The following is a 57671-nucleotide window of genomic DNA, read 5'->3' on the forward strand; positions in this document are numbered from 1 at the left end:
GGCTGGTGCCGGGGGGCTGGTGCCGGGGGGGCTGGTGCCGAGAGGGCTGGTGCCGAGGGGGCTGGTGCCGGGGGGGGCTGGTGCCGGGGGTTCGCTCAGAGGGCGTGAACCGTGCGGGGGGCTGGTGCCGGGCGTTTCGCTCACCGCCGCTCGCGGGGTGCCGCTCGCGCCCACCCGGTGCCGCCCAGGGGTCCCCCTCCGGGGGGGGAGGCACAGGCTGCCCGCGACCAGGAAGAAGCGGCGGCTACAGGGCCCCGCCAGGGGTGCGCGGAACTACGCGATCAGCCCTTACCCACCCGCACCCGGACACCGCCGACGCTCCCTTTGCCGAACCCCTCGGTAATATGCCAAGCCCGCACAGCGAAGCCACATCCGTGCGGTGCAGGAGGCATCATGCGAGCGCGTCCCCGGCCACCCGTCCAAGGACGAGGCATATTCAGCGGTACCGGGCTGATCGTCACCGGTCTCGCGGCGACCATCGCCGCCCTGGTCTTCCCGGTCTGGTCGTACGCCGACCGCGCGGACCCGACCGGCGCGGTCGGTGTGCTCAGCGCGAAGACCGTGGCGACCCGGTACGGCCCGCTGTCCGAGCTGGACCGGGACTTCATCGTGAAGGTCCGGCTGGCCGGGCTCTGGGAACTGCCCGCCGGGCAGATGGCGGAGCAGAAGGGCACCACGGCGGCCGTACGGACGGCCGGGCAGCACCTGGTGGACGGGCACACCTCCCTCGACGCGCATGTCCGCGGCGTCGCCGCCCAGCTCGGCGTACCGCTCCCGAACCAGCCCAACGACCAGCAGCAGCAGTGGCTCGCCACCCTGGCCGGCGCCCAGGGCCAGGACTTCGACCGGCAGTTCGCGAACCTCGTGCGGCTGGCCCACGGCCGGGTCTTCTCGGTCGTCGCCCAGGTCCGCGCCGGCACCCAGAACACCCTGGTCCGCGAGCTCGCCGACGACGCCAACAGCACCGTCCTCGACCACATCGAGGTCCTGGAGGCGACCGGCTTCGTCGACTTCTCCACGCTCGCGCGGGAGTTGGCGGTCACCCCCTCCCCCGCGTCCTCGCCACCGGTGTTCGCGCCGAGCGACGCGATCCCGGTCGCACCGTCCGCGGCGCTGTCACCGGCGGCGACACCTCCGCCGTCGGCGCCCTACACCCTGCCGCCCGCCACCACCAGCCCGCCGCCGGCCTCCGACAGCCCCTGACCTGCGGGGCAAGCGGAACGTCACATACCCACAACACTCGGTCCGGAATGTGAACAGGGCATGGTGATTCGCAGGACCCTGGCATAGAAACGTGTCATGTTCTGGGTCCTTCTGCTGCTCCTGGCCTGGGCCGTCGCCGGTACCGCCTGCACCCGGCTGTGCCTGGCCGCCGTACGGTCGGCGGCCGCCGACCCGGACGCGGGCCGGGTACACGATCTGTCGCTGTACGAGGCCGCGTTCCTGTCCGGCGGGCCCGCGCGGGTCGCCGATCTGACGCTGGTGTCGATGGCCCGGGAGCAGCGGCTGCTGCTCGCGCACACCGGCTGGGCGACCGTCGTGGACCCGCGGGGGCGGGACGACATGGAGCGGTCGGTGATAGGGGCCATCGGGCCGGAGGGGCAGTCCCGGATAGCGCCGGTGCGCTCGGCCGCCGCCGACACGGACGCCGTGCGCAGCCTCGGCGAGGGACTGGTGCGTGCGGGGCTCGCGGTGCCCGACGCGGCGGCGCGGACGACGGTCGCGTCCGGCGTCCGGCAGGTCCGCGCCGCAGCGTTGGCCGTCCTCGGTCTCGGTGCGGCCGCGCTCGCCCTGCCCACCCCGACCGGGATGCCGCGTGACCTGGTCGCCGTCTGGTTCGCGCTGCCCCTCACCCTGACCCTGAGCTGTCTCGGCATCGCCCGGGTCGAGGTGCACCCGTACTCGCGCTGGGCCTCCCCGGCCGGACAGCGGCTGCTCGGTGTGCTGCACCGGCGGGCGAACCGCGCGGTCGACGACCACTCGCTGCTGGCTTCCGTCGCCGTCCGCGGGATCCGCGCGATCGGCGAGCCGGAGCTGCGTGCGGCCTTCGCACACCGGGACCAGCTGCCGCGGGAGTGAGCGGGGGCGCATCGGGGGCATTGGCGCCGACACCGGCCCGATGGTGCTTGCCTTCACGGCCAACCGATCGAAATATCCCTTTTATTGCTGCCGTGCAGTCGCTGCGGTGCCCTTGCCGCCACGCCACCGCAGCCGTGCACCGAAGGGATACGCCATGAGAGCCCCCGCCCTGTACTCGGCAGCCGGGTCGCTGATCCTGACCACCCTGGCGGCCGCCCCGGCCGGGAGCGCCGAGCGCGTCCCCGACGCGGCCCGGGCCGCACTGCGCGGCACCGCGGTGGCCGCCGAACGCGCGCGTGCGGAGGGCATCGCCTTCGGCCGCTGCGCCGCCGACCTGGAGTTCCCCGACACCTTCCAGTGCGGCACCCTGAGTGTTCCGCTGGACTACACGCACCCGGACGGCAAGCGGATCAAACTGACCGTCAGCCGGGTCCGGGCCACCCACAAGGACCCGCACAACAGCAAGCGCAGGGTGCCCAGGCAGGGCGCCCTGGTCTACGACCCCGGCGGCCCCGGCGCCTCCGGCATGAGCTTCCCGATGGTCGGCGTGCTGCCCGAGTGGAAGCGGATCGCCGCCGCCTACGACCTGGTCGGCTACGCCCCGCGGGGTGTCGACCGTTCGGCACCGCTGTCCTGTGTCGATCCCAAGCACTTCTTCAAGGCACCGTCACAGTCGCCGACGCACCCCTCCGAGTCGTACAAGAAGGCCCGGATCAAGGAGGCGAAGGCGTACGCGAAGGGCTGTCTGAAGCGGTCCGGGAGCAAGCTGCGCCACTACACCTCCCTCAACAACGCCCGTGACCTGGACGTGCTGCGGGCCGCACTCGGCGAGAACCGGCTGACGTTCATGGGCGCCTCGTACGGCACCTACTTCGGCGCGCTGTACGCGACCCTGTTCCCCTCCCACGTACGGCGGATGGTGCTGGACTCGGCGGTCGACCCGGACCCGGCGCAGATCTGGTACCGCAACAACCTGGAGCAGTCGGCCGCGTTCGAGAGCCGCTGGGCGGACTACCGGGAGTGGATCGCCAGGCACGACGACGTGTACGGGCTCGGCGGCACGCCCGCGAAGGTGCAGGCGAGCTACGACCGGGCGAGCAGGCGGCTGGCGGGCAGGGCGGCCGGCGGGAAGGTGGGCCCGGCGCAGTTGCAGGGCGCGTTCCTGTCCGCCGGGTACTACGACGACTACTGGCCGAGCCGCGCGGAGGCGCTGTCGAAGTACCTGAAGGGCGACCCGAAACCGTTGATCCGGCTGGCCGCGCCGACACCGGACTCGGCCGCCGCGGCGGAGAACGGCAACGCCGTCTACACCGCCGTCGAGTGCAACGACGCGCACTGGCCGGCGGACTGGAAGACCTGGGACCGGGACAACACCCGGCTCGCGCGGGTGGCGCCGTTCGAGACCTGGGACAACGCCTTCATGAACCTGCCGTGCGCCTACTGGCCGGTGCCCCGGCAGAAGGCCCTCGACGTGCGGACGGGCCCCGGTGAGCTGCCGCCGACGCTGATCCTCCAGGCCGAGCGGGACGCGGCGACGCCGTACGCGGGAGCGCTGGAGATGAACCGGCGGCTCGCCGGCTCGGTGCTGGTGACCGAGCGGGACGCGGGCACGCACGGTGTCGGTGGCGGCCCCAACAAGTGCGTCAACGGGTATCTGGAGGCGTACCTGCTGGCAGGCCGGCTCCCCGAGCGGCGCGCGTCGTGCGCCGGGCACGCGGAGCCGGCGGCGGCCGGCCCGGCCAGGCGGAAGACCCTGCGGGACTCCCTGAAGGGCAAGGCCGGCCGGCACTGAGCCGGCGGACGGTCTCAGGCGAGGCCCGCGACCAGGTCCGCGACGTCCTTGCGGCGGCCCGTGTAGAACGGGACCTCCTCGCGGACGTGCCGGCGGGCCTCGGAGCCGCGCAGGTGGCGCATGAGGTCGACGATGCGGTACAGCTCGTCGGCCTCGAACGCCAGCACCCACTCGTAGTCGCCCAGGGAGAACGAGGCGACGGTGTTGGCGCGCACGTCGGGGTAGCCGCGGGCCATCTTGCCGTGGTCCGCGAGCATCCGGCGGCGGTCCTCGTCGGGCAGCAGGTACCAGTCGTACGAGCGCACGAACGGGTACACGCTGACGTAGTTGCGCGGCGTCTCGTCGGCGAGGAACGCCGGGATGTGCGAGCGGTTGAACTCGGCGGGGCGGTGCAGCGCCATGTTCGACCAGACCGGCTCCAGGGCACGGCCCAGCCGGGTGCGGCGGAAGAGGTTGTACGCCTCCTGGAGCTGGTCGCTGGTCTCGGCGTGCCACCAGATCATCAGATCGGCGTCGGCACGCAGACCGGACACGTCGTAGGTGCCGCGGACGGTCACGTCCTTGGCGGCGAGCTGGTCGAACAGCTCCTGGACCTCGTCGGCGTAGCCCGCGCGGTCCTCCGGCAGCACGTCCTTCAGCCTGAAGACGGACCACAGGGTGTAGCGGATGACCTCGTTGAGGTCCTTGGCCAGCTTGCCCTTGTTCGGGATCCTGCCGGACTCGGTGGTGGGGGCGTCGTCACTCATGGTTCCTATTCTCCCGCTCCGCCGTGCAGACTCTGCACCGGGTTGGCCGTCAGCTCCTCGACCCCGCCGAGGTCGCCCGCCAGCTGGTCGACCGCCGCGTACGCGCTCGCGACGCAGGCGGGGATGCCCACGCCGTCGTACTGCGCGCCGCACACCGCGAGCGCCGGCAGCTTGCCGACGTGCTCACGGATCCGGGCCACGCGCGCGTGGTGGCCGACGGGGTACTGGGGCAGGCCGTCGGTCCAGCGGGTGACGCGGGTCTCCAGTGGCGTGGCGGTCAGACCGGTGGCCTCGCGGAGGTCGTGCCGGGAGACGTCGACGAGGTCGGCGTCGTCGCGGCCGAGGACGGCCGTCTCGCCGTACCGGCCGACCGAGGTGCGCAGGACGACCACGTCCGGGTCCTCGTCGCCGATCCAGCCCCACTTCCGGGAGGCGAAGGTGGCCGCCTTGATGGTCCGGCCGTCGACGGGCGGGACCAGGAAGCCGCTCCCGGCGGGCAGGTCCGCGTCGGCACGGCGGTAGGCGAGGGTGATCAGGGCCATGGAGGCGTACTCGATCGCGCGCAGTTCGGCGGCGGCCGCCGGCGACTCGGCGGCGAGCAGGGCGGCGGCGGCCGGGGCGGGGACGGCGACGACCACGGCGTCCGCGTGCAGCACCCGGTCGCCGGTGACCACCCGCCAGCCCCCGGTCGCCCTGCGCAGCTCCGTCACGGGTGCCCCGGTCAGGATCTCGCCGCCGCGCGCCCGGACCGACTCGGCCACCGCGAGCGGCAGGGTGCCCACCCCGCCCTCGATGCCCATGAACACCGGGCCCGTCTGCTGGTGGGCGGCCGCCTTCGCCTGGATCTCACGGACCGCCTCGGTCAGCGAGTCGTGGGTCTTCGCGGCCTGGTACAGCTGCGGAACCGCCGAGCGCAGCGAGATCCGGTACGCGTCGCCCGCGTAGACCCCGCCGAGCAGCGGCTCGACCAGCCGGTCGACGACCTCCCGGCCCAGCCGCGCGGCCACGTACTCCCCCACCGCCACGTCGTCGCCGACCTCGGTGCGGGGCAGGTCGGCGTCGCGCCCGATCCGGGCGAGGCCCTCCTCGGACAGCACGCCGGACAGCGCCGCCGCGGTGCCGGGGACGCCCATGACATGGCCCTTGGGCATCGGACGCAGGGCACCCCGGGTCCAGATCGAGGCGGTGGCGGTGGCCGGCGGCCGGAGCCGTCCGGCGAGGCCCGTCTCGCGCGCGAGGGCGACCGCCTCGGGCCGGCGGGCCAGCATCGACTCGGCACCGAGGTCGACCCGCACGCCGGCGATCGCCCCGGGGAGCAGCTTGCCGCCGACGCGCCCGGAGGCCTCCAGCACGGTCACCCGCGCGCCGCGCGCCAGCAGCCGGTGGGCCGCGGCCAGCCCCGCGATCCCGGCTCCGATGACGACGACATGCCCGCTGCCCGTACCCGTTTCGCTCATGACCACCACTCTCTCAGACCCCGCCGGCCCGCCTTCCCCGGCCCACCGGCGCCTCGCCCCGGCCCGATGACCCGCTCGCGTCCCGCCCGGTGACCCGCCCGCGCCCCGGCCCGGTGACCCGCCCGCGCCCGGACCGTGACCGCAACGGGACCGTGCCCGCCAAACGTTCCGTCCCGCCCCGGCGTCGAAGGAGCGCCAGTCACCGAGACCCCCGGGGGGAATCCATGCGCCATCCCGTACGACCCGCCCTCGCCGGCGTCCTGCTCGTCGCCGCCCTCGTCCTCACCGGCTGCGGCGCCGGCGGCGACGGCGGCGGCACCGCCGGCGACTCCAAGGCCGACACGGGCAGCGTGGCCCAGGCGGCGGGTGCCGCCGGTGCCAAGGACAGCGGCGGCAAGGGGCCCGCCGGGACCACGCCCGGCCTCACCGCCGATCGCATCATCCGCACCGCCTCCCTGACCGTGCGGGTCAAGGACGTGCCCAAGGCCCTCGACGAGGCCCGGACCACGGCCGAGGACGCCGGCGGCTACGTCGGCGACGAGACCACGAGCCGGGACTCCACGGGGCACGAGCACACCCGGGTGGTCCTGCGGGTGCCCACCGAGCGCTACGACGAGGTGCTGGCCGGTCTCCAGGGCGCCGGCCAGCTGCTCGACCGCACCGCGAAGGCGCAGGACGTCACCGACCAGGTGGTGGACGTGGACAGCCGGATCAGGTCGCAGCGGGCCAGCGTGGCCCGGGTCCGCGAGCTGATGGACCGGGCCGCCAGACTCAGTGACGTGGTCACCCTGGAAGGGGAGTTGAGCAGCCGGGAGGCCGATCTGGAGGCCCTGCTCGCCCGGCAGGCGTCCCTGAAGGACCGCACCTCCCTGGCCACCATCACACTGTCGCTCACCCAGACGCCCGCGCACCGGGCCGCGCAGGACGACACGCCCGGGTTCGTGGACGCGCTGTCCGGCGGCTGGCACGTCTTCGTCACCATGCTGCGCTGGATCGCCCTGGCGCTGGGCGCGGCGCTGCCGTTCGCGGCCCTGGCGGGCCTGGCGGCACTGCTGTGGTGGAGGGTGCTGCGCCGGCGCCGTACCCCCGCCGGGCCCGGGAGCGGGACCTGAGCGGGCCTGAAATGCCCGCGCCCCGTAGCGTGTTCGCATGAGCATGAGCGGTGGGCGGGAACGGCTGGTCGTGATCGGCGGTGACGCCGCGGGAATGTCCGCGGCGTCCCAGGCGCGCCGGCTTCGGGGTCCGGACGAGTTGGAGATCGTGGCCTTCGAACGCGGCCACTTCAGCTCCTACTCGGCGTGCGGCATCCCGTACTGGGTCGGCGGTGACGTGGCGGAGCGGGATCAGCTGATCGCCCGGTCTCCCGCCGAGCACCGAGCCCGCGACATCGACCTGCGGATGCGCACCGAGGTCACGGAGATCGACGTGGCCGGGAAGCGGGTGCGCGCGCGGGCCGTCGACTCCGGCGCCGAGTCCTGGACGTCGTACGACAAGCTCGTCATCGGGACCGGCGCGCACCCGATCCGCCCGGACATGCCGGGCGCGGACGCCCCGGGCGTGCACGGCGTGCAGACCCTCGACGACGGGCAGGCCCTCCTGGACACGCTGGCGCGCACGGGTGGCCGTCGCGCGGTCGTCGTCGGCGCCGGCTACATCGGTGTGGAGATGGCCGAGGCGCTGATCAACCGGGGTTACGAGGTGACGGTCGTCAACCGCGGCAGCGAGCCGATGTCCACGCTCGACCCGGACATGGGCCGTCTGGTGCACAAGGCCATGGAGGGCCTCGGCATCACGATGGTCAACGACACCGAGGTCACCGAGGTGCGCACCGGAGCGGACGGCAGGGTGCGGGCGGTGGCGACAGAGGACGCCGAGTACCCGGCGGACGTGGTGATCCTCGGTATCGGCGTCCGGCCCGAGACCCGCCTAGCCGAGGCGGCGGGCCTGCCGCTGGGCGCCCGCGGCGGCCTGCTGACCGACCTGGCGATGCGGGTGCGCGGTCACGAGGACATCTGGGCGGGCGGTGACTGCGTGGAGGTCCTGAACCTGGTCTCGGGCCAGGAGCAGTACGTTCCGCTGGGCACCCACGCCAACAAGCACGGCCAGGTCATCGGCACCAACGTGGGCGGCGGTTACGCCACCTTCCCGGGGGTCGTCGGCACCGCGGTGAGCAAGGTCTGCGACCTGGAGATCGCCCGCACCGGGCTGCGCGAGAAGGACGCCCTGCGCGTCGGCCTCCGGTTCGAGGCGGTCACCATCGAGTCCACGAGCCGCGCCGGTTACTACCCGGGCGCCAGCACCATGACGGTCAAGATGCTCGCGGAACGGCGCACGGGCCGTCTGCTGGGCGTGCAGATCGTGGGCCGGGAGGGCGCGGGCAAGCGGGTCGACATCGCGGCGGTCGCCCTGACCGCCAACATGACGGTGGAACAGATGACGGCCCTGGACCTGGGCTACGCCCCGCCGTTCTCACCGGTGTGGGACCCGGTCCTGGTGGCGGCGAGGAAGGCGGCGACCAAAGTGCGCGAGGGGCACTGAAGCGCCCCTCGGGGGGCGCGAGGGACTGCGCGACCGGCCACAGCGCACCCGCACCCCGCAACGACGATCAAGCCGTCCCACTGATCCGCGGCAGCGAAGTGACCCCCGCTCCTCCGGGCGCGGCGGCAGGCGGCTGCTCGGCCCCGGGCCGGGCGTGCGCCGCCGCCGGCCGCGTCGACCGCAGCCGGTTGCCCACGGCCTCGTCCAGTGTCACGGGCCGCTGCATCTGCGCCGCCAGCCGCCCGGCCTCCTGGCCGAGCCGTGCCACGTCCTCCCAGGGGAGCCGCACGACGAGGGAGATCTCCGCCTCTCCGTCGGGCAGAGCCTGCATGGGAGGGAACGCCTGAGGAGCAACCCGCTCGTTCATCGCCTGTCCTTACGTCGCCTGAACCGGACTCGGTCTCACAGAGATACGCACCCGACCGGGCCGACGTTCACATCATCGCCCCGCTTTGGTTCCGCACTCCCTGGGCACTACTTACCTGTGGTCATCCCCGTTCATGACGTGAACCCGGTGCGTCGCACGCCGTATGTGACGTACGCGCTGATCGCCGCGAACGTCCTCGTGTTCCTGTTCACGCCCGGCATAGCCGGCTCCGTGGCCGGGGGCAGCGATCTGTCGCAGCTGTGTCATCTCCAGGCCTTCATGGACCACTACGCGGCGGTCCCCAGAGAGCTGATCCACCATCAACTGCCACAGGTCGTCCCGACCGGGCAGGTGGGCGTGGGCCGCGGCGGCCCCGGCTGTGTCGTCGGCCCGCCGGCCTATGACAAGTCGCCGGCGCTGTCCGTCTTCACGGCCATGTTCCTGCACGGCAGCTGGCTGCACCTGCTGGGCAACATGCTGTTCCTGCTGATCTTCGGCAACAACGTCGAGGACCGGATGGGGCACATCCGGTTCTTCCTCTTCTACGTCTTCTGCGGCTACGCGGCCGGCTACGGCTTCGCCCTCCTGAACGCCTCCTCGGGCGACCCGCTGATCGGCGCGTCCGGCGCGATCGCCGGCGTCCTGGGCGCCTACCTGGTCCTCTACCCGAAGGCGAGGGTCTGGGTCCTGGTGCCCTTCCTGGTCTTCCTGCCGCTACGCCTGCCGGCCTGGCTGGTGCTGGGCTTCTGGTTCGTGCTCCAGGCGGTGTACTCGTCCGGCGAGGGCGTCTCCGACGCGGGTACCGTGGCGTACGCGGCGCACATCGTCGGCTTCCTGGTGGGCATGGTGCTCGCCTGGCCGCTCAAGCCGGGCACGCCCCCGCCGCCGGAGCCACGCGGCCTGCTGTTCGGCAGGCGGGCACGGCCCCGGCACGGCTGGTGAGACCGGCCGGTCCGGCGGCGGAGGACCTCAGGCGTCCGCCGCACCGAGGCCGTCGGGGCCGGCCGCGGCGTGCAGGGTGCTGATCATGGAACGGACGGTCTCGGCGGAGGGCGGCGGCACCGCGTCGATCCCGCCCGCGGCCAGCAGCCCCTCTAGCGTCCGGTCGCCCCGGAAGGGTGCCAGCTCCTCGGGCAGGTCGCTCCGGTACCGGTTGATCTCGCGGGAGTCGGCCGCGTCCCGCACGTTCCGGAAGTAGGACGCCAGGGTGTCCCACGACGTGGGGTCGTCCGCGAGGACGTGGAAGAAGTCACGGTGCCGGCTGCGGATCACCAGGAGAGCGGCCAGCTGAAGGGGGTAGACCCGGTCCGGCCCGATGCCGCCGGCCTGGGCGACGCGCACCTCCATCGCCATGTTGAAGACGTTCACGAACCGCTTCAGCCGCCGGGGGTTCGCGCCCAGGCCGCGCTGGAGCAGCCGCCAGAAGGCAGGGCCCCTGGCCTCCTGGTGCACCCACGGCGCGAAGGCCTCCCGCAGCGTGTCGAAACCGACGTCCGGGAGGAAGAACGGCAACTGGACGATCTTGTCCAGGTAGGCGAGTCCGGACACCACCTCGGCGGGCGCGCTCCTGAACGCGTCGCCGAACTTGTTGGTGGCGACCGCGGCCAGCACGTCCAGGTCCAGGGCGAGGACGAACACGCACTGGGACTCGCCGAGGAACAGCTTGAGCGACTCCAGCACTGTCATCGCCGAGTCCGGGGTGCAGCGGTCCAGGTCGTCGACGAAGACCACCAGCCGTCCCTCGGCGCCCACGAACTCCCTTACGGCGTCCCGGAAGTCGTTCTCGAACCGGTTGATCTGGCGGTACTGCTCGGCGTCACCCTTGGACAGTTCGGTGAGCAGGGAGTCGACGTCACCGCTCTTGATCACCCCGCCGGTGGCCACCGTGGCGGCCGTGCCGAGTCCGGCGCGCACGGAGAGCCACGTGGCGGCCTTGGCGAGTCGCAGGGCCTTCTCCTTCAGGCCCTCCTCGTCCTCCATCTCGGCCAGGATGGTGTGCAGCAGGGCCGCCCACACCTCGACCTTGCGGTCGTACTTCCACGGGTTGAACCAGATGGTGCGCACCTCCCGCTCCGTCAGCCGCCGTTGCCACAGCCGCAGGAAGCTGGACTTGCCGGTGCCCCAGGAGCCGAACACGCCGACGGTGAGCGGCAGCGGCGTCGCCTGCTCGACCGCGCGGTGCAGCACGTCCACGTAGGGCTCGAACTCGAAGGCGTCGTCGGTGAAGTCGGAGATGGGGTTGTCGGTCAGCGGACGCAAGGCGGCTCCTTCGGTCGTACGGAGGTGGTTCAGGACTCTCCGGGCGGTGTGCCGGCGTGGGTGCGCAGGAAGGCGATGAGCGGGTGCTCGGTGTCGAGGAGGCGGCTCCAGGATTCGAGGACGATGCGGGCGCGGGAGACGGCGAGCCTGGTGTCACCGACGGCCGCATGGTGTCTGATCACGGCGGTGACCAGCTTGCCGGTGGCCTCGGGCCCGGCGTCCACGGCCGTGGCCAGGCTCAGCCGACGGGCGACCTCGGCCATCCGGTCGCGGCCCGAGGACGTGGTGGGATCGGCGGGCAGCGCCGCCGAGAGCAGGCCGAGCGCGGCCTTCTCGGCCAGCCGGAACTGGTTGCGCGTCATCACCACGCTCCGCATCACCATCTGTAGGACGGGGTGCACCTCGACCGGTCCGCCCCGTTCGTAGGCGACCAGATCCTTGGCGGCCAGCAGCAGCAGGGCCTTGTGCAGGCGGACCTTGTCGCGGAGCACGCCGCCGTCGGCGGCCGGGGACCTCAGCCCGGTCGCGGCGGACAGCAGTCCGAACGAGACGGGTCCGGTGCCGAGGCAGCTGAGCACCCTCAGCAGTTCGGGGGCGTGGCCGTCCTCGGTGGCGTCCGTGTCCGCGTCCAGCTCCGCCACGGCCTGCTTCCATACGCCGGCCAGGTTCACGTCGTAGTCGGGGAGGTCGTGGTGCTCCAGCAGATCGGCGCAGATCTCGGCGAAGTTCGCGAGGTGCTCGGTCACGTCGAGAGGACCTTTGGCCAGGGAGTGGCCGAGGTGGACGAGGAGGGGCGGCAGACCGCCGGTGCGTTCGGCGACCGCGGCCCCCTCGTCCTCGGTGAGCCAGGGTGCTCGCACCCGCAGCAGGGCGAGGCTGTCCTTGGGGCCCAGCCCCTTCACGTGCAGCGGGTGTGCCGTCTCCTCGGTCCAGCTGACATGGCGGCTGGTGACCAGGAGGTGACCGGCGCCGAGCGGCGGCAGCGGGGCGAGCCTGGCCGGCGGGTCGGCGTTGTTCAGGACGAGCAGCCAGCCGCGGTCGGCACGGGCGGAGCACAGCCGGTCGAGGACGGCGGTCACCGGCACGCGGCCGTCGGGTCCTGGCGGCACGGACAGTTCGGCGCCGAGCCGGGCCAGGGACTCGGCCAGACTCCGGGCGTCGCGGGCCTCGCTCCACCAGACGAAGTCGTACTCGTCGCAGTGGCTGTGGGCGTACTCCAGCGCGACCTGGGTCTTGCCGATGCCGGCCGTGCCGTGCAGTACGCACAGCCCGTTGCCGTCGGGGCGGTGCAGGGTCGCGTGGATGTCGGCGAGCAGTTTCCCGCGGCCGGTGAAACGGCGGTTGCGGGCGGGCAGCGCCGTGCGGACCCGCAGCGGTCCGGGTCCGGCGTGTCGGGTGGGCTCCGGGGACCGGGCACGCTCCCCGCGCAGCACGGACGACGGGTCCGGGCGCGTGTTCCGGGCCGAGACCGCGGGCGGCAGCAGCTTCATGGCCAGGTCCCGGGCGCGCCGCCGGTCGAAGTGGGTCAGCCTGTCGTCGAGCAGTTCCGCCGCCCCGTCGAGCAGGACGTAGGCGTACTGGGGGTCGACGTCACGGTCGCGCTCGGCCGCCCGGACCAGCAGGCCGCTGTGCAGGACCTCCGGCACGGCCTCGTCCGCCTCCGGCAGCAGGCGGCGCTGCATGGCGTACATCAGGTGGAGGGTGACGAGCGGGGAGACCGTCAGCAGAACGGCGAGCCGGACGGCAGCGGTACCGGCGACCTCCCGGAGCGTCTCGATGAGGGCGGCCGGGTCGGTCGCCGGGGCGGGGACCGTGAAGCCGTCCCAGGTGCCGGGATCCATGCCGCTTGGTATCCCGTGGCCCTCGTACCCGTCGGTCGTGGGGCCGGCCACCAGGCGTGCCCAGTTCTCGACGGACCGGCTGTCCTCCAGGTCCAGCACGGGTACGGCGCTCGGTGCGTGCAGTCCTGCCGCCACCTCCAGGCTGCCCGGTTGCAGGTCGCACTCCAGCCAGGCGGTGGGCGTGGCGGGCAGGCGCGCCCGCCACTGGAAGGGGGCCAGGCGGACACCCACGTGGTGCCGCAGCCCGGGGGGCAGCGGCTGGAGTACGGCGGTCGCGCCGGTCCGGCACCAGTGGTCGAGCAGTGCGGCCGCGCGGCCGTCCCGCCAGGCCGCCTCCACCAGGTTGCTGACCAGCAGCACGACCTGCTTCCCCGGGGGCGGCGTGCCGGTGTCCCCGGTCGGCAGCGGGCCCGGTGCGGAGGTGTCCACCGTCTGGACCCGGAGAGCCTCGAACGGTGCCTGTCCCAGCGCTTCCCGCAGGTCGTCGACGGTCCGGCGCCACAGCTCCATCGAGGGCGCCCGGTCCAGCACCAGGGTCAGGGTGAGGTACGGAGTGCCCTCGAAGGGGTGCAGCGCGCGCAGCAGCGTGCTCGGGTCCACCGGCCATCACCCGCTGTCGGGGGAGACGAGCGGTTCGTCCTTCGGCAGCGGCCGGTCCGGGTCGGCGTAGAGCAGACTCACCCGGTCGCCGGTGCCGGTCGTGTGCTGGCGGATCCGCCAGGACCGCACCGCGTCCGGGATCTCCTCCAGTGACACCGTGCGGGCCAGTGCCGTCAGCGCCTCCTCCGCCGCGGGCGACGCGTCGCGGGACCGGATCAGCACCGGTACCCCTTGCAGGAGGCAGGCGGCGACCACGTCGCCCCTGGGCGGGAAGGCCAGTCCGGCGGCGTCGAGCAGCAGCACCCGGCCGTCCACGCCGTCCACCCAGCGCGGGTCGCGCCGGCCCGCGGGGGTCTCCTTCAGCCGCCGCCACCACGCGTGCCAACGGCCGTGCAGGTCGACCCGGGCCTCCAGTTCGGCGGCCCGCACGACGACGGTGCGTCGCGTGCCCAGCGGACGCCGGGGATCGCCGTCGAACGTGTCCAGTTCGTCGACCGGGAGGTCCAGCAGCCGGTACGGCAGCACGAACTCGACCTGTCCGGGCGACTCGGAGGGGGCGCTTCTCTCGTGTTCCTCGACCGTGCGCAGCGCCGCCTCGATCGCGGGCATCAGCCGCTCGTGCGGGACCTCGTCGGCGGTCCACAGCATCGTGGTGCCGTCCGCCGCGCGGACCGACGCCGTCACCCAGTAGGCGGCCGCGTCCCAGGGGCGGTGGGCCACCCTGATGACGAGGACCGGTGGCTCGGTCGTGGGCCCCGGCCGTCGTGCGATGCCCAGCCGGGCCGCCACCGATCGCTGCCAGGTGTCCAGTCCCGCACCGGCCTCCCCCGGCACCGAGTGGGCGAGCCGCGAGACGAAGTCCAGCAGGGCGGGCGGACCGCCCGGCGGGGCCCCGCGGTTCTCGAGGTCCCGCACGCGGTCGAGGAGAGCGACGCGGCCGGAGAGTTCAGGCCGGGTGAGGAGTCCCTGGAGGGTCCGGCGCTCGTGGGCGAGCAGCAGCGACGGGGCCGCGACCTTGTCCACCAGGGCCCCGAACGCCTCCACCTCCGAGCTGCCCGGGTCGAACACCCGCAGCACCTCGACCAGCAGCCGCAGGTCCTCCGGGCGGCGCGTGAACTGTCCGACCAGGTCCAGGGCTCCGAGCCGGGTCGCGGCGCCCGGTCCCGGGTCGACGCCGGCCACCTCGCGCCGTACTTCCCGGGCGAACAGCTCGTACGTCCACGGATCGTGCATCACGGGTACGGCCAGCAGGGCCTCCGCCAGCTCGCCGCGCTCACGCAGAGTGAGTCCGCCGTCCCACCCGGGCTCCGTACCGGGGGTGTTTGGGCCGGAGAGCAGGATCCGCTCCGCGATCGCGGCCAGGGGCAGGAAGCGGCCGGTCCGGCGCGCGGTGCCGGGGTTCCGGACGGCGGTGAGGAGACCGACCACGACGCCCGTGTCGTCGACCACCGGGCTGCCGCCGCTGCCCGGTCGCGGTACCGCCCGGTCGAAGGCCAACAGGCCCCAGCCGTCGAGCTGGTCCGGCGCGGGCAGTGCCTCGACGACGGCGGGCAGCACCGCGTCCGGGGTGATCACCCGGACCCGGCCGGCGAGGCGGGCCCCGCCGACGCGGGGGACGGCGGCGGGCCGGGCGTCCAGGCTCAGGATCGCGAAGTCGCCGCCCTGGTCCCGGCGCGGCACCCAGCCACCGGGCATCACCTGGGCGGGCAGCGGCTTCTCGGCGGGGTGGCGCACCACCCGCAGCCGGCCCCGTGGGGTGCTCTCCCGGTGCGCGTCCGCACCCAGTGCGTCGGCCACCACATGGGCACAGGTCAGTACCAGCCCATGGGAGATCAGGAGACCGGACCCGGCCGGCCGGGTCGCGTCGCCCTGGACGCGGACCGGCCAGGGCTCGTGCTCCCCTGACTCCCCCGGCACGGATGTCCCCCTCCCCGTTCGCGAAGATTATGCGGCCGGGGACGGGTCCGCGTCAGTGGATCTGCGGCAACAGAACGACGGGAGGGAGTTCCTCAGCGGGTGCTCTCGGTGTGCACGAACTCGACGAGCCGGGTCAGCGCGTCCGGGTCGGTGGAGGGCATCACGCCGTGGCCGAGGTTGAAGACGTGGCCCTCGAGACCGGCGGCCGCGTCGAGGACCTCGCGCGCCTTGGTCTCCACCGCGTCCTTGCCCGCGAACAGGACGGCGGGGTCGAGGTTGCCCTGGAGCGCCTTGCCGGGGCCGATCCGGCGGGCGGCCTCGTCGAGCGGGACCCGGTAGTCGACGCCGACCACGTCCGCGCCGGCCTCGCCCATGAGCTTCAGCAGTTCGCCGGTGCCGACACCGAAGTGGATGCGCGGGACGCCGTACCCGGAGACGGCGTCGAAGACCTTCGCGGAGGCGGGGAGGACGGAGCGCCGGTAGTCGGCGGGGGCGAGCGCGCCGGCCCAGGAGTCGAAGAGCTGGACGGCGGAGGCGCCGGCCTCGATCTGCACCTTCAGGAACCCGGCCGTGATGTCGGCGAGGCGGTCGAGCAGGTCGGCCCAGAGCTCGGGGTCGCCGTACATCATCGCCTTGGCGTTCTCGTACGTGCGCGAGGGGCCGCCCTCGATGAGGTAGCTCGCGAGGGTGAAGGGGGCGCCGGCGAAGCCGATCAGCGGGGTCGGGCCGAGCTCGGCGGTGAGCAGGCCGATCGCCTCGGTGACGTAGGAGACGTCGTCGGGGGTGAGGTCGCGGAGCTGGGCGAGGTCGGCGCGGGTGCGGATCGGGTGCGCGACGACCGGGCCGACGCCGGGCTTGATGTCGAGGTCGACGCCGATGGCCTTGAGCGGGACGACGATGTCGCTGAAGTAGATCGCCGCGTCCACGCCGTGCCGGCGGACGGGCTGGAGGGTGATCTCGGCGACCAGCTCGGGCCGCGTGCAGGACTCCAGCATCGGGACGCCCTCGCGCACCTTGTGGTACTCCGGCAGCGATCGGCCGGCCTGCCGCATGAACCACACGGGGGTGTGCGGCACGGGTTCACGCCTGCACGCCTTCAGGAAGGCACTGTCGTACGTCGCTGTCGGCTGCTGGCCCGCGGGGCTTCCGTTCGCACTCACGACGGCAAGTCTCCCATGCCCCGGAGAGCGGCCCCGCCGCGCCCTTTACTGGGGCCTTAGGTGGTGTCTCTCCCTGCGCGAAGGCGTCGTTCCCCTTACTCTTCCCCGCATGGCTGCGGCTCAGGGACGACTGTCGGACGGCGCTGGCGGGATGGGCGAGGGTAAGGACACCGGGGAGGGTGACGGGCATACGGGGAGTACGGCGCCACCGCCGCCGTCGGCCTTCCGGGCCGCGGTCGACGCGCTGCGCGGCGCCCGGCTGCGGCCGCAGGTCGAGGTGGAGCCGACACCGGCGCCGCAGCGCCTCGCGCCGTTCGCGTACGCCGTGGAGGCGGCGGTGGTCGACGGCGACCAGGACCTCGCCGACGGGCGGCTGGTGCTGCTGCACGACCCCGCCGGCCACGACGCCTGGCGTGGCACGTTCCGGCTGGTCACGCTGGTGCGGGCGGAGCTGGAGCCGGAGATGGCGGCCGATCCGCTGCTGCCGGACGTCTGCTGGTCGTGGCTGACCGGCGCGCTCCAGGCGCGGGGACTCTCGTACGGGGAGCCCAGCGGGACCGTCACGCGGGCGAGCTCGCACTACTTCGGCGGGCTGTCCGAACGCCCGGCCGCCTCGCAGATCGAGATCCGGGCCTCCTGGACGCCCCGGGAGGGCCGGGCCGGCGTCCCGGACACCGCGGCACACCTGGCCTCCTGGTGCGACCTGCTGGCACAGGTGGCGGGGCTGCCGCCGGCCGGTCCCGGCGACGCCTCGGTGGTCACCCTCCCGCAGCGCCGCGACCCGCAGGCGCGCTGATCCGTCCACGACGGTCCCGGCGACTCACCCTCCATTGACCATCCCTTTGTCGATACGGCCACTTTCTGTCCCGTACCGCAACGTCCCGAACCGATTCGATCTTCGGATGATCGATCGCGTGTCCGAATTGCACGTATTGTTACTCACCAGATCGTGATCATTCTCTAAAGGCGGACGGGTTTGCTGCCGAAGACGACTGTGACCTTGAAAGCACGGTTCGTCCCGGCTTCATCCCCACAAGCCGGCCCCGTCCCCCCACCCAGGAGGCCTGGTGTCCGTTCTCCTAGAGCAGCCCGCAAGCCTGGTCGCCTACCGCCCGAACAAGCCCACCGCCATGGTGGTCGTGGCCGACCCCCGCGTACGCTCCACCGTCACCCGTCACCTGTGGGCGCTCGGTGTGCGCGATGTCATCGAGGCCTCGTCCATCGCGGAGGCTCGTCCCCGCATCGGCAACCCCCGCGACATCTGCGTCGCCGACGTCCACCTGCCCGACGGCTCCGGCCTGACCCTCCTGTCCGAGACCCGCGCGGCGGGCTGGCCCAACGGCCTGGCCCTGTCCGCCGCCGACGACATCGGCGCCGTGCGCAACGCCCTGGCCGGCGGCGTCAAGGGCTACGTCGTCACCGGCACCCGCACCAACATCGGGCTCCCCACCCGGCCGGGTGCGGCCCCCATCGGTTCCGCCGGCCGCATGCACCGCCGCCCCCCGGGTGCCCCGAGCCACCCGGGTGGCTACCGCGAGCTCTCCGGCCGTGAGGTCGAGGTGCTCCGGCTGGTCGCCGAGGGCCAGTCGAACAAGGCGATCGGCGTCTCGATGGGACTGTCCGCCCTGACCGTCAAGAGCCACCTGGCACGGATCGCCCGCAAGCTCGGCACGGGCGACCGGGCCGGCATGGTCGCGGTGGCCCTGCGCACCGGCATCATCCACTGACCCGCCGTGGGTTCAGTGACGTGAACCGGACCGGCCGCTGGTCCGGTGTCGCGTCGTACCCCGTTGTCCCCCGTTCGTGCATCTGATCTTTCACCGACCTGACTGGTTTACGACCCTCCGGCGTCCGTCGACGGAACGTTCCGTCGACGGGCGCCGTCCACACACAGATACCCTTGACATGTGACCGACGCCCAAGAGACCGCAGCAGACAGTTCACTGCGCACCACCGGGGGCACTCCCCCGGACGACGCCGAGTCTTCTGCGACGGAGGCGCCGATCCCTCTGCTGGAGCCGCGTGAGGGCATTCCGCCCGTGGTCACGGACGAGGCCGCGCTCGCGCGCGTGATCGCCGCGTTCGCCGCGGGCTCAGGTCCGGTGGCCGTCGACGCCGAGCGGGCGTCCGGCTACCGCTACGGGCAGCGCGCCTACCTCGTCCAGCTGCGCCGCGAGGGCGCCGGGACCGCGCTGATCGACCCGGTCGCCTGCCCCGACCTCTCCGGTCTCGGCGAGGCGCTGGCCGGCGTCGAGTGGGTGCTGCACGCGGCCACCCAGGACCTGCCCTGCCTGCGCGAGATAGGCATGCTGCCCAGCAGCCTGTTCGACACCGAACTGGCCGGCAGGCTCGCCGGCTTCCCGCGGGTCGGGCTCGGCGCGATGGTCGAGGGCGTCCTCGGGTTCGTGCTGGAGAAGGGTCACTCCGCCGTCGACTGGTCGACCCGTCCGCTGCCCGAGCCGTGGCTGCGGTACGCGGCGCTGGACGTCGAGCTGCTCGTGGACCTGCGGGACGCCCTGGAGAAGGAGCTGGAACGGCAGGGCAAGCTGGAGTGGGCCCGGCAGGAGTTCGACGCGATCGCGGCGGCGCCGCCGGCGGAGCCCCGGAAGGACCCCTGGCGCCGGACGTCCGGGATGCACAAGGTGCGGCGGCGCCGGCAGCTGGCCGTGGTGCGGGAGCTGTGGGAGACGCGGGACCGGATCGCGCAGAAGCGGGACGTGTCGCCGGGCAAGGTGCTCAGTGACACGGCGATCGTGGAGGCGGCGCTCGCGCTGCCGCCGAACGTGCACGCCCTCGCCGGGCTGAACGGGTTCGGGCACCGGATGGGCCGGCGCCAGCTGGAGCAGTGGCAGACGGCGGTCGACCGGGCCAAGGCACTCCCCGACACCGCGCTGCCCCAGCCCGGGCAGCCGGTGACCGGACCGCCGCCGCCGCGGGCGTGGGCCGACAAGGATCCCGCCGCGGCGGCCCGGCTGTCCGCGGCGCGGGCCGCGGTGTCGGCGCTGGCCGAGCAGCTCAACATGCCGCAGGAGAACCTGATCACGCCGGACACCGTACGGCGGCTCTGCTGGGAGCCGCCGCGCGTGGTGGACCCGGAGTCGGTCGCGGACGCGCTGGTGGCCTACGGCGCCCGCCCGTGGCAGGTCGAACAGGTGACCCCGGTCCTGCTGACGGCTCTGTCCGCCTAGCCCGTCCCCGGAGCACCGACCGGGGGCGGGCCGGGCAGGCCGGGCGGGCCAGGCCGGGGCCGAAACGGTGTCCGAGACCGGGCCGCCGAGCGGGACCGGGCCGGAGCCCGAGGCCGACCGACGTCCGGAGCCGGACCGACATCCGGGGCCGGACCGGGAACGGGCCGAAGGCCGGGAACGGGCCGAAGGCCGGGAACGGGCCGAAGGCCGGGAACGGGCCGAAGGCCGGGGGCCCATCAGGTGTGCGGGGCCGGACCGGCGGCCTTGGCGTAGCCGGAGGCCGCGCTCGGGGCGGAGGCCGGTTCGGGGGCCGGGTTCGGATCCGGAGCCGCGCTCGGGTTCGGGGCCGCGGCCGGGTTCGGATCCGGGGCCGGGTTCGGATCCGGAGCCGCGCTCGGGTTCGGGGCCGCGGCCGCGTTCGAGTCCGGGTCCGGGTCGGGGTCCGGGTCGGGGTCCGGGTCGGGGGTGGATTCGAGGAACGCGGTGTAGAGGTGTTTGCCTCGGTTCACCGAGAGGTCCAGCTCGGGCAGGATCTCCGGGACCGCGATCGCGGTCACCAGGTTGCGGTACATGCGTGACACCCGCGCTTCCACGTTCCCCAGGTGCCGGTCGAGGGTGTGGGAGATCAGCACGGTGCCCGCCCAGTTCCCGGCGATCTGGTGGGCCTGCTCCGCCACGTCGACGAAGGGCTTCAGCTCACCCCGCCGCCGGGCCTCGGCCAACTGCCCGGTGTTGAAGACGATCCAGTCCGGCCACGGGGTCCCGTAGGTCTCCGGCGCGTTGCTGTGGAACGACAGCATCAGGGCGGCCTGGAGTGCGCTCTCGTGGGAGATGCGGTGCGCCAGGATCATGCCGATGTCGATCACTTCCTGGAGCATGAGCCGCTGCTCCCGCAGCCCGTCCATGCTCAGCGTGTCCTCCATGATGGCGGTCGCTACGTCGAGCTTCCCGCCGGGGAAATGCCGGTAGAAGGCCCCCTTGCTCGTCCGTGCGGCCGTGATCAGGTCGCTGACCGAGGCCCCTTCGTAGCTTTCCGTCACGAACAGCGCACCGGCGGTGTCGAGGATCCGCTGCCGGGTGTCGATGGCGCGCTGCTGCCGGCGTCTTGGCCTGCGCGGGTTGCTCATTCACTCTCACCTTCGAGATTCCCGGCTAAGGAATACCAGACGCGATGTCTGCTTGACGCCACCGTACGCGGGGTTCCAGACTCGGCCACGACAGAACAGACCGAACAGTCCCTTCTGGCGTCGCCCGGAGTGAAGCAGCACGGATGCATCGCCGATTCCGCAGGACAGAAGGGTCATCACAGACCGGACCGTTCGGTCCCGACAAGGCCCTTTGAGGACAGCTGAGGACAGCCCATGACCGAATGGCCCCCGCCTGCCGCCGCCGAAGCGCCGTCTCCGGCCACGCGGAACACCCACATCCTGGAGCTCGGCGCACGGCACGACGAGCAGCCGCACGGCGAACCGCCCGTACCCGCCGGAGCGGCTCATCGCGTGGCCCCCCGCATGAAGCCGTTGTAGATGAAGCGTTGCAGGCAGAGGAAGACGACCAGGGTCGGAAGGATCACCAGGATCGCGCCCGCCGAGATGATTTCCCAGTGCGCTCCGTACGGTCCGCGGAAGCGGAACAGGGACGTCGAGATCACGCCAAGGTTCTCGGACGGCATGTACAGGAACGGGATGTAGAAGTCGTTGTAGACGGCGATGCCCTTCACGATGACCACGGTCGCGATCGCCGGCTTCAGGAGCGGCAGGATGATCCTGAGGTAGATCGTGAACGCGTTCGCGCCGTCCAGGCGGGCGGCCTCGTCCAGGGAGACCGGGATCGAGCGGACGAATTGCAGGAAGATGTAGACGGAGACGATGTCCGTGCCCATGTAGAGGGCGATCGGCGCCCACCGGGTGTCGAAGAGGCCGAAGCTGTTGACGATCTGGAAGGTGGCCACCTGGGTGGTCACGCCGGGAACCAGCGCGGCCAGCAGGAACAGCGCGACGACCGGTTTCCGGAAGCGGAACGTGAAGCGGTCGATCGCGTAAGCCGTCATCGAGCCGATGAGCACCGTCCCGCCGACCGAGAAGACGACGATGAAGAGCGTGTTGCCGAACGCCCGCAGCATTCCGCCGTCCTGGAACGCGGTCACGTAGTTGTGCAGGTTGAGCAGGTCGTCGGGGAGGGTCAGCGCCCCGCTGCCGTCGGCCATCTCGCCCGGCGACTTCAGGGAGGTCAGCAGCACCACGGTGAGCGGGAGCAGGACGACCACCGCCGCGGCGACGAGGGAGAGGTGGACCAGGGCGCGGGTCACCGCTCGCCGGGTCATACGAGGTCCACCCGGTCGTCGGGGACCAGGCGTCGTTGCAGCCAGGTCACCGCCAGGACGATCAGCAGCAGGACGACCGCGGCGGCGGAGGCGAGCCCCGTCTTGTTGTACTGGAAGGCGAGTTTCACGGTCTGCGTCACGAACGTCTCCGTACCGGTCGCCCCGCCGGTCATGATGTACGGCACCTCGAAGACCGACAGGGAGCCCGAGACGGAGAGGATGACCGTCAGCGTCACCACCGGTCTGATGCCGGGCGCGATGATGTGCCGGAACTGCTGGAGGCGGTTGGCGCCGTCCAGTTCGGCCGCCTCGTACAGCTCACCGGGGATCGACTGGATCGCCCCCAGGAACAGGACGAAGTTCAGGCCCAGGTAGCGCCAGACCGAGACGCCGGCCAGGGAGATGTTCGCCGACACCGGGGTGCCCAGCCAGGCGTGGTGCGTGTGGAGGCCGGACAGCGCCAGGACCGAGTCGAGCGTGCCGCCGTCCTGGAAGAAGTAGAGGAAGACGAAACCGATCGCCACCCCGTTGATCAGGGACGGGAAGAACAGCACCCCCTTGAAGAAGTTCCGGAAGCGGACGTCGAAGCTGAGGACCGTCGCGAAGTACAGCGCGGCGACGATCTGGACGGCGGAGGCCACCAGGTAGTACGCGCTCACCAGGAAGACCTCGAAGAGCTCGGGCCGGGTGAAGATCTCCGCGTAGTTGTGGGCTCCGGTGTAGTGGAGTTCGGGACTGACGCCGTCCCAGTCGGTGAAGCTGTACGCCAGCATGTTCACGATCGGCGCGTAGGTGAACGTGATCAGCAGGACGAGCGGGGCGAGCAGGAAGAGCCAGGGCGTGAGGCGCCGCGAGTTCGTCATGACGTCCCCGCCGACTTCTCCGCCGTGGTCCACTTCCTGCCGAGGTCGCCGAGGAAGCCGTCCAGGGTGCCGCCGCGGGCGCCGCGGGCCAGGTCGACCAGTTTCTGGCGGTAGTCGGGGGCGTAGATGCCGACCTCGGAGGCGGAGTCGATCAGTTTGACCCGGGCGCCGGCCGTGTCGTCCAGCTCGATCAGTTTCACCCCGGCGTCCTCGTACGGCTTGAGGACCGCGGGCAGCGCCGCGTTCTTCAGCGGGGAGATCGCGAGGTTGTCCTTGTCGTAGCCGGACTTGTCGGTGAACCAGTCGATCCAGGCGCGGGCCGCGGCCTTGTGCGCGGAGTGGACATTGACGGCCTGGTTGTAGTCGGGGCCCACGGTGCCGCAGAACCTGCCGTCCGTGCGGGCCGGGAAGGGCATGAAACCGATGTCGCCGGGGTCCGTGCCGGCCTTCTTCGCCGCGTCCTGGAACTGCACGACGGCCCAGGTGCCCAGCCACTGCGTGGCGATCTTTCCCTTGGCCAACTGGGCTTTGGAGGCTTCCCAGTTGGTGGTGGTCGGGTCGTTCTCGGCCAGCCCGTCACGCACGATGTCGTACAGCAGGGTGTCCCCCACCCGGAGGTCGGCCCCCTCGGCCCACGGGTCGCCCTCCGCGAGCTTCGTGGTGGCCTGCGGGTCGCAGTGCACCGAGCCGTTGACGAACGTCCAGGAGGACAGGGGCCACTGGGCGGCGTAGTTGGTGTAGTACGGGGTCGCGCCGGTCCGCGCCTTGATCGCCTTGAGGTCGGCGATGAACTCGGCCGGGGTGGTGGGCCATCGGGTGACGCCGGCCTGCCGCCAGACGCGCTTGTTGTAGACGAAGCCCGGCATCACACCGATCGGGCTCTGTCCGTAGACCTTGCCGTCGACCGTGGTGAAGCCGGTGAACCGGTACTTCCCGGAGAGGTCGGCCTGGCTGCCGAGGGAGGCGAAGAACTTCGGGTAGTCGCTCTTCTTGATGACCCCGGGGATCATCAGGACGTCGCCGTAGTTCTCCGTGTTCATGCGGATCTTGACTTCGGTCTCGTAGTTGGTCAGCGCCTGGAACTCGACCTTCACCTTCGGATAGACCTTGTTGAACGCGGCGGCGTACCGGTCGAGGGTGCCGTCCTGCTTGAGGTCGGTCCGCTGGGTGAGGACCGTGATGGTCCCGGTCACCTTCGAGGGATCGTCCGGCGCCTTGGCGTCCGCGCCTTTCGTCGAGCCACCGGTACCGGTGCAGGAGGCGAGGAACAGCACGGTTCCGGTGGCCAGGGCGGCGAGCGTACGGCGGTTCATGTGCGTCAGCTCCGTTCTGGGGACGGACGAGCACGTGCGACGGTTGGCTGATTCGGCACTCTGACAGCGCTTTCCTCAACCGGTAAAGTCCCAATCCCGCCAAGGATGCTGAAAGTACGCCCAGTGCTGGAGTAGACCGGTTTAGGGAGTGCGCATGCTGGAGGTCACGCCGTTCGGCGAGGGATGGGGTCTGGAGTACGCGGGGGGTGTGCTGCCGGCGGCGGTGCCGGGGTGCGTGCACACCGACCTGCTCACCGCCGGAGTGATCCCGGACCCGTTCCTCGGGCGGAACGAGACCGAGGTGGCCTGGGTCGGCCGGCGGGCGTGGACGTACACGGCCGAGCTGACTGCGCGGTCGGAGCACGAGCGGACCGACCTCGTCTTCGACGGGCTCGACACCGCCGCCGAGATCACCCTGGACGGACGGCCGCTGGGCCGCACGAGGAACATGCACCGGTCGTACCGTTTCGATGTGACCGGACTGCGCGGGCGGCTCGCGGTGCGGTTCGCCTCCGCGTACACCGAGGCGGCAGCGGTCCGTGACCGGCTGGGGGACCGGCCCGCCGCCTATGCCGAGCCCTACCAGTACATCCGGAAGATGGCCTGTTCCTTCGGCTGGGACTGGGGGCCGACGCTGGTGACGGCCGGTCTCTGGCGGCCGGTGCGCCTGGAGCACTGGTCGACCGCCCGGATCGGCCGGGTGCGTCCGGTGGTGACCGTCCGGCAGGGCGTGGGGGTCGTCGAACTGCACGTCGACGTCGAGCGCGCGCGGGCCGGGACGGACCTCGGGCTCGAGGTGCGGGTGGCCGGCCGGACGGCGCGGGCCGCGGTCGCGGGGGCGAGCGGCACGGTACGGGTCGAGGTGCCGGACGCCCGGCTCTGGTGGCCGCGCGGCTACGGCGAACAGCCGCTGCACGACGTCGAGTTGACTCTGTCGGGCGGAGGCGTGGTGCTGGACTGCTGGCGGCGGCGGGTCGGCTTCAGGACCGTGGAGCTGGACCGGCGGCCCGACGGGCACGGCACCGGGTTCACCCTCGTGGTGAACGGGGTGCGGCTGTTCGCGCGGGGGGTCAACTGGATCCCGGACGACGTGTTCCCGTCCCGGATGACGCGCGACCGGTACCGGGAGCGGCTCGGGCGGGCCGCCGAGGCGGGGGTGGACCTCGTACGGGTCTGGGGCGGGGGCCTCTACGAGAGCGAGGACTTCTACGACGCCTGCGACGAGCTGGGCCTGCTGGTCTGGCAGGACTTCCCGTTCGCGTGCGCGGCCTACCCGGAGGAGCAGCCGCTGCGCGGCGAGGTGGAGGCGGAGGCCCGGGAGAACGTCGTCCGGCTGATGCCGCATCCCTCGCTGGCGCTGTGGAACGGCAACAACGAGAACCTGTGGGGGTTCCGGGACTGGGGGTGGGAGGAGCAGCTGGCCGGGGGGTCCTGGGGTGAGGGGTACTACCTGGGGCTGCTGCCGCGGGTGGTGGCCGAACTCGACCCGACCCGCCCCTATTCGGCGGGCAGTCCCTGGTCGGGGTCGTGGGACCGTCATCCGAACGACCCGGCGCACGGTACGCACCACTCCTGGGAGGTGTGGAACCGCGCGGACTACGCCGACTACCGGCATGAAGTCCCGCGGTTCGTCGCGGAGTTCGGGTGGCAGGCGCCGCCCGCCCACGCCACGCTGCGGCGTGCGCTGCCCGGCGAGGCGCTCGCCGCCGACTCCCCCGGCATGCTCCACCACCAGAAGGCGGACGACGGGAACGGCAAGCTGCGGCGCGGCCTGGAGCGGCACTTCGCCTTTCCCGAGGGCGACTTCGACCGCTGGCACTACCTCACGCAGGTCAACCAGGCGCGTGCGGTGGCCGCCGGGATCGAGCACTGGCGCTCGCACTGGCCGGTGTGCGCGGGCACGGTGGTGTGGCAGCTCAACGACTGCTGGCCGGTGACCTCCTGGGCGGCGATCGACGGGGACGGCCGGGAGAAACCGCTCTGGCACGAGCTGCGGCGGCTGTACGCGGACCGGTTGCTGACCCTCCAGCTGCGCGGGCGGGGACTGGTCGCGGCGGCCGTCAACCAGGCGGCGCGGGTGTGGCGGACCGGTCTGGCCCTGCGCCGGATGACCGTGGACGGGGCGGTCGTCGGGAGTGCGGACCTGGTGCTGGAGGCCGGGGCACGGACGGTGGCGGTCCTCGACGTGCCCCGTGAGCTGTGGCCGGCCGGAGCGCAGGAGTTCCTGGTGGCCGATGCCGGGGACGGTGGCCCGCGGGCCCTGTACTTCCCGGTGCCTGACCGTCAGGTCCCTTATCCGGTACCGGAGTTCGAGGTGTCCGTGGCACCGGGGGCGGTCACCGTGACGGCGCGGACCCTGGTCCGGGATCTGCTGCTCCAGGCGGACCGGCTGGACCCGGCCGCGCGCGCCGACCGAGGGCTGGTCACGCTGCTTCCCGGGGAACGGGTCACGATCGGGGTGACCGGCTGGAAGACTCCGGAGGTGGCCGCCGCCCGGGCCGCCCTGTACTGCGTGGAGCCCTCCCGATGACAGCACCCCGCGTCACCATCAAGGACGTCGCCGCGCGGGCCGGCGTGTCCAAGGGGGCCGTGTCGCTGGCCTTCAACCACAAGCCGGGGCTGGCGGAGGCCACCCGGGACCGGATCTTCGCGGCGGCGCGGGAGCTGGGGTGGGCGCCGGACACCACGGCACGCTCACTGGCCGGGGCGCGAGTGGACGTGGTGGGGCTCGCCGTCTGCCGGCCGGCCCGGATGCTGGGGCTCGAACCCTTCTACATGGAGTTCGTCTCGGGGGTGGAGAGCGTGCTGACCGAGCACTCCTGCTCCCTGCTGCTCCGGCTGGTGCGGAGTGCGGAGGAGGAGGCCGGCCTGCTGGACTCCTGGTGGAAGGGACGGCAGATCGGCGGGGCGATCCTCGTCGACTTCCGGGTGGACGATCCCCGGGTGGGCGCCGCGCGGCGGCTGGGGCTGCCGGTGGTGGCCGTGGGGCATCCCTCGCTGACGGGCGGGCTCACCTCCGTGTGGACGGAGGACGGGGAAGCCGTCGCGGAGGCCGTGCGGTACCTGGCGGCGCTGGGACACCGGCGGATCGCCCGGGTGGGGGGTGCTGCCGAGCTGGGGCACACGGAGATACGGGCGGCCGCGTTCGCCGCGGCCTCGTCGGCGTTGGGGCTGGCGGGGGCGGCACAGGTGACGACCGACTACTCGGGGGAGGCGGGGGCGCGGGCGACCCGGTCGCTGCTGAGCGCCGCCGCGAGGGACCGGCCGACGGCGATCATGTACGACAACGACATCATGGCGGTGGCGGGGCTTTCGGTGGCGGCCGAGATGGGGCTGTCGGTGCCGGGGGACGTCTCGTTGCTGGCGTGGGACGACTCGCAGCTGTGCCGGCTGACGCATCCGACGTTGTCGGCGATGAGCCACGATGTGCAGGGGTTCGGGGCGGAGGTGGCGCGGACGTTGTTCGGGCAGGGTGCGTCGCATGCCGTCGCTACGCCGGTACTGACGCCGCGGGGGTCCACCGCGCCGCCCCGGTGAAGGGCCGTAGGGGTCCCCGGGTTCGTCGTGGTCGCTCGCGCGGTTCCTCGCGCCCCTGAAGGGGCGCTCCCCCGGCCCGCGTTTCATGTGACCTTCGCCGCTCCGCCCGCCAGGGGTGGGCAGTCACGTTACTGATAAGTAGCATGGGTCCTGAGCGCGCGCTCAGCGCATCGCAGCAGTGCCATCCCGCACCCTGGAGGAGAGCCAATCGTGCCTCGTACCGTCAGGGATGTCGTCTTCGTCGACGGCGTCCGTACCCCGTTCGGCAAGGCGGGCCCGAAGGGCATCTACCACGAGACCCGTGCCGACGACCTCGTCGTGAAGGCGATCCGGGAGCTGCTGCGCCGCAACCCCGGTCTGGACACGAAGAAGATCGACGAGGTCGCCATCGCCGCGACCACGCAGATCGGTGACCAGGGTCTGACCATCGGCCGTACCGCGGGCATCCTCGCGGGCCTGCCGCAGTCCGTGCCCGGCTACTCCATCGACCGCATGTGCGCCGGCGCCCTGACCGCCGTCACCACGGTCGCCGGTTCCGTCGCCTTCGGCGCGTACGACGTCGCCATCGCCGGCGGTGTCGAGCACATGGGCCGCCACCCCATGGGTGAGGGCGTGGACCCGAACCCGCGGTTCGTCAGCGAGAAGCTGGTCGACGAGTCGGCGCTGTTCATGGGCATGACCGCCGAGAACCTGCACGACCGCTACCCGACGATCACCAAGCAGCGCGCGGACGAGTACGCGGTGCGCTCCCAGGAGAAGGCCGCCAAGGCGTACGCCAACGGCAAGATCCAGGCCGACCTGGTGCCGATCTCGGTGCGCCGGACCAACCCGGAGGGCGGCGAGACCGGCTGGGGCCTGGTCACCGCCGACGAGCCGATGCGGCCGGGGACGACCCTGGAGAACCTGTCGGGTCTGAAGACGCCGTTCCGGGTGCACGGGCGGGTCACCGCCGGTAACGCGGCCGGTCTGAACGACGGTGCGACCGCCTCGCTGATCGCCTCCGAGGACTTCGCCCGCGAGAACAACCTGCCGGTGAAGATGCGTCTGGTGGCGTACTCCTTCGCGGGTGTGGAGCCGGAGGTCATGGGCTACGGCCCGATCCCGGCCACGGAGAAGGCGCTCGCCCAGGCGGGGCTCAGCATCTCCGACATCGGTCTCTTCGAGATCAACGAGGCCTTCGCCGTGCAGGTGCTGGCCTTCCTGGAGCACTACGGCATCGCGGACGACGACGAGCGCGTCAACCAGTACGGCGGCGCGATCGCCTTCGGTCACCCGCTGGCCTCCTCGGGTGTGCGTCTGATGACGCAGCTGGCCCGCCAGTTCGAGGAGCAGCCGCACGTCCGCTACGGCCTGACCACCATGTGCGTCGGCTTCGGCATGGGCGCGACGGTCATCTGGGAGAACCCGCACTTCGAGGGGGACAAGTGAGCACCACCGCCGAGCTTCTGAAGCAGGCCTCGGACCTGTTCCCCGACGAGGTCGTGACGTCCGCGCACGTACGCCACTTCGACCTGCCGTCCGGGGCCGGCCGCTTCGCGCTGATCACCCTGGACAACGGCCTGGACCACACCAAGCCGACCACCTTCGGGCCGGCCTCGCTGGCGAACCTCGACACCGCGATCGACCAGGTGGAGAAGGAGGCCGCCGAGGGCGCGATCGTCGGTGTCGGCATCACCGGCAAGCCGTTCATCTTCGCGGTCGGCGCCGACCTCAAGGGCGTCGAGCTGCTCAAGGAGCACGAGCACGCGCTGGCCATCGGCAAGGGCGGCCACGAGGTCTTCAAGCGCCTCGCGGGCCTCGCGGTGCCGACCTTCACGTACTACAACGGTGCCGCCATGGGCGGTGGCGTCGAGGTCGGTCTGCACTGCACGTACCGGACGGTGTCCAAGGCCATCCCGGCGTTCTCCCTGCCCGAGGTCTTCCTCGGTCTGGTCCCGGGCTGGGGCGGCTGCGCGCTGCTGCCGAACCTGATCGGCGCCGACAAGGCCGTCTCGGTGATCATCGAGAACAGCCTCAACCAGAACAAGCAGCTCAAGGGTCAGCAGGTCTTCGACCTGGGCATCGCCGACGCCCTCTTCGAGGGTGCCGACTTCCTGGAGCAGTCGCTGATCTGGACCGCCCAGGTGCTGAAGGGCGACGTCGAGGTCGAGCGCCCGGTGATCGACCGCGGCGAGGCCTGGGACCAGGCCGTCGCGCGCGGCCGGTTCATCGCGGACTCCAAGGTGCACGGCGCCGCCCCGGCCGCCTACCGCGCCCTGGACATCATCGCCGCCGCCAAGAACGGCGACCTCCAGCAGGGCTACGACGCCGAGGACCTGGCGCTCGCCGACCTGATCATGGGCGGGGAACTCCGCGCCGGCATCTACGCGTTCAACCTGGTGCAGAAGCGCGGCAAGCGGCCCGCGGGCGCCCCGGACAAGAACCTGGCGCGCCCGGTCACCAAGGTCGGTGTCGTCGGCGCCGGTCTGATGGCCTCCCAGCTCGCGCTGCTCTTCCTGCGCCGCCTGGAGGTGCCGGTCGTGCTGACCGACATCGACCAGGAGCGCGTCGACAAGGGCGTGGGCTACGTCCACGCCGAGATCGAGAAGCTGCTCGGCAAGGGCCGTATCAACCAGGACAAGGCCAACCGCCTGAAGGCACTGGTCACCGGTGTGCTGGACAAGGCCGAGGGCTTCGCGGACGCCGATTTCATCATCGAAGCGGTGTTCGAGGAGATCGGCGTCAAGCAGCAGGTGTTCGCGGAGGTCGAGGCGGTCGCCCCGGCGCACGCGATCCTCGCCACCAACACGTCCTCGCTGTCGGTGACGGAGATGGCGTCGAAGCTCAAGAACCCCGAGCGGGTCGTGGGCTTCCACTTCTTCAACCCGGTCGCGATCCTCCCGCTCCTGGAGATCGTGCGCGGCGAGCAGACCGACGACGCGTCGCTGGCGACCGCGTTCGCCGTCGCCAAGAAGCTGAAGAAGACCGCGGTCCTGGTGAAGGACGCCCCGGCGTTCGTCGTGAACCGCATCCTCACCCGCTTCATGGGCGAGATCCAGAACGTCATCGACGAGGGCACCCCGGTCGAGGTCGCGGAGAAGGCGGTCGAGCCGCTGGGCCTGCCGATGTCCCCGCTGGTGCTCCTGGAGCTGGTCGGTCCGGCCATCGGCCTGCACGTCTCGGAGACCCTCAACCGGGCCTTCCCGGACCGCTTCACGGTCTCCCCCAACCTCGCCGCCGTCGTCAAGGCGGGCAAGCGCGGCTTCTACGTGTACGACAGCGGGAAGCCGGAGCTGGACCCCGAGGTCGCCGCGCTGCTCGAGCAGGGCGACTCGGTCCTCGGCGAGGAGCAGGTCCGGGACCGCGTCCTGGACGCCGTCGCCCAGGAGATCGGGCTCATGCTCGACGAGGGTGTCGTCGCCGAGGCGCAGGACATCGACCTGTGCCTGATCACGGGCGCCGGCTGGCCCTTCCACCTGGGCGGCATCACGCCGTACCTGGACCGCGAAGGCGTCTCGGAGCGTGTGAACGGCAAGAAGTTCCTGGCCCCGGGCGTGGCGTCGGTTCCGGCGTAACGGCCGGTCAGCCGGAGGGGGCCGCCGCGGTGACGCGGCGGCCCCCTCGTTCCGTCCGGGAAAATACCGGGTGTCATGAGAACAGTTCACAAGCCCAGGGGTCCGGTGTCCGGTCGCGCGGCGCTGCTCGCGGTCGTGGTGGCGCTCGCCGCGCTGGCCGCGCTGGCCGCGGCCCTCTCGTGGTCGGGCCGGCCCGAGGACACCGACCGCACGTTCCGCGTCTGGCACTGGAACATCGCGGGGAACGCCCTGCACCACGGCTCCGCCGACGACGGACTGGCCGAGGCCGCCGTCGACTCGGTACGCAACCGCGAGGCGGACTTCGTCTCCCTCAACGAGGTCTGCCGCACACAGTTCGACAGGATGCGGAAGCTCCTCGCCGAGCGCGGGTGGTCCGAGGGCCCCGGGACCTTCGCCCGCTTCGCCACCACGCGGGCCGCGTCGCCCGGACTGTGCGGGGGCACCGGCGACTACGGCATCGCCCTGTTCAGCAGGGATCCGCTCGGCGCCACGCGGGAGTACGTCCTGCCGTCCGACGGCACGGCGGAGCACCGCAGGCTCCTGTGCGCCGCGCCGCGGGACGAGCCCCGGCTGAAGTTCTGCACCGTGCACATCACCACCAGCAACGCCGTGCGCTCCGGCGTTCCCGACAACGTCCGGCAGCTCCGGGCGGTCCTGGCGGTCCTCGACGGTTTCGACGCGGCCGGTCAGGCCTACATCATCGCGGGCGACTTCAACGCCCAGCCCGACTACGCCCGGCTGAACGCGTTCTACGCGCCGTCGGCGAACACGGCCGCCAACCCCGCCAACACGGGCAGCCACCGCGAGCTGGACGACGCGGACAGGGCCCACTGCCCGGGGTACGGGGAATGGACCGCGCTGGGCACCCCCGGCAGCGCGCCGCCGTGCGGGGGCCGCGCCAAGATCGACGAGATCTTCGTGCGCGAGTCACGGCTGGCCGGACCGTACGGGGCCGTCACCCTGGCCGTCCCCACCTCGTGCCGGGGGCTCCTACGGTGTTCCGACCACCGGGTTCTCATCGGCACGGTACGGCTGCGGCTGCCCTGACCCCCCGGCCGGCTCCGGTCACCAGCGCCCGTGGAACGGCAGGTGCTCGCACTTCTCGTCCCCGCAGGCCTCGCGGGCGCGGGTCGCGGACTCCCGGATCCAGTTGCCCTCCGGGATGCCGTGGATCCGCAGCCCCAGGGAGGCCGGCCGGGAGTGCAGGGCGCTGAACACCGATACGAAGTCGACCTGGTAGGCGCCGGGCTTCCAGTCGTGCGGATGGCGCACGCTCCAGGTGCCGTCGTCGCGCACCGGCGCCTCGGCGATCAGCCGGCCGCCTTCGAGGAGCATCACCTTGGTCACGCCGTGGTCGGCGGTGCCGGAGAAGCGCGGCCGCGGTCCGCTGAACGCGCCCTCCCGGGGGCCGAGGACGACGGGGGGCTCGACGTGGTCCCAGACGGTGAAGGGCACCGACGCGACCTCGGTCACGCCGCTCTCGGTCAGCCCGACCGCCTGGAGCAGGTGGTCGCCGCCCGGCCAGCTGACCGCCCGGCGCCACTGCCAGGTGCCGGCAGGACCGACGGCGGTGCCGCCGAGGTAGCCGCCGTTCTCGAAGAACATCAGGTAGGACGTGCCGGGCGGGGCCGCGCCCGTGAACTTCTGAAGCGGGCTGACGATCTTCGAAGCGGTGGGGTTGGCGATCGTGGGTGCCGGGCCGGTGATCTGGTTGCCGCCGTAGAGCACGGACTCGGGGTTGGCGACCGTGAACTCGGCGGTCACCGGCGGGTACTCACCCGGTCCGAGGCTGTCCGGGTTGACGAGGCCGGGCGGCAGGGTGCGGGCGTGCAGGAGCGCGGAGCAGAGGATGCGGGCCACTTCACGGGCACCGGCCTCGTTGAAGTGCGTGGAGTCGACGATGCCCTCGGGGTGGTGGGGGTGCTCGCCCGGGTCGGTCCAGCGGTAGAGTCCCCGTGCTCTGGTGGGGCCGAGTTCCTGGAGCAACTGCGTGGTGTAGTGGTTCAGGTCGATCAGGTCGGCGCCGGTCGCGGCCGCGACCTCACGGATCACGTCCGGGTAGACGTCATGGGTGTTCACGACGTTGCCCTGGCCGTCGTAGACGCAGCGTGCCGTCGGGGTGAGCAGCAACGGCACGGCCCCCTCGCCGCGGATCGCGTCCACGTAGAGCCGGAGGAACTCACCGAACTCACGGGGGCTGTGGTACCGCAGCGGCACGTTGAGGCGCTGTTCGACGGCGCCGAAGTCGATGGCCACGACGTCGCCGGGGACGAGTGAGTTGAGCAGGCCCGCCAGCCGCTCGGTGTAGTAGGAGCGCGCGGTCATCGCGTCACGGGCGTAGTTCTTGACCTCGTGACGGCCGGCGAGGAACCCGTCGAGGTACTGGCCCCAGCCGGCCATGGGCGCCTCTTCCGGCCTGCGGGAGGTCGCCACGGAGCCGCCCAGGATGCAGAACTTGTTCATGGTGCCTCTCAGAGCGGCCAGCCGGGCAGACGCCCCGCGTGGAAGAGCTGGTTGCGGGGCGAGCCCGCCTCGAACTGGCTGGCTATCGGGAAGTAGCTGGGCAGGAACGCGGCCAGCGTGGCGTCCTGCTCGTCCTCGGAGATGTCGCCGTCGTGGAAGTCGTTGAGGCAGAAGACGTCGTTGGCCCGCTCGGCGAGGAGGTGGTTGAGCTTTTTCACCTGCTCGCTGAGCCCGACGTTGACGAACCCGCTGGAGATGCCGCCCGGCACGCTGCGGCCGGTGTAGTAGCCGAAGTAGTGGTGCAGCGACGAGGCGACGGACACGTCCGACGGATCGCGCAGCTGGTTGCGGGCGGTGTCGCGCAGGGCGTCCGGGAACTGCTTCTCCAGGTCGTACATGACACTGCGGCGCAACGGGTGCGGGGCGTGGATGAAGGAGTTGACGAGCGTCCGGCCGAACATCCAGGCCACCAGCTGCCGGTTGTTCTTGGCCGCCATGCGGCTGAACTCGTCGCCCTCCGTGATGGGGCTCATCGGGATGGCGTTCGACGACATGAAGTGCTTGGACTGGCCGTTGCCCAGGAAGAACAGGCTGGGCTGGAGGGGACGGGCGGCGAAGACGTCGTCGTTGAAGTACAGGAAGTGCTCGGCCAGTCCGTCGATGTGGTGCAGCCGGCTCTCGATGGCGTGCGAGTTGTACGTGGGCAACGCCCCCTCGCCGCCGAAGATCTCGGTGTGGTCGACCACGCGGACCCTGGGGTGGTGGGGGTCCAGCCAGGTCGGGACCTGGCGGTCCGTCACGATGTAGATGTTCCTGATCCACGGGGCGTACGTGTCCAGGGACCGCAGCGAGTACCGCAGTTCGTCGCGGTTGCGGAAGCGGGCGGCGCTGGTGGCCGCGTCCTCCGTCTCGATGCCCTTGGCGGCCAGCACCGCGTTCTTGCGCTCCAGCCACGAGACGTCGGCGCCGTCGACCCAGGTGTAGACGGCGTCGACCGGGAACGCGATGTCGTGGTGCAGGGTGCCCGCGAACGCTTCCAGGGTCGGGTACTGGCGCCCGCCCAGGGCCATCGGCACCCGGCGCAGCGCGCCCTTGGGCACCTTCGAGCCGATCAGGGTGCGGAAGGGGGAGACGATGGTGCCGGCGTCCTCCGGGTCGTCCTCCCAGAACGCGACGGTACAGCCGTAGGCCGCCCCGAGCCGCAGGGTGCGGGACGGGGTGACGACGCTCTGGTAGACCCGTACTCCGGAACACTCCGTGCGCAGGTACTCGGTGGCGAGTCCGGCGAGCGTGGTGGCGACCGAGGTGTCGGCGTCGTTGAGCAGTGCCATGTACACGGCCTGCTTCTTGAAGTGCTGGGCCAGCGCCTTGAGGACGGCCTCCCGGTGGTCGGCGTGCACGGCGACGGTGTGCCGCACCTTGGTGGTCCGGGAGACGAAGTACGGGATGCGGGCCGCCTCCAGCGCGGCGGCCGTCATCGCCAGGTTGGCCTGGACGGTGTCGAAAGGGGTCTCCGCGTCGATCAGGCGGCAGACCTGACCGCCGTCGCGCACCAGACCGCCGTGCTCCTTGAGGAGCCGCTCCTCGATTCCCTGGAGCCGGCTGGAGTGCTGGGTGCTGCGCGGGGCGGCGGCCGCGGCCCTGGCCTGGCCGCCCGCACCGGCGACGAGGGCGTGCGCGGCGATCCGCTCGGCCTTCAGCGTGGCGCGGCGACCGCTCGCCCGGTCCGTCTCGAGAGTGGTGAACAGGGTGTCCCACTGGTCCCCGGCGGCGAACCGCGGGGCCGCTTCGGCGGCGAGCCGGCCCATGCCCTGGCGCATCTCGGTGTTGTCGATCAGGTTCAGCAGGGCGGTGGCCAGCGCGTCCGTGTCGCCCGGGGTGGTGAGCAGGCCGGTGCGCCCCTCGTACACGATCTCCCGGGGCGCGTTGGGGCTGTCGTACGCCAGTACCGGCACCCCGGCGGCCTGGGCCTCGCGCAGCGCCAGTCCGACGGCGTCCTCGGTCGCGGTGCTCAGGGCGATGCTGGCCTTGGCCCACTCCTCGGCGAGGCTGGGCGGCGCCTCCCCCACGAACTGGACGGTTCCGTGCAGGCCCAGCTGGTCCCGGCGACCGGTGAGCCGGCTGCCGAGCGGGCCGTCGCCTATGATCCGCAGGACCCAGGTGGGGTGGAGCGGGCTGACCTGTGCCCAGGCGGTCAGGGCGTCGGCGATTCCGGAGCGCTCCTCCAGCCGGGCGGCCAGGGTCACCATCCGGGTCTCCAGCGTGGAGCGGGGCCGGAACCCCTCCGCGAGCGCGGGCGGGATCACCGCGAGCGGCGGGGCGCCGGCGCCGAACGTCTCGGTGTACCACTCGTGGGAGCGGGCGCACGCCAGCGCCACCGCGTCGCAGCGCGTGATGTGCCGGAGGAGGGGTTCGGCGGCGGGTCCTGCCACCTCCGGTGCGCTCAGTTCGTAGTGGACCGTGAGGACGTGCGGCGGGGCGAACCGCGCGGCGTAGGCGAGCAGCGCCGGCGAGGTGGTGACGAGGACGTCGGCGTCGGTGTTCTGGAGCGCGTACTCCATCTCGATGTCGGCGAGCCGGTGGAAGCGGTCGTCCCAGCGGCGTTCGACGACCTCGCTGGGGACCGCGCTCAGCGCCAGGCCGGTGGCGGTGTCCAGGGTCGAGCGGCGTACCGGCCGGTGCTGGAGCGCCTCGACGAGGAACCCGACCTGCACCCGGGGGTCGGGGGGTGTGAAGCGCCGCCGACGCGCCTTGAAGGCGCTGATGACGCTGACCTCGTGCCGGTCGGCGAGCGCGCCGGCGTGACCGAGCACGGCTCGCTCCTCGCCGCCCAGCACGTCGGCCTGGGTCAGCAGGAAGGCGATTCTCATGGGTTCCTCTACTCCGCCCCGGCACCGTCACCGCAGGTGAACCGCAGGTTCCCGGCAGGTGTGTAGCGGGGTTCGATCATCATCAGGGTGTCGCGGCGCGGTGACACGAGTATCTTGCGCATCGCGAACACCCGGCCCGGTGCCTGGACGTCGTGCAGCCGCCGGCCGAGACGCAGGGGGGCGTGGGCGTCCGTGTGGACCAGGACGTCCCAGTGCACGCGCCGGCTCCCGGCCGGGACCATCTCGGCCAGCGGTACGTCCACCCGCCACACGCCGGGCTCCACCTCGTCGAGCGGGCGCTTGACACTGCGTCCGGCGGCGACGAACTCGGCCAGGCCGGCGTCGGCGCCGACTCCGAGCAGGCGCAGATCGACCTCGATGCGGGCGTGTTCGATGTGCACGTTGACCACCTCGGCGGCGGGCCGTGCCTTGGCGTACACCACGCGCGCGTCACCGCGGACGGTCCGGCCGAGCCGGTAGCGGTCGGCGGTGACCGGCGAGGACGTCATGGGCCCGGTCGTCCCGGTCGGGGGTCTCGTCAGCTCCGCCAGCAGCAGCGGGAACTGGCGGGTCCGGCGTCCGGTGCCCACGTTCAGGCGCAGTTTCCAGCGCCCCGGTGTGACGGGCACTCCCCGGGTCCCGGCGCCCAGCAGCACCGCCGCGTCGACGAGGAACCGGCCGTCGCGTCCGGCGTAGACCCGGGCGGGGACCCGGTGCCGGCGGCGCCGGCGCTGTACGACGATCTCGGCGTGGTCCGCTTCGGTCACCGAACGGGGCAGCTCGGCGTGCAGGTTGACGGTCTGGCCGTCCAGTACGGCGGCATAGCGCAGGCGTGCGGTACGGCCGGCCCGCCGGGGCAGGAAGAGCCGGTTCATCAGCCAGGCGCGGGGCCGGGCGAGCCGGGCCGCCGCGCGGCGGCGGACGGCGGGGAGGAGACGGCGGCGCGCGCTCATCGGGCGGCGACCCCCTGCTCGACCTGGTGTCTCGCCGGGGACAGGGCCCGGTCGGGGAGCTCGTAGGGGCTGGGCACGGGGAAGTAGGCGTCGAGGAAGCGGGCGACCATGCGCGCCTGCGCGTCCCGGTCCTCCGGGACGATCGTGTCGTTGATGCAGAAGGTGTCGAAGTCACGGCGGGCCGCCAGCCGGTCGAGCCGCTGCTGGGCGCGCTGGTCGCCGATGTCGATGTAGACGTAGCGCAGGTCGCCGACCGTGGCCCTGGCCGAGTGGTAGGCGTAGTAGTGGTGCAGCGACGAGGCGACGGGGGTGTCGTGCGGGGAACGGAACCGCGAGTGCTGGGTGACCCAGTGCGCACGCGCGTAGACCTGCTCGATCTCGGTGAGGACGGAGCGTCTGAGGGCGTGCGGGGTGTGCTTCATCTTCTGCGAGATGACCGTGCCGAACTGCTGGGCGATCAGTCCCCGGCTGTTCTTGCCGGCGGCGTTCACCGGAAGGTCGTCGGGGGAGATCTGGCCGGACGGGATCAGCGCCTTGGACATGAAGAACTTGGTCAGGCCATTGGGATGGAAGAACTGCTCGGGGCGGACGGGCCGCCCGAAGAACACGTCGTCGTTCAGGTAGAGGAAGTGCTCCGCGAGGTCCGGTATGTGGTGCAGCTGGCTCTCGATGGCGTGGGAGTTGAAGGTCGGCAGCGCGCGGGGGTCGGAGAAGATCTCGCGGTGGTCCACCACCCGCAGGCCCGGGTACTCGGTGTCGAGCCAGGCGGGCACCTGCCCCGCCGTCACCAGGAAGATGTTCCGCACCCAGGGGACGAACTGGTGGATCGAGCGCAGGGAGTACCGCAGCTCGTCGCGGCTGGTGTACCGGGCGTCGTTGTCGGCCTGCTCGTGCAGCGGCGTTGAGCCGTCGGCCCACTGGCGCGCGGCGGCCTTGCTCGCCCGCCAGGCCGGGTCGGAGTCGTCGACCCAGGTGTAGACGATGTCGATCGGGTAGCGGTGGTCGCCGATCAGGGCGGCCGTGAACTCGGGCAGCGTACGGGTCTGTCCGGTGCCGTAGAGGAACGGCACGGGACTGAACAGGCGCTGTTCGGCGAGCCGGCGTTCGCCGTCCACCGGGGTGCCGGTGATCACGGAGTTGGGGCGGGGGGCGACGAGTTCGCCGTCCTCCTCCGCCCAGAACTCCAGGTCGCAGCCGGAGTCATGGCCGAAGACGAGGTTCTCGGTGGGGTCGCACACGACCCAGGCCACGTTCAGTACCTTCTGTGACCGCAGTTTCCGCCAGGTCTGCGCGGAGGACCCGGCGCGGGGCTGGCCGCCGGAAGCGGCGCGGACGTAGCCGGGGTCACGGCCGCAGACGAGTTGGAGGATCTCCTCGACGTCCTCGCGGAACGCTGCCGGCACCGCCACTGAAGGAACGATTCCTCCCGTGCCGCGCACGGCGAAGTACTCGATCTCCGCCTCTTCGAGGATGGCCACGAGCAGATGGAGGTTGCGCGCCCTCGCGGCCCATTCGGTGGCACCGGGCACGACCATGGCCCGCACGTGCTGTCCGTCGAGGCGGACCACCCGGAGGGCTTCCCCCGCGCCGCGCCCGGCGGGGCCGCGGGCCCCTCGGAGGGCGACCCTGGCCAGGGCACCGCGCGTCGCGTCGGCCGCCGTCAGGAACCGCATGACCCCCTGGCGCAGCGGCCGGGGGATCCGGCGGACGATACGTCGGCGGGCCCTCACCGGCACCAGCGACCTGTACGTGGCAACGAGCGCACTGGCCTCAGGATTACCCGGGCTCACTCAGACTCCTCAGCACCATGAAGCAAGGGCTGAGACCCCCCTCATGCCCCCGAAAACGATTCACTCACCTGCCGTTCACTTCCGGACGAACGGATCAGGCCACCGGATCTTCACATCTTTGCCAAGTCATTGTCTATACGTTTTCATACCTGTGAGATGCGTGTCACTTACATTTCAACTAACTATGCACCGGTACCCGGTCATGCCGGGACGGACCGCCCCATTACCAGTCCGGCCTCGTCCGACTGGCGCGCCACGCGCAGCACGCCCGCCTCGTCCAGGAAGGCGAGGACCACGCGCCCGTGCGCGTCCCGGGCCAGCGCGGGACCGTGCGCGGACCGCTCCCCCGTGGGCGACCACCACACCCCGCCACCCTCGTTCTCCGTCCCGAAGGCCGCGAGCGAGATCTCCCCCGCCCGGTCACGGACGGCCAGCACCGTGCAGTCGTACCCGTCGAGAGCGGTGCGCAGGGCCGCGATCCGGCCGGCCGCGGGCCCTCCGCCCAGCGGAATGACCCAACTGCCGGGACGGTGGGCGACGATCCCGTCCGTCGCCATGTCCGTCCAGTAGAAGGTCGCCCGTTCCGGGGCGGTCTCCAGCACGACGGGACTGCCCTCGGCCGCGGCGACGCCCAGGTTGGGGCGGCGCTCCGGCTCACCGTCCGGTGCCGACTGGGACCAGTGCATCGCGGACCCCTCGCCCGGCACGAACAGCTCGATCCGGCCGCTGCCGGTGGCGGTGGCCGTCATGCCCGCGCGGACACCGCCGCCCCGCAGGTCCCGCCAGGGCTCCCACCGCCCGTCCGGCGCCTCCCGGCGCAGGCAGACCCCGCCGCCCGCGTTGCGGACGAACACATGCACCCGCCCCGACGCGCTCACGGCCGCGACCGGCGCCCCCACCAGCGCCGCCCGCTCCGGGGTCCGGCCCGGATTCCCCATCGAGCGCCACTCGGTGACGGGCCGGCCGGTCTGGTACTGCACCGCGTGCACGATGTCGACCGGGGCGGCGCCACCCGGTTCCCGCCGGGCCACCAGGTGCACATAGCCGTCGGCCCCCTGGGCGGCCGAGACGTCCGTGATCCCGGGCGCGGCGAAGAAGTCCGGTCCGCTCCACTCCGGGCCACCCGGGCGCTCCTCCGTCCAGCGAAGCAACCCGCCGTCGGCGCGCGCGTAGGCGGTGAGCCTGCCGTCGCGACCGCCGACGAGCCATCGGCCGTCCACGACACCGACGGCTCGGGGGCCTTCGTACGGCGCCCGGCCCGCGTCCCCTCGCGGCGCGCCGCCGCGTCCGCGTCCGGCGCGCCCGGTTCTGGCCCCCATCCGGTGCCCCCTCCTCCTCGTCCTCCGGCAGTCCGCCGTCGGCGCCGACCGCCTCCCGGGCCTCCCTGAAGTCACCCGCCCGCTGGTCCGCGTTCATGTTTTCGTCACTCCGACCGCACAACTGTCCGGGCGGGGTGTCTATAGTGCAACGTCATCCGGCAGATCACGGACCGGCCCTCCCCCCACCCGAGTCCCCACGCCACCGCATTCGCCCTCCGGGGCACGACACCTGAGGACTCGAACCAGGATGAGCCACGTATCGACGCCGTCCTCCGCCGACGCCGACACCGGCACCGCGCCACCGCGCGGCGGGGGACGCGGCCGCAAGCGCGAGCGCACCGGCAGGCGCCGGACCGGACGCTGGATCCTGCTCTCCCTGGCCGTGCTGGTCCTCGCCGGGGCGGGTACCGGTTACTGGCTCTACAGCGGGATCGACGGCAACATCAAGGGCGTCGACATCGACCGGTCGATCGGCGACGACCGGCCGGAGAAACTGCCCACCTCGGGCCAGAACGTCCTGATACTGGGCTCCGACTCACGGGCCGGTGCCAACGCGAAGCTGAACACCGGCGACGTCTCCGGCGCCCGTTCGGACACCGCGCTGGTGATGCACATACCCGAGGGCCGCAAGAAGGCCGTCGCCGTCAGCATCCCCCGCGACACCCTGGTGACCCGCCCCGAGTGCACCAAGGCGGACGGCACCCAGGTCGCCTCGGCGAAGCGTGTGATGTTCAACTCCATCTACTCGCAGGTCGGTCCGGCCTGTGTGGTCAAGACGGTGGAGCAGATGTCCGGGGTCCGCATGGACCACTACGTCGAGATCGACTTCGCCGGCTTCCAGGGGCTGGTGGACGCGATCGGCGGTGTGACCGTCACCGTCGACCAGGACATCCACGACTCCTCCAGCGGCCTGGACCTCACCAAGGGCACCCACCGGCTGAACGGCACCCAGTCCCTGGAGTTCGTCCGCACCCGGCACGGCATCGGCGACGGCAGCGACCTCGGCCGCATAGGCCTCCAGCAGCAGTTCATGATCGCGCTGCTCGCGGAGATCCAGAAGCAGGACCTGCTGGGCAGCCCGGTCAAGGCGTACAAGATCGCCGACAAGCTCACCGCCGCGCTCACCACGGACTCCGAACTCGCCTCCCTCACCAAACTCGCGGAGTTCGGCCGCAGCCTGAACGGCGTCAACCCGTCCACCATGGAGACGATCATGCTCCCGGTGGCGTACGACAAGGTCGACCCGAACCGCGTGGTGGCCGCCGAACCTCAGGCGTCCACGCTCTGGAAGGCGATCCGCGCCGACACCACGATCCCGGAGTCGGCGAAGAAGTCCCCTGCCACGGGCGGGAACTGACGGCAGGTCAGACCTCGCTCCAGGCCTCCAGGGCCAGCCCCGGCTCGTCCTTGCGCCGGGCGAGGAGGAGCCGGCCGCCGGCCGGGGACAGGCTGGCCGCGGTGACGCGGCCGGCCTCGTCCGTGGCCAGGGCGACCGTCGCGTCCACCGGGAGCTGCGGGCCCGACTCCGACCACCAGGCACCGGCCCGCTCGTCCTCGGTCGGATAGGCCGCGAAGGCCACCCGGCCGCTCGCCGAACGCTGGGCCAGCAGGGTGCAGTCGTGGCCGTCGAGTTCGCAGCGGACCGCCGCGACCGGGCCGGGTCCGGCGGACGGCAGCAGGGCGTGCGGCTTGCCGCCGGGGCGCCAGGCGCAGAGGTCGCCGGAGTGGTCGGTGTAGTAGAGGGTCGTGCTCGCAGGCGAGGTGGCGAGGGCGGCGAGGGTGCCCGGCCGGACCGGCGCCTCCAGGGCCTCCTGGAGCACGGGCGGCCTGCCCGCCTCCTCCTGGCGCCAGTGCACGATCCCGTCGGGTACCGCCGCGTACACCTCGACGCACCCGGACTCCCCGGTCACCGCCGCGAGTCCGTCCTCGACCAGCCGCCCCTTCAGGTCGCGCCAGGGGTCCCAGCCGCCCTTCTCCTTCTGGGCGACCATGCTCACCCCGCGCCCCCGGTTGCGGACGAACACATGGGCGCGGCCCGCCGCGTCCACCGCGACCGCGGGGGTTCCGGTGACGTCGCCCTTCCTGCTCGGGTGGCCGATCGACTGCCAGTCCATGGCGGCCAGATGCGGACGGTAGTGAGTCGAGTGCACGAGGCCCGACTCGCCCTTGACGGTGGGCCTCCAGGCGACCAGGTGACCGTACCCGTCGGCGCCCTGCCCCACCGAGAAGCCGGGGTGCAGCCGCTGGTCGCCGCCCATCGGCCGGGGCGCGCCCCAGGGGCCGCCGGGGGCGCGTTCCGCCCGGCACCACACGGCGTCGCCCGACGGGAGGTAGACACTGAGCCGGCCGTCACGGCCGCGGAGGAGCCAGTCGCCGTTCACCGCTTCACTGTATGCGGGGCCGCCCCGGGCAGTGGCGCGGCCCCCGGCGTGCGAGGCTGGGGGCATGGATGACGAAGCTGCTCTGCTGGTGGTCGTCGACGGCGCGAACGTCGTCGGGTCGCGGCCGGACGGCTGGTGGCGGGACCGCAAGGGTGCCGCCGAACGGCTGCGGGACCGGCTCGCCGAGCACGGGCTGCCCGGCCGCCCCGCCCCGGTGGAACTGGTACTCGTCGTGGAAGGCGCGGCCCGTGGGGTGGCGTCGGTGCCCGGGGTGCGGGTGGAGTCGGCGCCCGGCAGCGGCGACGACCGGATCGTGGAACTGGCCGCCGAGGACCCCGGCCGGCCCCGGCTCGTCGTCACCGCCGACCGGGAACTCCGGCGCCGGGTCACCGAGTTGGGCGCCGAGGTGATCGGGCCCAGCGCTCTGCTGCACTGACCGGACCGCTTCCCGCCGGCCCCGGGGGTCACTCCCCCGGCACCCTGACGTACAGCACCGCCCCGTCCACCTCGCCCGCCTGTTCGTACCCCGCCGCGAGCAGCCTGCGCAGGCCCGGGATCCGGGCGGGGCCGTACGGTCCGCCGCGGGAGTCGTCGATCACCAGGGCCGGCGGGCGGGCGGCCAGCTCCGCGCGGAAGACCGGCCAGGTGCCCTCGACGGCGTACTTCTCGCCGACCTGCGGTCCGTCCCGGCCGCCGCTGAAGTTGGTGAGGAGACCGGCGGTGAGGTAACGGGTGGCGGGGGCGCGGCCGGCCAGCCAGTACGTCTCCGGGTGCATGCCCCAGACCAGCACCCGGTCACCGGGCGCGGTACGGCGGTCGAGGGTGAGCGCGAGCCGCTGCGCGTGCGCGAGTTCGCCGCGCGGCGCGAACATCCCCCAGGCCAGGAACAGGGCGCAGGCGCAACAGGAGGTGCGGACGGCGGTCATGGCCCGTTCCCGTGGCAGGACCTGGAGCGCGGCCGTGGCCAACAGGGCCAGCGGCGGGGTGAGTTGCAGGAAGTAGTGGCCGAAGAAGTGACAGCCGAGGGTGACGGCGACGGCCGACGCGGCCAGCCACAGCCACAGGTCGACGGCCCCGGTACGGGCGATGCGCAGGGCGCGCGCGACCGGCGGGAGCAGACCGGCGCAGGCCGCGGCGAGGATCGCGGTGTTGGTCAACGCCCGTGCCAGGACGTGCAGTTCCGAGCCGGTGAAGGAGGAGGCGTAGGCGCCGGAGCCGGTGACCGTCCAGAAGGCGAAGCCGGCCGGGTCGGTGACCAGGGCCGCGCCCAGCACCGGCGGGACGGCGCCGGCGGCCAGTCTCAGCGTGGCGGCGCGCGTCGGGCCGTACCGGTGCAGGAGGCAGAGCACCGGCAGCAGCACCGCGCCGCCGGTCTGCTTGGTGAGGAAGGCGCAGGCGACGGCGGCCCCGGCGGCGGCCCAGCGGCGGCGGTCGGCACACCACATCGCGGCCGCCGTGCACGGCAGTATGAAGACCTCGAAACCGGCCGCCTGGGCGTCCTCGGGGTTGAGCCCCACCGAGACCAGCAGATACAGCACTCCGGCGGTGCGGCCCGCACGGTCGCCCCAGCGGCGGCGGGCGAGCGAGGCCAGCAGTACGGCGGTGGTCAGCTGCGCGAGCACCGCGACGGCCCGGACCGGGGCGAGGGACCCGGACCCGAAGACCGCGAACAGCCCCTCGTACAGCCAGGGCAGCAGCGGCGGCTTGCGGTCCACGACGGTCTCGTACAGCCGGCCGCCCCGCGCCAGTATCTCCGCCTGTACGGCGAGATAGCCCTCGTCCGGGTTCCACAAGGGGCGCAGGAAGGACGGCACCCGGGTCACGCAGGCCAGCAGGGCGAGCGGCGGCAGCAGCCGCGCCCAGTACCCCTTCCCGGCGACTGCGGACCGTGGCGAAGCGAGGGGCGCGGCAAGCATGGGGAGCACGCTATCCGGCCCCGCGGTCCCTTCCGGACGGGACATACGGGGCCAGAGTGGCGAGCCTGGTGATCACGGAGCGTCGGCCGGGGTCCGCTCCCGTGTGGCGAGACGGCTGTGCGAGCGGCCGTAGAGGAAGTAGACGAAGAAGCCGATGACCATCCAGACGGCGAACCGCAGCCAGGTCTCGGCGGGCAGGTTGAGCATCAGCCACAGCGAGGCCAGCACGGACACGACCGGCAGCACCGGGACCCACGGGGTGCGGAAGGACCGCTCCAGGTCGGGGCGGGTGTTGCGCAGGATGATCACGCTGATCGCGACGACGATGAACGCGAAGAGCGTACCGATGTTCACCAGTTCGGCGAGTTCGCTGAGACTGGTGAAGCCGGCGACGATCGCGATGACGACACCGAGCAGGATGGTCGGCCGGTACGGGGTGCGGAACCTCGGGTGGGTGTGCGAGAAGAACCGGGGCAGCAGTCCGTCCCGGCTCATCGCGAAGAACACCCGGGACTGGCCGAGCAGCAGGATCATGCACACGGTGGTCAGGCCGACGGCGGCGCCGAAGCTGATCAGACCGGCGAACCAGGGGTGCCCCGTGGCCTTGAACGCGTCGGCGAGCGGGGCGTCCACGGACAGCTCGCTGTACTTCTGCATGCCGGTCACCACGATGGCCACGGCCACGTAGAGCGCGGTACAGATGATGAGCGAGCCGATGATGCCGCGCGGCACGTCCCGCTGCGGGTTGCGGGTCTCCTCGGCCGCGGTGGCGACGACGTCGAAGCCGATGAAGGCGAAGAAGACCACGGAAGCGGCGGTGAAGATGCCCATCACGCCGAAGTTGGACGGCGCCCAGCCGATCATCAGCTGGATCAGCGGCGCCTTGAGGTTGCCGCCGGCCGGCACGGCCTCCTTCGGCGGGATGAAGGGGGTGTAGTTGCCGCTGTGGATGAAGAAGGCGCCCGCGATGATGACGACCAGGACGACGGCGACCTTGATGGCGACGACGACCGAGGTGACCCGGGCGGACAGCTTCATGCCGACGACGAGGATCGCGGTGAGCACGAGGACGAGGGCGGCGGCGAGGATGTCGAAGCCGAAGCCGTGGGCGCCGTCCCTGCCGCTCAGGTACGCCGGGAGGTGCCAGCCGGCGTTGTCGAGCAGCGAGTGGATGTACCCCGACCAGCCGACGGCGACCACCGCCGTGCCCAGCGCCAGCTCCAGCACCAGGTCCCAGCCGATGATCCAGGCGGGGAACTCGCCGAGCGAGGCGTACGAGAACGTGTACGCGGAGCCGGCGACCGGGAGGGTGGAGGCGAACTCGGCGTAGCAGAGCGCGGCGAGGCCGCAGACGACGCCGGCCACCACGAAGGAGAGGGCGACCGCCGGGCCCGCGGTGTTCTTGGCGGCGGTGCCGGTCAGGACGAAGATGCCGGTGCCGATGATGACGCCCACGCCGAAGACCGTGAGGTCCAGGGCCGAAAGCGACTTCCTGAGCGCGTGCTCCGGTTCCTCGGTGTCCTTGATGGACTGCTCGACGTTCTTGGTCCTGAAGAGGGTACTGCTCACGTGCCTACCTCCCGAGACGGCCGGAGGTGCGTATGCCCGGCAAAGGCAGGTTCACGCAGATGGGCCGGTCTCGCCACCGGAGGGGTGGGAGAGGCCGGCCCATCGGGGTGGTTCGGTCTCGTCGGGGGCTGCCGGGCCGGTGGGGGCCGGTCGCGCAGTCCCTCCCCCAGCCTTCGGCCGGGGGGACCCCCAGCGCCCCTTTCAGGGGCGTTGCACCCTAGTCTCTTGCGGGCTCCACGGAGCTGACATCGGTCGGCTGGCCGTCCAGCTTCGCCACCAGGCCCGTCACCTGGCGGGCGATGTCGGGGGCCGTCAGTCCGATCTCCGCCATGATCTCGGCGCGCGAGGCGTGGTCGAGGAAGCGGGGCGGGATGCCGAAGTCACGGAGGGGGACGTCGACGCCCGCGTCCCGCAGGGCCTGGGCGACGGCGGAGCCGACGCCGCCGACGCGGCTGTTGTCCTCGACCGTGACGACCACCCGGTGACGCTCGGCCAGCGGGGCCATCGCCTCGTCCACCGGCTTGACCCAGCGCGGGTCGACCACGGTGGTGGAGATCCCCTGCCTGTCGAGCAGGGCGGCGATCTCCAGGCACATGGGGGCCAGCGCGCCCACCGACACGAGGAGCACGTCCGGGGTCTCGGTGCCGGGCTCGCGGAGCACGTCCATGCCGCCCACCCTGCCCACGGCGGGTACGGCGGGGCCGACCGCGCCCTTGGAGAAGCGTACGACCGTGGGGGCGTCGTCCACCTCGACGGCCTCGCGGAGCTGGGCGCGGACCTGGTCGGCGTCGCGCGGGGCGGCGAGCCTGAGGCCGGGGACGACCTGGAGGATCGACATGTCCCACATGCCGTTGTGGGAGGCGCCGTCGGTGCCGGTGACGCCGGCCCGGTCCAGGACGAAGGTCACCCCGCACTTGTGCAGGGCCACGTCCATCAGGACCTGGTCGAAGGCGCGGTTGAGGAAGGTGGCGTACACGGCGAAGACGGGGTGCACACCGGCGGTGGCCAGGCCGGCCGCGGAGACCGCGCCGTGCTGTTCCGCGATGCCGACGTCGTAGATCCGGTCGGGGAACGTGTCCGCGAACTTCTTCAGGCCGACCGGCTGGAGCATGGCCGCGGTGATCGCGACGATGTCCGCGCGCTCCTGGCCGAGCTTCACCATCTCGTCGCCGAAGACCGAGGTCCAGTCGGCACCGGACGCCTTGACCGGCAGGCCGGTGTCGGGGTGGATGGGGCCGATGCCGTGGAAGCGGTCGGCCTCGTCCTGGAGGGCGGGCTGGTAGCCGCGCCCCTTCTCGGTGAGACAGTGCACGATCACCGGGCCGCCGAACCGCTTGGCGCGGGCCAGGGCCGACTCCAGGGCCTCCATGTCGTGGCCGTCGATCGGGCCGACGTACTTCAGGCCCAGGTCCTCGAACATGCCCTGCGGGGCGATGAAGTCCTTGAGCCCCTTCTTGGCGCCGTGCAGGGTGTCGAAGAGCGGCTTGCCGACGACCGGGGTGCGCTCCAGCAGGTCCTTGCCGCGGGCGAGGAAGCGCTCGTAGCCGTCGGTGGTGCGCAGGGTCGCCAGGTGGTTGGCGAGGCCGCCGATGGTCGGGGCGTACGACCGCTCGTTGTCGTTGACCACGATGACCAGCGGGCGGTCCTTGGCGTCGGCGATGTTGTTCAGCGCCTCCCAGGCCATCCCGCCGGTGAGGGCGCCGTCACCGATCACGGCGACCACATGGCTGTCGCGTTCGAGCAGCTGGTTGGCCTTGGCGATGCCGTCGGCCCAGCCGAGCACCGTGGAGGCGTGGCTGTTCTCGATGACGTCGTGCTCGGACTCGGCCTGCGAGGGGTAGCCGGACAGGCCGCCCTTCTGTTTCAGCTTCGAGAAGTCCTGGCGGCCGGTGAGCAGCTTGTGCACGTAGGACTGGTGGCCGGTGTCCCAGAGCACCTTGTCCTTCGGCGAGTCGAAGACGCGGTGCAGGGCGATGGTGAGCTCGACCACGCCCAGGTTGGGACCGAGGTGTCCGCCGGTCTTGGAGACCGCTTCCACGAGGAAGCTCCGGATCTCCTCTGCCAGCTGGACCAGCTCCTCGGGGCTGAGCCGGTCCAGATCGCGCGGTCCCCTGATACGGGTCAGCAGCGGCACCCGTGCCTCCTTGCAGTAGAGCTGATCGAGCTGTTGCCGGGCTCGTCGAGTCTAATGTTCCGCCCGAGCGGGCTGCGTCCGGGCTGTACGTCATACGTCACGCGAACGGCCGTACCCATCGAAAGGGTTCCTGAGACACAGCTGTGGCCCGGTACCTGAAAGGCACCGGGCCACGGGTCCCGCTCAGGCGCGCGTCAGCCGCGCCCCGCCGCCTTCTGGCTCTTGCGGGAGACGGAGTCGATGACGACCGCGCCGAGCAGAACACCACCGGTGATCATGTACTGGATCGACGTGTTCATGTTCAGCAGGTCGAGACCGGTCTGGATGGACTGGATGACCAGCATGCCCAGGAGCGCCGACCAGACCGAACCACGGCCACCGAACAGCGAGGTACCACCGATGACGGCCGCCGCGATGGCGAGCATCAGGGTGTTGCCGCCACCGGCGTTCAGCGTCGCGCTGGCCGTCTGACCGGCGAAGAACATACCGCCGATGGCCGCGAAGCCACCGGAGATCGCGAAGACCGTGATCCGGACCAGCGGGACGCTGATACCGGCACGGCGGGCCGCCTCGATGCCACCGCCGACCGCGAAGACCTTGCGGCCGAAGGTCGTACGGCGCAGCACGAAGTCGACGATCACCAGGGAGGCGAGGAAGATCACCAGCGCGTTGGAGACACCCGCCGCGTTGTTCAGGACGGCCGCCGCGACGAAGGACGCGATCGCGAGCAGCACGACGCGGACGATGATCTCGCTGGTGGGCCGGAACGGCACGCCCGCCGCACGGCGCCGGCGCTGCTCGTTGAACTGGCCCAGGGCCGACAGGACGACACCGAGGCCGGCCAGCAGGTAGGCGCCGATGATGGCCTGGTCCATGAAGAAGGAGGACTGGCCGAGGATGTGCACCGGGCCGGAGTCGGCCGGGATGTTGATCGTGCCGCTGTCGCCCAGCAGCCACAGCATCAGACCGTTCCAGCCGAGGAAGCCGGCCAGGGTGACCACGAAGGCGGGTACGCCGATCCTCGCGAAGAACCAGCCGTGCAGCGCGCCGATGCCGATACCGGTGATGATCGTGAGGACCAGGGCCAGCCACTGGTTCATCCCGTGGTTGACCACGAAGACGGCGAACACGGTGGACGCCAGGCCGCTGACCGAACCGACGGACAGGTCGATCTCGCCGAGCAGCAGCACGAACACCAGGCCGATGGCGAGCATGCCGGTGGCCGAGAGGAAGTAGCTGATGTTGGAGAGGTTGTCCGCGCTGAGGAACAGGCTGTTCTTCGCCTGGAAGATCGTCCAGATGATGATCAGGCCGATGACCACCGGCAGCGAGCCCAGCTCGCCGCCCTTCACCTTGCGCTTGAACTCGGTGACGTAGCCCTTCAGGCCCTCTTCACGGACCAGCAGCCGCGGGTCGACGACCGCGACTCCGGCGGCCGTGGGGTCCTCGGCGGGGGCCGGCACCGTGGCGGTGGCCGCGGCGGCCTCGGCGACCGCGGTCTTCTCGGCCTTGGGCGACTCGTCGCCCTGCACGGTCTTGTTGGATGTCTCGCTCACTTTGCCGCCTCCGTGGTGCGACGCTCCGCACGACGGGTCACGGCGTTGTCCGTGGCACCCGTGATCGCGGCGATGATCTCTTCGTGGCTGGTGCTCTTCACGGGGAAGGAGCCGTTGTTCTTGCCGAGGCGCAGCACGGCGACGGTGTCCGCGACCGCCTTCACGTCGGCCATGTTGTGGCTGATGAGGATGACGCCGAGGTTGCGCTCGCGCAGCCGCTCGACGAGGTCGAGGACCTGCGCGGTCTGCTCGACGCCGAGGGCGGCGGTGGGCTCGTCCAGGATGACGACCTTGGGGTCACCGATCAGGGAACGGGCGATCGCCACGACCTGGCGCTGACCGCCGGAGAGGCTGGCGATCGGGATGCGCACGCTCGGAATGCGGATGGAGAGCGTGCTCAGCAGGTCGCGGGCCTGCTTCTCCATCGTCACCTCGTCGATGACGCCGCGGTGCAGCAGCTCACGGCCGAGGAAGAGGTTGCCGACCACGTCGAGGTTGTCGCAGAGGGCGAGGTCCTGGTAGACCGTCGCGACGCCGAGACCCTGGGCGTCGTGCGGCTTGTTGATGCTGACCGCGTTGCCCTCCCACTCGATGACGCCCTCATCGATGGGATGCACACCCGCGATCGTCTTGACCAGGGTCGACTTACCTGCGCCGTTGTCGCCCACCAGGGCGACGACTTCTCCGGCGTGAACCTCCAGTTCGACGTCGGTGAGCGCCTGCACCGCACCGAACCTCTTGGAGACTCCGCGCAACGCCAGCACGGGCGTAGCGGACACGTGAACCATCTCCTTCGCCGCCTGACCGGCGGGGATGCCGCGCTTGCTGATCAGGCGCGGAGGGACGTGCGGCAGCCCGGGGTTTTCCGGGGCGGACGCACGCGGTTTACAAGATGAACATGCGCGAATCCGTCGCGCTTGGCAACGGGTCCGTCCGACGCCCGCTCCGGCAGCGGGGTATGAAGGCCGGAGCGGGCGTCGGAGGGGTTTCGCGAGACCGCCGGACGGACGGGGCACCTTGCGGAAGGGCCCCTCTGGTCGGGCGGCCGGGGCCCGGGTGTCGTACTGCGATCACCCGGGCGCTGGCGGCCGGAGCCGGACGGCTCCGGTGCTGACTACTGGAGGCCGGCGGCCTTGCAGGCCTTGGCGAACTCGGCCGTGCAGATGTCGGCGACGGTGTACAGCTTGTCCTTGATCACCGTGTCCTTGATGTTGGCCTTGGTGACCGACACCGGGGTCAGCAGCTGGGAGGGCACCTTGTCGCCGGAACCGCTGGTCTGCGTGGTGGTGGCGAGCGAGGAGATGCTCTTGCCCTCGAGCAGGTCCACGGCGATCGTGGCGGCGGCGTCGGCCTCCGGCTTGAACGCCTTGTAGACGGTGGAGGACTGGGTGCCGGCGACGATGCGCTGGATGCCCGCGAGCTCCGCGTCCTGACCGGTCAGCGGGATGCCGCTGATGCCGGCGCCCTTGAGGGTGGTGGCGATACCACCGGCCATGCCGTCGTTGGCGGAGTAGACGCCCGCGATGTTCTTGGCGCCCAGCTGGGTGATGGCCGCCTTCACCTTCTGCGCGGCGACGGTGTCCTTCCACAGGCCGGACTGCTCGTAGGCGATGTCGACCTTGCCGTCCAGGGCCTCGTGGGCACCCTTCTTGAACTGGGCGGCGTTCGGGTCGGCGTCGTCACCGTTGATCATGACGATCTTCGACTTGGTGGTCGCCTTGGAGCCGAGGGCGTCCAGCAGGGCCTGGCCCTGGAGCTGGCCGACCTTGACGTTGTCGAAGGAGACGTAGGCCGAGACCTTGCCCTGGGCGAGGCGGTCGTACGCGACGACCTTGATGCCCTTGGCCACCGCGGCGTCGATGGAGGACTTGATGGCCGCGGAGTCCTGGGCGGAGATCACGATGACCTTCACGCCCTTGGTGACCATGCTGCTGACCTGCTGGGCCTGCTTGGCGGCGTCACCCGCGGCGTTCGCGTACTCGACCTTGCAGTCGGCACACAGCGAGCTGACCTGCGCCTCGAAGTACGGCTTGTCGAACTTCTCGTAGCGCGCGGTCACGCTGTCGGGGAGCAGCAGGCCGATGGTCTTGCTACCACCGGAGGAGCTGCTGCTGGACGAGTCGCTCTTCTTGTCGTCGCCGGCCTTGCCACAGGCGGCGAGCGACAGCGCCATGGAAACCGCGGCGGTGCCGATGACGACTCTACGCATCGTTGCGTTCATTTGAGGGGTGCCTCCCTGACAGGGCCGCAACGCTGCGGCCGAGGTGGCTCGAAGTCAACTCGGCCGCAAGTTCGACGTCAAGAAGTAAATACTTAACGAGATGGCAACGGCGCCATTCGTTCTCTAAGTGAAGGCAGGTGCAACAGCCGGCAACGTGCCGTCCAAAAGGGTCGAATCGCCCATCTCGCTGAGCGCGAGAGCGAGCGCCCCGAGCACCTCCGCACGGCCGCCCAGCGCCCCCGGGAGCACCGAGAGCTGGCGTGCCGCGCTGGGGATCGCATAGCGGCCCACGGACTCCCTGATGGGCCCCAGGACCAGCTCTCCGGCCTCGGCGAGATCGCCGCCCAGGACCACCCGGCTCGGGTTCAGCAGGTTGCAGAGGTTGGCCACACCGCTGCCGATGTGACGGCCCACGTCGGCGACGACCCGGCGGCAGCCCGGGTCGCCGTCCCTGGCCAGCCGTACGACGCCTTCCATGGTCAGGTCGGTGCCGTGACTGGGCTGGAGCAGCGGCAGCACATAGCGGGCCGCCGCGAAGGTCTCCAGGCAGCCGCGGTTGCCGCAGCGGCAGACCGGGCCGGCCTCGTCGAGTGTAATATGTCCGATTTCTCCGGCGGTACCGCCGGGTCCCCGGTAGATCTTCCCGTTGATCACCAGCCCGGCGCCGACACCGCTGGCGACCTTGATGTAAGCAAGATCACGTACGCCCTTGCCGCTGCCCCAGACCAGTTCGCCGAGGGCACCGAGGTTGGCGTCGTTGTCCACGTGCACGGGGACGCCGAGACGCAGTCTCAGCTCCTCGGCGGGTCTCGCGCCGATCCAGCCGGGCAGGATCGCGCTGGAGCCGAGGGTGCCGGACTCGACGTCGATCGGACCGGGGACGCCGACGCCCACACCGGCGATCTTCGAACGGTCCACACCGGTCGCCGAGATCAGGCGGTTGACCAGTTCTTCGGCGCGGTCGAAGCCCTGGCTCGACGAGGCGTCCACGTCCAGCGGCTCGGACTCCTCGGCCAGCACCTGGTGCGCCAGGTTCCCGATCGCGACGCGCAGGTGGGTGTGGCCGAAGTCGATCCCTATGACGATCCCGGCGTCACCGCTGAGACTCACGCTGCGGGCCCTGCGGCCGCCCGCCGACGTGGGCGTGACCTCGACGGTTCCGCCGTCCTTCAGCTCGCGCACGATGTTGGAGACCGTCGCGGCCGAGAGGCCGGTGGTGCGCGCGATCTCCGCCTGCGTGAGCGATCCGGCCAGGCGTACCGCCCGTACGACACGTTCCAGGTTGGCTCGGTGCAGCGACGACTGCGACCCCGGAGTCTCCATCGACCCATCCACTCCCGCCATCGGAGGCGGCCACGGCGCCGCCAAGGTGACCCAGGCCACACCTCTGGAGCCGGGTCACTTACAAGTTATGAACTCCAAGCTCTGCTGAACGGGTTACCGGCGTCAAGTCCTTGACAGAAATCGTTGGCGGTTCGGAGGTCGCCTGAGAGACATGCGATGGACATGTCTAGGCCACTGGACTGGGGGGGTGCCGAGGGGGGCCGTGACCGGGTGCGCGTGCATCGTGGCTGGTCGCGCAGTTCCTCGCGCCCCTTTGGAGGCGCAAACGCTTCGTTACTTCAAAGCTCCCGCCGTCAGTCCCGCCACCACCTGGCGCTGGAAGACGATGTACGCCGCGAGCACCGGGAGCATCGCCATGACCAGGCCCGCGAAGAGGCCCGACCAGTCGCCCTTGTAGCCCTGGCTCACCGCCAGCTGGACCAGGCCCTGGGTGAGGACGTGCTTGTCGGGGTCCGTGTTCAGGACCGTCGGCAGCATGTACTGGTTCCACTGGCCGAGGAAGTTGAAGATCCCGACGCTGATCAGGCCGGGCTTCGCCATCGGCAGCATGATCTGGAAGAACGTGCGGGTGTGCGAGGCGCCGTCGACGAAGGCGGCCTCGGCCACCGAGGTCGGCAGGGTGCGGAAGAACGCCGTGAGGAAGAACACCGTGAACGGCAGCGAGTACGCGATGTAGACCAGGATCAGGCCGTGGATCGTGTTCAGCAGGCCCATGTTGTTCACGACGTAGAACAGCGGGACCAGGGCGAGCATGATCGGGAAGCTCATGCCGCCGATGAACAGGTAGTAGATGAACCGGTTGCCCGGGAAGTCGAAGCGGGCCAGGACGTAGGCCGCCATCGAGCCGAGGACCAGGGTGCCGATGAGCGAGCCGCCCACCACGAGGATGGTGTTCAGGAAGTAGTCGCTCATGTTCGCCTGGGTCCAGGCCCGCGACCAGTTGTCGAAGTGCAGCTTGTCGGGCAGCGCCCAGGGCGAGCTGAAGATCGACCTGTCGTCCTTGAAGGAGGTCATCACCGCCCACAGCAGCGGGGTGACCACCATGACCGCCCAGATGATCAGGATGCCGTGGGAGAAGGCGTTGAGGACCCCGCCCTCGCGCTTCGCCCGGGGCGGCTCCGGCGCGGCGGGCTCGACCTTGGTGACGGTGACATCGGACTCGGTCGTCGTCATGGCTTCAGTACTCCAGCCGCTCGCGACGGCCCAGCCGCATCACGACCGCCGCGAAGGCGAGCGTGACGACCAGCAGGGCGACGCCGATGGTGGTGGCGTAGGCGGCCTGACCGTCCCGGAACGCCTTCTGGTACACGTACAGGACCAGCACAGTCGTCGAGTAGTCGGGGCCGCCCGGACCGGTCGTCATGATCTGTACGACCGCGAACGACTCGGCGCCCAGGGCGAGGATTCCCATGTACACCCAGCCGGACTGCACGGTGTCCCACAGCAGCGGCAGGGTGAGGCGGAAGAACGTGGTGGCGCGGCCGGCGCCGTCCAGCAGGGCGGCCTCGTAGAGATCCGTGGGGATGGACGCCATGCCCGCGGAGAAGAGGACCACGAAGAAACCGACCGTGGACCAGACCAGTACCGCCATCACGCACCACAGGGCGAGGCTCGGGTCGCCGAGCCAGAGCGGCTGGAGGCCGTCCAGACCGATCCCGCGCAGGAGTGAGTTGATCGCGCCGCTGTCCGGGTTGTACGCGAAGGCGAACAGCAGCGAGACGATCGCGATCGAGAGCACCTGCGGGAAGAAATAGACGATCTTGTAGAAGGAGGAGCCGCGGACCCCGGAGACGACCGGGCCCCCGCGCCTTCTCCGGCCGCCGACATTGATCATGAAGGCGAAGAACAGCGCGAGGCTGATCGTCACCAGCGGCAGCACGACCGCGAACATCAAGCTGTGCTGCAAGGACTTCCAGAAGATGTCGTCGTGGATCATCCTCCTGTAATTGTCCAGGCCGACCATCTTGAATTCGGGGCTGAGGCCCGTCCAGTCCGTGAACGAGTAGTAGATGGACTGGACGAAGGGCCACACCACGAAGAGCGCGTACAGTCCCAGGGGCAATGCCAGAAACCCCACGATGAACCGGTACTTGCCGTGCTGCATCGCCACTCCGGTGCCGTCAGGTCCGTCGGTTACTGGTGCTTGTAGTGCTTGATCGAGGTGTCCTTGGCCGCCTCGTCGGCGAAGCCCTGGATCTTCTTGATGGCCTCCGCCGGGGTCAGCCGGCCGGCCATCATCTCGCCGAGACCGGCGACACCGATCTTCTCCTTCTGGAGCTGTACGTACCAGTCCTGGAGCCGCGGGTTGACCACGTTCGAACCGGCCAGCTTCAGCGCGGCCACACCCGAGGTGAGGCCGGGGGTGAGGGTGATGCCGTCGGTGCCGCCGTTGTAGGCGGTCAGCGACTTCACCTTCGACGTGAAGTTCTTGGAGGAGGCCTCGCTGAGCATGATGCGCAGCTGCTCCATGCCGCCCTCGGCGTTCTTCGCCTTGGCCGGGACGATGAACGGCTCGCCGCCGGAGGCCCAGATGGTGCCGAACGGCATCTTGTCGCTCTTGTCGATGCCGGTGGGCGCGGAGACCGCGAGGTTGAAGTCGGCGGGGATGACGTTCGCCGACTCGTTCTCCACCCAGGAGCCGTTCGGGATGAACAGCGCCTTGCCCTGCGCCCAGGCGGTCTGCGACTGGATGTGGTCGAGACCCGGGGTGCCCTTGAGGATGTAGCCCTTCTTGTAGAGCTCGTAGTACGCCTCGAAACACGCCTTGACGGCCGGGTGTTTCCAGGCGTTCGGCTCCAGGTTGTCGATCGCGTTCAGGACCTCCACGCCGCCGACCTTGCCGATCATCGGGTAGAGCGAGAAGGGGATGTAGTACGGGTACTTGCCCGCGTAGGTCCAGCCGGCCATCCCCTTCTTCTTGGCCTTCTCACAGACGGCGATCATCTGGTCCCAGGTCTGCGGGTACTCCGCGTCCAGCGAGTCCAGGGCCTTCTGGGAGTACCAGACGCCGTAGACCGTGTAGGCGTAGTACATGATCCAGACCGGGTCGCCGTCGAACTGGCCCATCTCGACGATGCCGGGGCGCAGCGTGTCGCGCACCTTCTTGTTCGGGTCGTCGTACGACGGCGCGTCGAGCAGCGGTGTGAGGTCGGCCAGCTGGTTCTTGCCGACCAGCACGCCCATGTCCATCTGCTCGGCGCCGGAGTTGTCGATGAGGTCCGGCGGGGTGCCCTGGTTGAAGCGGGGCTGGAGGGTGGACTGGATCTTCTGGGTGGCGGAGAACTTGACCTTGGCCTTCGGGAAGTCCTTCTGGTAGATCTTCACCGCGTCCTGGGCGTACTCCTTGCCGAAGCCGCCGTCGAAGAGGACGAATTCCAGCTGCGCGGTCTCGTTGACGCCGAGCGGGTTCTTCGCCGTCTTCTTGCCCGCATTGTCCTTGGACTGGCCGCCACCGCCGCTGCTGGCGCAGGCGGAGAGGAATCCGACGGTGGGGACCGAAATCAGGCCGAGCGCGGCGGACCGCTTGATCAGATCGCGGCGGCCGACACCCTCGGAACCGGGGGTCGCCGCGGAATCGGAACCGTGGCTCGCTGCGGAAGT

The 57671-nt window shown here is 71.4% G+C and carries 43 protein-coding genes (1 of these 43 running past the window's edge); 16 read left to right on the top strand and 27 right to left on the bottom strand.

Going from position 1 to position 57671, the window contains the following annotated elements:
• The first annotated feature begins 393 nt into the window (after positions 1–393).
• The 3 genes from AAW13_RS03610 to AAW13_RS03620 all read left to right on the top strand — a co-directional run bounded on the left by AAW13_RS03610 (position 394) and on the right by AAW13_RS03620 (position 3871).
• Positions 394–1203 (top strand): DUF4142 domain-containing protein, encoded by an 810-nt coding sequence (locus AAW13_RS03610; RefSeq protein ID WP_046729098.1) that lies wholly within the window; start codon positions 394–396, stop codon positions 1201–1203.
• 96 nt (positions 1204–1299) lie between these two features.
• On the top strand, positions 1300–2079 hold the full coding sequence (locus AAW13_RS03615) for a TIGR04222 domain-containing membrane protein (protein ID WP_046729099.1): 780 nt from the start codon (positions 1300–1302) through the stop codon (positions 2077–2079).
• Between the two features lie 154 nt (positions 2080–2233).
• Positions 2234–3871 (top strand): alpha/beta hydrolase, encoded by a 1638-nt coding sequence (locus AAW13_RS03620; protein ID WP_046729100.1) that lies wholly within the window; start codon positions 2234–2236, stop codon positions 3869–3871.
• A gap of 14 nt (positions 3872–3885) precedes the next feature.
• On the opposite strand, the gene hemQ is transcribed toward AAW13_RS03620, so the two are convergent.
• Both hemQ and hemG read right to left on the bottom strand, forming a co-directional pair.
• Positions 3886–4617 (bottom strand): hydrogen peroxide-dependent heme synthase, encoded by a 732-nt coding sequence (hemQ, locus tag AAW13_RS03625; protein ID WP_046729101.1) that lies wholly within the window; start codon positions 4615–4617, stop codon positions 3886–3888.
• Between the two features lie 5 nt (positions 4618–4622).
• Positions 4623–6074, bottom strand: a complete 1452-nt coding sequence (gene hemG, locus AAW13_RS03630) for a protoporphyrinogen oxidase (RefSeq protein WP_046729154.1) — start codon at positions 6072–6074, stop codon at positions 4623–4625.
• Between the two features lie 224 nt (positions 6075–6298).
• Between hemG and AAW13_RS03635 the strand changes: the two genes are divergently transcribed.
• Together AAW13_RS03635 and AAW13_RS03640 are read left to right on the top strand one after the other, a co-directional pair.
• The gene (locus tag AAW13_RS03635) at positions 6299–7186 is read left to right on the top strand and encodes a DUF4349 domain-containing protein (protein ID WP_046729102.1); all 888 of its coding nucleotides are present in this window, start codon (positions 6299–6301) and stop codon (positions 7184–7186) included.
• A 37-nt stretch (positions 7187–7223) separates the two neighbouring features.
• Positions 7224–8612 (top strand): FAD-dependent oxidoreductase, encoded by a 1389-nt coding sequence (locus AAW13_RS03640; protein ID WP_046729103.1) that lies wholly within the window; start codon positions 7224–7226, stop codon positions 8610–8612.
• Between the two features lie 67 nt (positions 8613–8679).
• On the opposite strand, the gene AAW13_RS03645 is transcribed toward AAW13_RS03640, so the two are convergent.
• Positions 8680–8979 (bottom strand): hypothetical protein, encoded by a 300-nt coding sequence (locus tag AAW13_RS03645; protein ID WP_046729104.1) that lies wholly within the window; start codon positions 8977–8979, stop codon positions 8680–8682.
• A 117-nt stretch (positions 8980–9096) separates the two neighbouring features.
• Here AAW13_RS03645 and AAW13_RS03650 point away from each other — a divergent pair, with 117 nt between their 5' ends.
• Positions 9097–9921 (top strand): rhomboid family intramembrane serine protease, encoded by an 825-nt coding sequence (locus tag AAW13_RS03650; RefSeq protein ID WP_046729105.1) that lies wholly within the window; start codon positions 9097–9099, stop codon positions 9919–9921.
• Between the two features lie 27 nt (positions 9922–9948).
• On the opposite strand, the gene AAW13_RS03655 is transcribed toward AAW13_RS03650, so the two are convergent.
• The 4 genes from AAW13_RS03655 to hemE all read right to left on the bottom strand — a co-directional run bounded on the left by AAW13_RS03655 (position 9949) and on the right by hemE (position 16756).
• Complete coding sequence (locus AAW13_RS03655; RefSeq protein WP_046729106.1) at positions 9949–11238, bottom strand: KAP family P-loop NTPase fold protein; 1290 nt, start codon at positions 11236–11238, stop codon at positions 9949–9951.
• A gap of 29 nt (positions 11239–11267) precedes the next feature.
• A complete protein-coding gene (locus AAW13_RS03660; RefSeq protein ID WP_046729107.1) occupies positions 11268–13679 on the bottom strand; it encodes an NB-ARC domain-containing protein in 2412 nt (803 codons plus the stop codon).
• A 6-nt stretch (positions 13680–13685) separates the two neighbouring features.
• Positions 13686–15596, bottom strand: a complete 1911-nt coding sequence (locus AAW13_RS03665; RefSeq protein WP_046729108.1) for a VMAP-C domain-containing protein — start codon at positions 15594–15596, stop codon at positions 13686–13688.
• Positions 15597–15688: 92 nt separating this feature from the next.
• Entirely contained in the window at positions 15689–16756 is a 1068-nt protein-coding gene (gene hemE, locus AAW13_RS03670) for a uroporphyrinogen decarboxylase (protein ID WP_046729109.1), read from the bottom strand.
• Between the two features lie 109 nt (positions 16757–16865).
• Between hemE and AAW13_RS03675 the strand changes: the two genes are divergently transcribed.
• From AAW13_RS03675 to AAW13_RS03685, 3 genes are all read left to right on the top strand, one after another.
• Positions 16866–17552 carry a DUF3000 domain-containing protein gene (locus AAW13_RS03675; RefSeq protein WP_046729110.1) on the top strand — a complete coding sequence of 229 codons (687 nt, stop codon included), beginning with the start codon at positions 16866–16868 and terminating at the stop codon, positions 17550–17552.
• A 271-nt stretch (positions 17553–17823) separates the two neighbouring features.
• Entirely contained in the window at positions 17824–18483 is a 660-nt protein-coding gene (locus AAW13_RS03680) for a response regulator transcription factor (RefSeq protein ID WP_046729111.1), read from the top strand.
• Between the two features lie 180 nt (positions 18484–18663).
• A complete protein-coding gene (locus AAW13_RS03685) occupies positions 18664–19944 on the top strand; it encodes a ribonuclease D (RefSeq protein WP_071659414.1) in 1281 nt (426 codons plus the stop codon).
• Positions 19945–20180: 236 nt separating this feature from the next.
• Here the strand turns inward: AAW13_RS03685 and AAW13_RS03690 are convergent, their stop codons facing one another.
• The 4 genes from AAW13_RS03690 to AAW13_RS03705 form a co-directional block, all read right to left on the bottom strand.
• Positions 20181–21071: a TetR/AcrR family transcriptional regulator gene (locus AAW13_RS03690; protein ID WP_046729112.1), complete on the bottom strand. Its 891-nt coding sequence runs from the start codon at positions 21069–21071 to the stop codon at positions 20181–20183.
• Positions 21072–21436: 365 nt separating this feature from the next.
• Entirely contained in the window at positions 21437–22267 is an 831-nt protein-coding gene (locus tag AAW13_RS03695) for a carbohydrate ABC transporter permease (RefSeq protein ID WP_046729113.1), read from the bottom strand.
• A complete protein-coding gene (locus AAW13_RS03700) occupies positions 22264–23130 on the bottom strand; it encodes a carbohydrate ABC transporter permease (protein WP_079178703.1) in 867 nt (288 codons plus the stop codon). Before AAW13_RS03700 ends, AAW13_RS03695 begins: the two co-directional genes overlap by 4 nt.
• On the bottom strand, positions 23127–24443 hold the full coding sequence (locus AAW13_RS03705) for an ABC transporter substrate-binding protein (protein WP_046729115.1): 1317 nt from the start codon (positions 24441–24443) through the stop codon (positions 23127–23129). The genes AAW13_RS03700 and AAW13_RS03705 overlap by 4 nt, the downstream gene beginning before the upstream one ends.
• Before the next feature lie 154 nt (positions 24444–24597).
• Here AAW13_RS03705 and AAW13_RS03710 point away from each other — a divergent pair, with 154 nt between their 5' ends.
• The 5 genes from AAW13_RS03710 (at position 24598) to AAW13_RS03730 (ending at position 32602) form a co-directional block, all read left to right on the top strand.
• The gene (locus AAW13_RS03710; protein WP_046729116.1) at positions 24598–26973 is read left to right on the top strand and encodes a glycoside hydrolase family 2 protein; all 2376 of its coding nucleotides are present in this window, start codon (positions 24598–24600) and stop codon (positions 26971–26973) included.
• Positions 26970–27980, top strand: a complete 1011-nt coding sequence (locus tag AAW13_RS03715) for a LacI family DNA-binding transcriptional regulator (RefSeq protein WP_046729117.1) — start codon at positions 26970–26972, stop codon at positions 27978–27980. Before AAW13_RS03710 ends, AAW13_RS03715 begins: the two co-directional genes overlap by 4 nt.
• Before the next feature lie 210 nt (positions 27981–28190).
• A complete protein-coding gene (locus AAW13_RS03720) occupies positions 28191–29408 on the top strand; it encodes a thiolase family protein (protein ID WP_046729118.1) in 1218 nt (405 codons plus the stop codon).
• Positions 29405–31534 carry a 3-hydroxyacyl-CoA dehydrogenase NAD-binding domain-containing protein gene (locus AAW13_RS03725; protein ID WP_046729119.1) on the top strand — a complete coding sequence of 710 codons (2130 nt, stop codon included), beginning with the start codon at positions 29405–29407 and terminating at the stop codon, positions 31532–31534. The genes AAW13_RS03720 and AAW13_RS03725 overlap by 4 nt, the downstream gene beginning before the upstream one ends.
• Before the next feature lie 75 nt (positions 31535–31609).
• Positions 31610–32602 (top strand): endonuclease/exonuclease/phosphatase family protein, encoded by a 993-nt coding sequence (locus tag AAW13_RS03730; RefSeq protein WP_079178700.1) that lies wholly within the window; start codon positions 31610–31612, stop codon positions 32600–32602.
• 18 nt (positions 32603–32620) lie between these two features.
• On the opposite strand, the gene AAW13_RS03735 is transcribed toward AAW13_RS03730, so the two are convergent.
• From AAW13_RS03735 to AAW13_RS03755, 5 genes are all read right to left on the bottom strand, one after another.
• A complete protein-coding gene (locus tag AAW13_RS03735) occupies positions 32621–34018 on the bottom strand; it encodes an SGNH/GDSL hydrolase family protein (RefSeq protein WP_046729120.1) in 1398 nt (465 codons plus the stop codon).
• Positions 34019–34026: 8 nt separating this feature from the next.
• A complete protein-coding gene (locus tag AAW13_RS03740; RefSeq protein ID WP_046729121.1) occupies positions 34027–36888 on the bottom strand; it encodes a stealth conserved region 3 domain-containing protein in 2862 nt (953 codons plus the stop codon).
• 8 nt (positions 36889–36896) lie between these two features.
• Complete coding sequence (locus tag AAW13_RS03745) at positions 36897–37841, bottom strand: hypothetical protein (protein WP_046729122.1); 945 nt, start codon at positions 37839–37841, stop codon at positions 36897–36899.
• Positions 37838–39514: a stealth family protein gene (locus AAW13_RS03750; protein WP_046729123.1), complete on the bottom strand. Its 1677-nt coding sequence runs from the start codon at positions 39512–39514 to the stop codon at positions 37838–37840. Before AAW13_RS03750 ends, AAW13_RS03745 begins: the two co-directional genes overlap by 4 nt.
• A gap of 317 nt (positions 39515–39831) precedes the next feature.
• Entirely contained in the window at positions 39832–40950 is a 1119-nt protein-coding gene (locus AAW13_RS03755) for a DUF8189 domain-containing protein (protein WP_046729124.1), read from the bottom strand.
• A 247-nt stretch (positions 40951–41197) separates the two neighbouring features.
• Between AAW13_RS03755 and AAW13_RS03760 the strand changes: the two genes are divergently transcribed.
• On the top strand, positions 41198–42307 hold the full coding sequence (locus tag AAW13_RS03760) for an LCP family protein (RefSeq protein WP_046729125.1): 1110 nt from the start codon (positions 41198–41200) through the stop codon (positions 42305–42307).
• A 7-nt stretch (positions 42308–42314) separates the two neighbouring features.
• On the opposite strand, the gene AAW13_RS03765 is transcribed toward AAW13_RS03760, so the two are convergent.
• On the bottom strand, positions 42315–43331 hold the full coding sequence (locus AAW13_RS03765) for a DUF8189 domain-containing protein (RefSeq protein WP_046729126.1): 1017 nt from the start codon (positions 43329–43331) through the stop codon (positions 42315–42317).
• A gap of 64 nt (positions 43332–43395) precedes the next feature.
• On the opposite strand from AAW13_RS03765, the gene AAW13_RS03770 reads away from it, so the two are divergent.
• Positions 43396–43767 (top strand): PIN domain-containing protein, encoded by a 372-nt coding sequence (locus tag AAW13_RS03770; RefSeq protein WP_046729127.1) that lies wholly within the window; start codon positions 43396–43398, stop codon positions 43765–43767.
• 28 nt (positions 43768–43795) lie between these two features.
• Here the strand turns inward: AAW13_RS03770 and AAW13_RS03775 are convergent, their stop codons facing one another.
• The 10 genes from AAW13_RS03775 to ngcE all read right to left on the bottom strand — a co-directional run.
• On the bottom strand, positions 43796–45247 hold the full coding sequence (locus tag AAW13_RS03775) for an ArnT family glycosyltransferase (RefSeq protein ID WP_046729128.1): 1452 nt from the start codon (positions 45245–45247) through the stop codon (positions 43796–43798).
• Positions 45248–45319: 72 nt separating this feature from the next.
• Positions 45320–46816: an amino acid permease gene (locus tag AAW13_RS03780; protein WP_046729129.1), complete on the bottom strand. Its 1497-nt coding sequence runs from the start codon at positions 46814–46816 to the stop codon at positions 45320–45322.
• A 217-nt stretch (positions 46817–47033) separates the two neighbouring features.
• The gene (dxs, locus tag AAW13_RS03785; RefSeq protein WP_046729130.1) at positions 47034–48950 is read right to left on the bottom strand and encodes a 1-deoxy-D-xylulose-5-phosphate synthase; all 1917 of its coding nucleotides are present in this window, start codon (positions 48948–48950) and stop codon (positions 47034–47036) included.
• A gap of 194 nt (positions 48951–49144) precedes the next feature.
• On the bottom strand, positions 49145–50413 hold the full coding sequence (locus tag AAW13_RS03790; protein WP_046729157.1) for a sugar ABC transporter permease: 1269 nt from the start codon (positions 50411–50413) through the stop codon (positions 49145–49147).
• A gap of 89 nt (positions 50414–50502) precedes the next feature.
• Positions 50503–51294, bottom strand: coding sequence for an ATP-binding cassette domain-containing protein (locus tag AAW13_RS03795; protein ID WP_071659415.1), 792 nt, complete (start codon positions 51292–51294; stop codon positions 50503–50505).
• A gap of 326 nt (positions 51295–51620) precedes the next feature.
• On the bottom strand, positions 51621–52715 hold the full coding sequence (locus tag AAW13_RS03800; RefSeq protein ID WP_046729132.1) for a sugar ABC transporter substrate-binding protein: 1095 nt from the start codon (positions 52713–52715) through the stop codon (positions 51621–51623).
• Positions 52716–52850: 135 nt separating this feature from the next.
• A complete protein-coding gene (locus tag AAW13_RS03805; RefSeq protein ID WP_046729133.1) occupies positions 52851–54050 on the bottom strand; it encodes an ROK family transcriptional regulator in 1200 nt (399 codons plus the stop codon).
• Positions 54051–54344: 294 nt separating this feature from the next.
• Entirely contained in the window at positions 54345–55244 is a 900-nt protein-coding gene (locus AAW13_RS03810) for a carbohydrate ABC transporter permease (RefSeq protein WP_046729134.1), read from the bottom strand.
• Positions 55245–55248: 4 nt separating this feature from the next.
• Positions 55249–56175 (bottom strand): carbohydrate ABC transporter permease, encoded by a 927-nt coding sequence (locus tag AAW13_RS03815; RefSeq protein ID WP_046729135.1) that lies wholly within the window; start codon positions 56173–56175, stop codon positions 55249–55251.
• Between the two features lie 29 nt (positions 56176–56204).
• Positions 56205–57671 carry the 3' portion of an N-acetylglucosamine/diacetylchitobiose ABC transporter substrate-binding protein gene (gene ngcE / locus AAW13_RS03820; protein ID WP_046729136.1) on the bottom strand. It continues 9 nt past the right edge of the window, so the window shows 1467 of its 1476 coding nt (coding positions 10–1476); its start codon lies off the right edge, out of view; its stop codon occupies positions 56205–56207.

The sequence above is a fragment of the Streptomyces humi genome (assembly GCF_001005085.2).
Taxonomy (GTDB): Bacteria; Actinomycetota; Actinomycetes; order Streptomycetales; family Streptomycetaceae; genus Streptomyces; species Streptomyces humi.

What these genes read in the sequence shown, in the direction of transcription:
- AAW13_RS03675 (WP_046729110.1), top strand. Translation starts at nt 16,866, where the DNA reads ATGGCTGCGGCTCAGGGACGACTGTCGGACGGCGCTGGCGGGATGGGC.
- AAW13_RS03800 (WP_046729132.1), bottom strand. Translation starts at nt 52,715, where the DNA reads ATGCGTAGAGTCGTCATCGGCACCGCCGCGGTTTCCATGGCGCTGTCG.
- AAW13_RS03810 (WP_046729134.1), bottom strand. Translation starts at nt 55,244, where the DNA reads ATGACGACGACCGAGTCCGATGTCACCGTCACCAAGGTCGAGCCCGCC.
- AAW13_RS03795 (WP_071659415.1), bottom strand. Translation starts at nt 51,294, where the DNA reads ATGGTTCACGTGTCCGCTACGCCCGTGCTGGCGTTGCGCGGAGTCTCC.
- AAW13_RS03755 (WP_046729124.1), bottom strand. Translation starts at nt 40,950, where the DNA reads ATGGGGGCCAGAACCGGGCGCGCCGGACGCGGACGCGGCGGCGCGCCG.
- AAW13_RS03700 (WP_079178703.1), bottom strand. Translation starts at nt 23,130, where the DNA reads ATGACGAACTCGCGGCGCCTCACGCCCTGGCTCTTCCTGCTCGCCCCG.
- AAW13_RS03730 (WP_079178700.1), top strand. Translation starts at nt 31,610, where the DNA reads ATGAGAACAGTTCACAAGCCCAGGGGTCCGGTGTCCGGTCGCGCGGCG.
- AAW13_RS03610 (WP_046729098.1), top strand. Translation starts at nt 394, where the DNA reads ATGCGAGCGCGTCCCCGGCCACCCGTCCAAGGACGAGGCATATTCAGC.
- AAW13_RS03735 (WP_046729120.1), bottom strand. Translation starts at nt 34,018, where the DNA reads ATGAACAAGTTCTGCATCCTGGGCGGCTCCGTGGCGACCTCCCGCAGG.
- AAW13_RS03760 (WP_046729125.1), top strand. Translation starts at nt 41,198, where the DNA reads ATGAGCCACGTATCGACGCCGTCCTCCGCCGACGCCGACACCGGCACC.
- AAW13_RS03695 (WP_046729113.1), bottom strand. Translation starts at nt 22,267, where the DNA reads ATGACCCGGCGAGCGGTGACCCGCGCCCTGGTCCACCTCTCCCTCGTC.
- AAW13_RS03770 (WP_046729127.1), top strand. Translation starts at nt 43,396, where the DNA reads ATGGATGACGAAGCTGCTCTGCTGGTGGTCGTCGACGGCGCGAACGTC.
- AAW13_RS03635 (WP_046729102.1), top strand. Translation starts at nt 6,299, where the DNA reads ATGCGCCATCCCGTACGACCCGCCCTCGCCGGCGTCCTGCTCGTCGCC.
- AAW13_RS03615 (WP_046729099.1), top strand. Translation starts at nt 1,300, where the DNA reads ATGTTCTGGGTCCTTCTGCTGCTCCTGGCCTGGGCCGTCGCCGGTACC.
- AAW13_RS03715 (WP_046729117.1), top strand. Translation starts at nt 26,970, where the DNA reads ATGACAGCACCCCGCGTCACCATCAAGGACGTCGCCGCGCGGGCCGGC.
- AAW13_RS03690 (WP_046729112.1), bottom strand. Translation starts at nt 21,071, where the DNA reads ATGAGCAACCCGCGCAGGCCAAGACGCCGGCAGCAGCGCGCCATCGAC.
- AAW13_RS03775 (WP_046729128.1), bottom strand. Translation starts at nt 45,247, where the DNA reads ATGCTTGCCGCGCCCCTCGCTTCGCCACGGTCCGCAGTCGCCGGGAAG.
- AAW13_RS03815 (WP_046729135.1), bottom strand. Translation starts at nt 56,175, where the DNA reads ATGCAGCACGGCAAGTACCGGTTCATCGTGGGGTTTCTGGCATTGCCC.
- hemG (WP_046729154.1), bottom strand. Translation starts at nt 6,074, where the DNA reads ATGAGCGAAACGGGTACGGGCAGCGGGCATGTCGTCGTCATCGGAGCC.
- AAW13_RS03640 (WP_046729103.1), top strand. Translation starts at nt 7,224, where the DNA reads ATGAGCATGAGCGGTGGGCGGGAACGGCTGGTCGTGATCGGCGGTGAC.
- AAW13_RS03740 (WP_046729121.1), bottom strand. Translation starts at nt 36,888, where the DNA reads ATGAGAATCGCCTTCCTGCTGACCCAGGCCGACGTGCTGGGCGGCGAG.
- hemQ (WP_046729101.1), bottom strand. Translation starts at nt 4,617, where the DNA reads ATGAGTGACGACGCCCCCACCACCGAGTCCGGCAGGATCCCGAACAAG.
- AAW13_RS03750 (WP_046729123.1), bottom strand. Translation starts at nt 39,514, where the DNA reads ATGCGGTTCCTGACGGCGGCCGACGCGACGCGCGGTGCCCTGGCCAGG.
- AAW13_RS03620 (WP_046729100.1), top strand. Translation starts at nt 2,234, where the DNA reads ATGAGAGCCCCCGCCCTGTACTCGGCAGCCGGGTCGCTGATCCTGACC.
- AAW13_RS03645 (WP_046729104.1), bottom strand. Translation starts at nt 8,979, where the DNA reads ATGAACGAGCGGGTTGCTCCTCAGGCGTTCCCTCCCATGCAGGCTCTG.
- AAW13_RS03805 (WP_046729133.1), bottom strand. Translation starts at nt 54,050, where the DNA reads ATGGAGACTCCGGGGTCGCAGTCGTCGCTGCACCGAGCCAACCTGGAA.
- AAW13_RS03710 (WP_046729116.1), top strand. Translation starts at nt 24,598, where the DNA reads ATGCTGGAGGTCACGCCGTTCGGCGAGGGATGGGGTCTGGAGTACGCG.
- AAW13_RS03745 (WP_046729122.1), bottom strand. Translation starts at nt 37,841, where the DNA reads ATGAGCGCGCGCCGCCGTCTCCTCCCCGCCGTCCGCCGCCGCGCGGCG.
- AAW13_RS03705 (WP_046729115.1), bottom strand. Translation starts at nt 24,443, where the DNA reads ATGAACCGCCGTACGCTCGCCGCCCTGGCCACCGGAACCGTGCTGTTC.